Origin of the sequence: Methanoculleus chikugoensis (genome assembly GCF_900095385.1) — an archaeon.
GTDB lineage: Archaea > Halobacteriota > Methanomicrobia > Methanomicrobiales > Methanoculleaceae > Methanoculleus > Methanoculleus chikugoensis_A.
The window spans coordinates 1-54,311 of sequence record NZ_FMID01000017.1 but is presented as its reverse complement, the minus strand read 5'-3'; the positions used below and the strand labels follow the sequence as shown (position 1 = coordinate 54,311).

General features: G+C 63.0%; 65 protein-coding genes and 1 pseudogene (1 of these 66 running past the window's edge). 40 read left to right on the top strand and 26 right to left on the bottom strand.

The annotated features are described in order from the left end of the window. Both L21_RS03035 and L21_RS03030 read left to right on the top strand, forming a co-directional pair. On the top strand, nucleotides 1-318 hold the final stretch of the coding sequence (locus L21_RS03035; RefSeq protein ID WP_074369024.1) for a carboxypeptidase regulatory-like domain-containing protein. Its footprint begins 789 nt before the window's first position; only the last 318 of its 1,107 coding nucleotides appear in the window; the start codon falls outside the window, past its left edge; its stop codon occupies nucleotides 316-318. Between the two features lies 1 nt (nucleotide 319). Then, nucleotides 320-1,132, top strand: a complete 813-nt coding sequence (locus L21_RS03030; protein WP_074369023.1) for a hypothetical protein — start codon at nucleotides 320-322, stop codon at nucleotides 1,130-1,132. A gap of 14 nt (nucleotides 1,133-1,146) precedes the next feature. On the opposite strand, the gene L21_RS03025 is transcribed toward L21_RS03030, so the two are convergent. Further along, nucleotides 1,147-1,632, bottom strand: coding sequence for a helix-turn-helix domain-containing protein (locus tag L21_RS03025; RefSeq protein ID WP_074369022.1), 486 nt, complete (start codon nucleotides 1,630-1,632; stop codon nucleotides 1,147-1,149). A 103-nt stretch (nucleotides 1,633-1,735) separates the two neighbouring features. Here L21_RS03025 and L21_RS03020 point away from each other — a divergent pair, with 103 nt between their 5' ends. The 13 genes and pseudogenes from L21_RS03020 to L21_RS02965 all read left to right on the top strand — a co-directional run bounded on the left by L21_RS03020 (nucleotide 1,736) and on the right by L21_RS02965 (nucleotide 11,215). Next, a complete protein-coding gene (locus tag L21_RS03020; protein WP_074369021.1) occupies nucleotides 1,736-2,515 on the top strand; it encodes an ATP-binding cassette domain-containing protein in 780 nt (259 codons plus the stop codon). Then, entirely contained in the window at nucleotides 2,512-3,219 is a 708-nt protein-coding gene (locus L21_RS03015) for a GTP-binding protein (protein WP_074369020.1), read from the top strand. The genes L21_RS03020 and L21_RS03015 overlap by 4 nt, the downstream gene beginning before the upstream one ends. A gap of 4 nt (nucleotides 3,220-3,223) precedes the next feature. After that, entirely contained in the window at nucleotides 3,224-3,841 is a 618-nt protein-coding gene (locus L21_RS03010) for a (Fe-S)-binding protein (protein ID WP_083608742.1), read from the top strand. Next, the gene (locus L21_RS03005) at nucleotides 3,838-5,079 is read left to right on the top strand and encodes a methanogenesis marker 16 metalloprotein (protein WP_074369018.1); all 1,242 of its coding nucleotides are present in this window, start codon (nucleotides 3,838-3,840) and stop codon (nucleotides 5,077-5,079) included. The genes L21_RS03010 and L21_RS03005 overlap by 4 nt, the downstream gene beginning before the upstream one ends. Continuing rightward, nucleotides 5,076-6,368 (top strand): cysteate synthase, encoded by a 1,293-nt coding sequence (locus L21_RS03000; protein WP_074369017.1) that lies wholly within the window; start codon nucleotides 5,076-5,078, stop codon nucleotides 6,366-6,368. The genes L21_RS03005 and L21_RS03000 overlap by 4 nt, the downstream gene beginning before the upstream one ends. Beyond that, a complete protein-coding gene (gene comE, locus L21_RS02995; RefSeq protein WP_074369016.1) occupies nucleotides 6,361-7,482 on the top strand; it encodes a sulfopyruvate decarboxylase subunit beta in 1,122 nt (373 codons plus the stop codon). Before L21_RS03000 ends, comE begins: the two co-directional genes overlap by 8 nt. 205 nt (nucleotides 7,483-7,687) lie before the next feature. Then, on the top strand, nucleotides 7,688-7,918 hold the full coding sequence (locus L21_RS02990; RefSeq protein WP_074369015.1) for a hypothetical protein: 231 nt from the start codon (nucleotides 7,688-7,690) through the stop codon (nucleotides 7,916-7,918). A 164-nt stretch (nucleotides 7,919-8,082) separates the two neighbouring features. Next, entirely contained in the window at nucleotides 8,083-8,313 is a 231-nt protein-coding gene (locus L21_RS02985) for a hypothetical protein (RefSeq protein ID WP_074369014.1), read from the top strand. 188 nt (nucleotides 8,314-8,501) lie between these two features. Beyond that, nucleotides 8,502-8,657 (top strand): hypothetical protein, encoded by a 156-nt coding sequence (locus L21_RS14045; protein WP_178377674.1) that lies wholly within the window; start codon nucleotides 8,502-8,504, stop codon nucleotides 8,655-8,657. Nucleotides 8,658-8,718: 61 nt separating this feature from the next. Further along, a pseudogene (locus tag L21_RS14580) lies at nucleotides 8,719-9,039 on the top strand (carotenoid biosynthesis protein); the annotation flags it as partial. Further along, the gene (locus L21_RS02975) at nucleotides 8,976-9,719 is read left to right on the top strand and encodes a prenyltransferase (RefSeq protein WP_305954468.1); all 744 of its coding nucleotides are present in this window, start codon (nucleotides 8,976-8,978) and stop codon (nucleotides 9,717-9,719) included. The pseudogene L21_RS14580 and the gene L21_RS02975, both read left to right, overlap by 64 nt. Before the next feature lie 178 nt (nucleotides 9,720-9,897). Further along, nucleotides 9,898-10,617: a hypothetical protein gene (locus L21_RS02970; protein WP_074369012.1), complete on the top strand. Its 720-nt coding sequence runs from the start codon at nucleotides 9,898-9,900 to the stop codon at nucleotides 10,615-10,617. A 13-nt stretch (nucleotides 10,618-10,630) separates the two neighbouring features. Next, entirely contained in the window at nucleotides 10,631-11,215 is a 585-nt protein-coding gene (locus L21_RS02965; RefSeq protein ID WP_143727199.1) for a hypothetical protein, read from the top strand. 35 nt (nucleotides 11,216-11,250) lie between these two features. Here L21_RS02965 and L21_RS02960 read toward each other — a convergent pair whose 3' ends face one another. From L21_RS02960 to L21_RS02940, 5 genes are all read right to left on the bottom strand, one after another. Next, complete coding sequence (locus L21_RS02960; RefSeq protein ID WP_074369093.1) at nucleotides 11,251-12,168, bottom strand: AEC family transporter; 918 nt, start codon at nucleotides 12,166-12,168, stop codon at nucleotides 11,251-11,253. A 142-nt stretch (nucleotides 12,169-12,310) separates the two neighbouring features. Continuing rightward, the gene (locus tag L21_RS02955; protein ID WP_074369010.1) at nucleotides 12,311-12,784 is read right to left on the bottom strand and encodes an ArsR/SmtB family transcription factor; all 474 of its coding nucleotides are present in this window, start codon (nucleotides 12,782-12,784) and stop codon (nucleotides 12,311-12,313) included. A gap of 71 nt (nucleotides 12,785-12,855) precedes the next feature. After that, entirely contained in the window at nucleotides 12,856-13,653 is a 798-nt protein-coding gene (locus tag L21_RS02950; RefSeq protein ID WP_074369009.1) for a hypothetical protein, read from the bottom strand. 26 nt (nucleotides 13,654-13,679) lie between these two features. Then, on the bottom strand, nucleotides 13,680-14,456 hold the full coding sequence (locus tag L21_RS02945) for a PepSY domain-containing protein (protein ID WP_083608738.1): 777 nt from the start codon (nucleotides 14,454-14,456) through the stop codon (nucleotides 13,680-13,682). 15 nt (nucleotides 14,457-14,471) lie between these two features. Beyond that, the gene (locus L21_RS02940) at nucleotides 14,472-15,164 is read right to left on the bottom strand and encodes a hypothetical protein (protein ID WP_074369007.1); all 693 of its coding nucleotides are present in this window, start codon (nucleotides 15,162-15,164) and stop codon (nucleotides 14,472-14,474) included. Nucleotides 15,165-15,625: 461 nt separating this feature from the next. Between L21_RS02940 and L21_RS02935 the strand changes: the two genes are divergently transcribed. From L21_RS02935 to L21_RS02900, 8 genes are all read left to right on the top strand, one after another. Next, the gene (locus L21_RS02935) at nucleotides 15,626-16,393 is read left to right on the top strand and encodes a DUF6345 domain-containing protein (RefSeq protein WP_074369006.1); all 768 of its coding nucleotides are present in this window, start codon (nucleotides 15,626-15,628) and stop codon (nucleotides 16,391-16,393) included. Between the two features lie 14 nt (nucleotides 16,394-16,407). Further along, the gene (locus tag L21_RS02930) at nucleotides 16,408-17,352 is read left to right on the top strand and encodes a calcium-dependent protein kinase (RefSeq protein ID WP_074369005.1); all 945 of its coding nucleotides are present in this window, start codon (nucleotides 16,408-16,410) and stop codon (nucleotides 17,350-17,352) included. 76 nt (nucleotides 17,353-17,428) lie between these two features. Continuing rightward, nucleotides 17,429-17,983: a hypothetical protein gene (locus L21_RS02925; protein ID WP_143727198.1), complete on the top strand. Its 555-nt coding sequence runs from the start codon at nucleotides 17,429-17,431 to the stop codon at nucleotides 17,981-17,983. Then, complete coding sequence (locus tag L21_RS02920) at nucleotides 17,976-18,296, top strand: hypothetical protein (RefSeq protein ID WP_074369003.1); 321 nt, start codon at nucleotides 17,976-17,978, stop codon at nucleotides 18,294-18,296. Before L21_RS02925 ends, L21_RS02920 begins: the two co-directional genes overlap by 8 nt. A 686-nt stretch (nucleotides 18,297-18,982) precedes the next feature. Next, on the top strand, nucleotides 18,983-19,930 hold the full coding sequence (locus L21_RS02915) for a hypothetical protein (RefSeq protein WP_143727197.1): 948 nt from the start codon (nucleotides 18,983-18,985) through the stop codon (nucleotides 19,928-19,930). Between the two features lie 50 nt (nucleotides 19,931-19,980). Further along, the gene (locus L21_RS02910) at nucleotides 19,981-21,123 is read left to right on the top strand and encodes a hypothetical protein (protein WP_143727196.1); all 1,143 of its coding nucleotides are present in this window, start codon (nucleotides 19,981-19,983) and stop codon (nucleotides 21,121-21,123) included. 83 nt (nucleotides 21,124-21,206) lie between these two features. Continuing rightward, entirely contained in the window at nucleotides 21,207-22,283 is a 1,077-nt protein-coding gene (locus L21_RS02905; RefSeq protein WP_074369000.1) for a PQQ-binding-like beta-propeller repeat protein, read from the top strand. Between the two features lie 124 nt (nucleotides 22,284-22,407). Further along, entirely contained in the window at nucleotides 22,408-23,232 is an 825-nt protein-coding gene (locus L21_RS02900; RefSeq protein WP_074368999.1) for a reprolysin family propeptide-containing metallopeptidase, read from the top strand. Nucleotides 23,233-23,371: 139 nt separating this feature from the next. On the opposite strand, the gene L21_RS02895 is transcribed toward L21_RS02900, so the two are convergent. From L21_RS02895 to L21_RS02885, 3 genes are read right to left on the bottom strand one after another with little or no spacing between them, the layout of a single operon-like run. Then, the gene (locus L21_RS02895; protein ID WP_083608736.1) at nucleotides 23,372-25,096 is read right to left on the bottom strand and encodes a M28 family metallopeptidase; all 1,725 of its coding nucleotides are present in this window, start codon (nucleotides 25,094-25,096) and stop codon (nucleotides 23,372-23,374) included. A gap of 28 nt (nucleotides 25,097-25,124) precedes the next feature. After that, nucleotides 25,125-25,607, bottom strand: coding sequence for a HEPN domain-containing protein (locus L21_RS02890; RefSeq protein WP_074369092.1), 483 nt, complete (start codon nucleotides 25,605-25,607; stop codon nucleotides 25,125-25,127). Continuing rightward, a complete protein-coding gene (locus tag L21_RS02885) occupies nucleotides 25,607-26,191 on the bottom strand; it encodes a nucleotidyltransferase domain-containing protein (protein WP_083608733.1) in 585 nt (194 codons plus the stop codon). The genes L21_RS02890 and L21_RS02885 overlap by 1 nt, the downstream gene beginning before the upstream one ends. A gap of 229 nt (nucleotides 26,192-26,420) precedes the next feature. On the opposite strand from L21_RS02885, the gene L21_RS02880 reads away from it, so the two are divergent. The 5 genes from L21_RS02880 (at nucleotide 26,421) to L21_RS02860 (ending at nucleotide 30,135) form a co-directional block, all read left to right on the top strand. Then, nucleotides 26,421-26,903: a hypothetical protein gene (locus tag L21_RS02880; protein ID WP_074368996.1), complete on the top strand. Its 483-nt coding sequence runs from the start codon at nucleotides 26,421-26,423 to the stop codon at nucleotides 26,901-26,903. Nucleotides 26,904-27,184: 281 nt separating this feature from the next. Further along, nucleotides 27,185-28,018 (top strand): hypothetical protein, encoded by an 834-nt coding sequence (locus tag L21_RS02875; protein WP_178377673.1) that lies wholly within the window; start codon nucleotides 27,185-27,187, stop codon nucleotides 28,016-28,018. Between the two features lie 243 nt (nucleotides 28,019-28,261). Next, nucleotides 28,262-28,570 carry a hypothetical protein gene (locus L21_RS02870; RefSeq protein WP_074368991.1) on the top strand — a complete coding sequence of 103 codons (309 nt, stop codon included), beginning with the start codon at nucleotides 28,262-28,264 and terminating at the stop codon, nucleotides 28,568-28,570. Beyond that, on the top strand, nucleotides 28,567-29,154 hold the full coding sequence (locus tag L21_RS02865) for a hypothetical protein (RefSeq protein WP_074368990.1): 588 nt from the start codon (nucleotides 28,567-28,569) through the stop codon (nucleotides 29,152-29,154). The genes L21_RS02870 and L21_RS02865 overlap by 4 nt, the downstream gene beginning before the upstream one ends. A gap of 75 nt (nucleotides 29,155-29,229) precedes the next feature. Continuing rightward, complete coding sequence (locus tag L21_RS02860) at nucleotides 29,230-30,135, top strand: ADP-ribosylglycohydrolase family protein (RefSeq protein WP_074368989.1); 906 nt, start codon at nucleotides 29,230-29,232, stop codon at nucleotides 30,133-30,135. 89 nt (nucleotides 30,136-30,224) lie between these two features. Here the strand turns inward: L21_RS02860 and L21_RS14375 are convergent, their stop codons facing one another. Further along, on the bottom strand, nucleotides 30,225-30,365 hold the full coding sequence (locus L21_RS14375) for a transposase (RefSeq protein WP_256712126.1): 141 nt from the start codon (nucleotides 30,363-30,365) through the stop codon (nucleotides 30,225-30,227). Then, a complete protein-coding gene (locus L21_RS02855) occupies nucleotides 30,338-31,324 on the bottom strand; it encodes an RNA-guided endonuclease InsQ/TnpB family protein (protein WP_256712124.1) in 987 nt (328 codons plus the stop codon). Before L21_RS02855 ends, L21_RS14375 begins: the two co-directional genes overlap by 28 nt. 162 nt (nucleotides 31,325-31,486) lie before the next feature. On the opposite strand from L21_RS02855, the gene argC reads away from it, so the two are divergent. From argC to argB, 4 genes are read left to right on the top strand one after another with little or no spacing between them, the layout of a single operon-like run. Next, nucleotides 31,487-32,473, top strand: a complete 987-nt coding sequence (gene argC, locus L21_RS02850; protein ID WP_074368988.1) for an N-acetyl-gamma-glutamyl-phosphate reductase — start codon at nucleotides 31,487-31,489, stop codon at nucleotides 32,471-32,473. A 13-nt stretch (nucleotides 32,474-32,486) separates the two neighbouring features. After that, nucleotides 32,487-32,969, top strand: a complete 483-nt coding sequence (locus L21_RS02845) for a CBS domain-containing protein (protein ID WP_074369091.1) — start codon at nucleotides 32,487-32,489, stop codon at nucleotides 32,967-32,969. Continuing rightward, complete coding sequence (argJ, locus tag L21_RS02840; RefSeq protein WP_074368987.1) at nucleotides 32,966-34,105, top strand: bifunctional glutamate N-acetyltransferase/amino-acid acetyltransferase ArgJ; 1,140 nt, start codon at nucleotides 32,966-32,968, stop codon at nucleotides 34,103-34,105. Before L21_RS02845 ends, argJ begins: the two co-directional genes overlap by 4 nt. Then, entirely contained in the window at nucleotides 34,102-34,971 is an 870-nt protein-coding gene (gene argB / locus L21_RS02835; RefSeq protein ID WP_074368986.1) for an acetylglutamate kinase, read from the top strand. Before argJ ends, argB begins: the two co-directional genes overlap by 4 nt. A 139-nt stretch (nucleotides 34,972-35,110) precedes the next feature. Here argB and L21_RS02830 read toward each other — a convergent pair whose 3' ends face one another. After that, complete coding sequence (locus tag L21_RS02830) at nucleotides 35,111-35,395, bottom strand: chorismate mutase (protein WP_054847650.1); 285 nt, start codon at nucleotides 35,393-35,395, stop codon at nucleotides 35,111-35,113. A gap of 95 nt (nucleotides 35,396-35,490) precedes the next feature. Between L21_RS02830 and L21_RS02825 the strand changes: the two genes are divergently transcribed. Continuing rightward, on the top strand, nucleotides 35,491-36,081 hold the full coding sequence (locus tag L21_RS02825) for a site-2 protease family protein (RefSeq protein WP_074368985.1): 591 nt from the start codon (nucleotides 35,491-35,493) through the stop codon (nucleotides 36,079-36,081). Between the two features lie 16 nt (nucleotides 36,082-36,097). Here L21_RS02825 and L21_RS02820 read toward each other — a convergent pair whose 3' ends face one another. From L21_RS02820 to L21_RS02790, 7 genes are all read right to left on the bottom strand, one after another. Next, nucleotides 36,098-40,168 carry a sensor histidine kinase gene (locus L21_RS02820; protein ID WP_256712118.1) on the bottom strand — a complete coding sequence of 1,357 codons (4,071 nt, stop codon included), beginning with the start codon at nucleotides 40,166-40,168 and terminating at the stop codon, nucleotides 36,098-36,100. A 220-nt stretch (nucleotides 40,169-40,388) separates the two neighbouring features. Next, complete coding sequence (locus L21_RS02815) at nucleotides 40,389-41,009, bottom strand: flavodoxin family protein (RefSeq protein WP_074368984.1); 621 nt, start codon at nucleotides 41,007-41,009, stop codon at nucleotides 40,389-40,391. Then, the gene (locus L21_RS02810) at nucleotides 41,006-41,617 is read right to left on the bottom strand and encodes a flavodoxin family protein (protein ID WP_074368982.1); all 612 of its coding nucleotides are present in this window, start codon (nucleotides 41,615-41,617) and stop codon (nucleotides 41,006-41,008) included. The genes L21_RS02815 and L21_RS02810 overlap by 4 nt, the downstream gene beginning before the upstream one ends. Nucleotides 41,618-41,657: 40 nt before the next feature. Beyond that, complete coding sequence (locus L21_RS02805) at nucleotides 41,658-42,302, bottom strand: peroxiredoxin (protein ID WP_074368981.1); 645 nt, start codon at nucleotides 42,300-42,302, stop codon at nucleotides 41,658-41,660. Between the two features lie 3 nt (nucleotides 42,303-42,305). Continuing rightward, entirely contained in the window at nucleotides 42,306-42,656 is a 351-nt protein-coding gene (locus tag L21_RS02800; protein ID WP_074369089.1) for a carboxymuconolactone decarboxylase family protein, read from the bottom strand. 5 nt (nucleotides 42,657-42,661) lie between these two features. Beyond that, entirely contained in the window at nucleotides 42,662-42,787 is a 126-nt protein-coding gene (locus L21_RS02795; RefSeq protein WP_074368980.1) for a desulfoferrodoxin FeS4 iron-binding domain-containing protein, read from the bottom strand. A gap of 11 nt (nucleotides 42,788-42,798) precedes the next feature. Further along, a complete protein-coding gene (locus L21_RS02790; RefSeq protein ID WP_074368979.1) occupies nucleotides 42,799-43,041 on the bottom strand; it encodes a zinc ribbon-containing protein in 243 nt (80 codons plus the stop codon). Between the two features lie 104 nt (nucleotides 43,042-43,145). Here L21_RS02790 and L21_RS02785 point away from each other — a divergent pair, with 104 nt between their 5' ends. After that, nucleotides 43,146-43,736, top strand: coding sequence for a flavodoxin family protein (locus L21_RS02785; RefSeq protein ID WP_074368978.1), 591 nt, complete (start codon nucleotides 43,146-43,148; stop codon nucleotides 43,734-43,736). Here L21_RS02785 and L21_RS02780 read toward each other — a convergent pair. After that, nucleotides 43,728-44,594, bottom strand: coding sequence for a cation diffusion facilitator family transporter (locus L21_RS02780; protein ID WP_074368976.1), 867 nt, complete (start codon nucleotides 44,592-44,594; stop codon nucleotides 43,728-43,730). The two genes, L21_RS02785 and L21_RS02780, sit on opposite strands and share 9 nt — an antisense overlap. 85 nt (nucleotides 44,595-44,679) lie before the next feature. On the opposite strand from L21_RS02780, the gene L21_RS02775 reads away from it, so the two are divergent. Continuing rightward, on the top strand, nucleotides 44,680-45,180 hold the full coding sequence (locus tag L21_RS02775; RefSeq protein WP_074368974.1) for a rubrerythrin family protein: 501 nt from the start codon (nucleotides 44,680-44,682) through the stop codon (nucleotides 45,178-45,180). 90 nt (nucleotides 45,181-45,270) lie between these two features. Further along, nucleotides 45,271-46,446 (top strand): FAD-dependent oxidoreductase, encoded by a 1,176-nt coding sequence (locus L21_RS02770; RefSeq protein ID WP_074368973.1) that lies wholly within the window; start codon nucleotides 45,271-45,273, stop codon nucleotides 46,444-46,446. Between the two features lie 4 nt (nucleotides 46,447-46,450). On the opposite strand, the gene L21_RS02765 is transcribed toward L21_RS02770, so the two are convergent. Both L21_RS02765 and L21_RS02760 read right to left on the bottom strand, forming a co-directional pair. After that, nucleotides 46,451-46,738 (bottom strand): nucleotidyltransferase domain-containing protein, encoded by a 288-nt coding sequence (locus tag L21_RS02765; protein ID WP_074368972.1) that lies wholly within the window; start codon nucleotides 46,736-46,738, stop codon nucleotides 46,451-46,453. Then, on the bottom strand, nucleotides 46,738-47,322 hold the full coding sequence (locus L21_RS02760) for a HEPN domain-containing protein (protein WP_256712111.1): 585 nt from the start codon (nucleotides 47,320-47,322) through the stop codon (nucleotides 46,738-46,740). The genes L21_RS02765 and L21_RS02760 overlap by 1 nt, the downstream gene beginning before the upstream one ends. Nucleotides 47,323-47,395: 73 nt before the next feature. Between L21_RS02760 and hgcC the strand changes: the two genes are divergently transcribed. After that, the gene (hgcC, locus tag L21_RS02755; protein WP_074368970.1) at nucleotides 47,396-47,665 is read left to right on the top strand and encodes an HgcAB-associated protein HgcC; all 270 of its coding nucleotides are present in this window, start codon (nucleotides 47,396-47,398) and stop codon (nucleotides 47,663-47,665) included. Nucleotides 47,666-47,680: 15 nt separating this feature from the next. Next, entirely contained in the window at nucleotides 47,681-48,529 is an 849-nt protein-coding gene (locus L21_RS02750) for an arsenite methyltransferase (RefSeq protein ID WP_074368969.1), read from the top strand. Between the two features lie 76 nt (nucleotides 48,530-48,605). Here L21_RS02750 and L21_RS02745 read toward each other — a convergent pair whose 3' ends face one another. Then, the gene (locus L21_RS02745) at nucleotides 48,606-49,988 is read right to left on the bottom strand and encodes an ATP-binding protein (protein WP_178377672.1); all 1,383 of its coding nucleotides are present in this window, start codon (nucleotides 49,986-49,988) and stop codon (nucleotides 48,606-48,608) included. A gap of 141 nt (nucleotides 49,989-50,129) precedes the next feature. Between L21_RS02745 and L21_RS02740 the strand changes: the two genes are divergently transcribed. Next, on the top strand, nucleotides 50,130-50,732 hold the full coding sequence (locus tag L21_RS02740) for a CDP-alcohol phosphatidyltransferase family protein (protein ID WP_074368968.1): 603 nt from the start codon (nucleotides 50,130-50,132) through the stop codon (nucleotides 50,730-50,732). Here the strand turns inward: L21_RS02740 and L21_RS02735 are convergent. The 3 genes from L21_RS02735 to L21_RS02725 form a co-directional block, all read right to left on the bottom strand. Next, nucleotides 50,695-53,118, bottom strand: a complete 2,424-nt coding sequence (locus L21_RS02735) for an oligosaccharyl transferase, archaeosortase A system-associated (protein ID WP_178377671.1) — start codon at nucleotides 53,116-53,118, stop codon at nucleotides 50,695-50,697. The genes L21_RS02740 and L21_RS02735 overlap by 38 nt on opposite strands. Before the next feature lie 118 nt (nucleotides 53,119-53,236). After that, complete coding sequence (locus tag L21_RS02730; protein WP_074368966.1) at nucleotides 53,237-53,518, bottom strand: type II toxin-antitoxin system RelE family toxin; 282 nt, start codon at nucleotides 53,516-53,518, stop codon at nucleotides 53,237-53,239. Between the two features lie 21 nt (nucleotides 53,519-53,539). Continuing rightward, complete coding sequence (locus L21_RS02725) at nucleotides 53,540-53,770, bottom strand: hypothetical protein (RefSeq protein WP_074368965.1); 231 nt, start codon at nucleotides 53,768-53,770, stop codon at nucleotides 53,540-53,542. A gap of 238 nt (nucleotides 53,771-54,008) precedes the next feature. Here L21_RS02725 and L21_RS02720 point away from each other — a divergent pair, with 238 nt between their 5' ends. Next, complete coding sequence (locus L21_RS02720; protein WP_074368964.1) at nucleotides 54,009-54,191, top strand: hypothetical protein; 183 nt, start codon at nucleotides 54,009-54,011, stop codon at nucleotides 54,189-54,191. Nucleotides 54,192-54,311 lie beyond the last annotated feature (120 nt).

Genomic DNA, 54,311 nt, shown 5'->3' with positions numbered 1-54,311 from the left:
GGCGGCAACCCGGTCCCCGGTGCACTGGTGCGGTTCGAGTCGGTGTTTGATCTGGATGGCGAATCCATTGCGGGGACGGCCGTGACTGGAGAGGACGGCTGCTACCTGGTAGAAGATGCCCTCGGCTACCGGCAGACCGTCACGGTCGAGAAGGAGGGTTACTCGCCCCTCCGGGAGGAGTTCATCTTTGAGAACCTGACGAACGATCTCGACCTGGAACTGGAACCGTCGAGCCGGACGGTCCCGGGGTTCGGTTCCGCGCTCGCCGTTCTCTCGCTCACGGGGGCGTTCCTCCTCATCGGCCGGAAGAGGCGGTGAGATGAGAGGGAAAGGCTCGGTGATCCCGGCGCTCCTCCTCACCGCCGCAGTCACGGCGCTGGCGGCGGGTTTTGCGGCTCTCGCGCCCGTCACGGAGGTCACCATAACCCCGCAGGAGCCGATTGCCCCGGAGGACCAGGCCCTGGTCCATATCGACTTCTTCACGGAGAAGAGGGACGCCCCGGTCGAAGGCGTGGATATCCTCTCCTCGATCCTGCGCTACGAGCTCGCGGTCTACGATACAGAGGGCATCCGGGATAGCCTGCTTTCCGGCGAACCGCTGGCGGTGCATATCGCCGGGCAGCCCTACACGGCGGACCTGCAGGAGATGCCGCGCGACACCGGCTCCTTCACCGGCACCCTATCCGGGGACGGCAGGGCGCATCTGACCGTCAGCGGCGATGTCCTTCGCGGCTATTTCGAGATTGGCGGTGTCGCGTACCACGTGGAGAGCACCGGCCGGTACGACGGCAAATCCCCCGGGAACGTCCTCCACTACCTCTTCTCCTCCGCCGACGTGAAAGGGCTGAGCGGCTGCTACCTCACACTCTACAACATCAGCAACGGGGATCTAAAGGATTCCGGGTACCCTGCAGACTGGACGAGAGCCGACTTTTTGAAGGCCGGACACGAGATCGTCCCGCTCACCGATGCCGATCTCGTCGGCCTCCCCAGGGTGAACGAGACCCTCCGCACCGGCTTTATGGAGGTTCCGCTCTCCGAGAACGAGACGATGCGCATCGTAAAGGGCTATCGGGGGAAGATCGCGGAGTACCGCGGGAACTACTACGTGATCGACTTCTTCGAAAGTTAGGCTGTGACGGTTCCCTAAACCCTCTTTGCTATCGTCTCGATCGCTTCAATAATCGTCTGCTGCTGCGGTTTGATGATCGCGACCGGACAGTCGACGATCTTCTCCACAATCGGGGCGAGGATGGGGGCGCAGATGATCCCGAGCGCTCCTTCCTTGTCCGCCCGGACGGCGGCGATGATGCACTCTTCAAGGGAATCGGCCGCGTAACCCCGGATGTGGTACTGCCTCCCGCCGATGGGGAGGTTGCGGTTGTCGATCTCGTCGAGCAGGAACCGGGCCGCGATCACCGCGATGAAACTCTTCTCCCGGGGCTCGAGGACGTTGACGATCCGCCGGACGGTCGAGAGGCGCGGGTCCGCCCTGCCCGACGTGAGCTTGTAGAGGGTTGCGGGCGGGATCCCGGCCCGTTCCGCGAGGTCGCGGATGCTCATATCCTGCCGGGCGAGTTCCTCCTGGAGCGCGTCGGCAAACTCTACTTCAAAGATCTTTCGCGAGAGCATTGTTCTACTATAGTAGCATCATTAAGATAATGTTTTTCCTGATTTGGTTAAGAATTCTGCTGTTGAGAACAACCCTTATCTTCCCGTATGACAATCCTCCTTCATGGACACCTCACCCACCCGGGAGATCACGATCCTACCCGGCCGGAACCGGCGTGGCGCGCCGGAGCGGTTCGAGGCCATCAGCATCCGCCCGGGCGACACAATATCCATAGTCGGCCCCACCGGTTCGGGAAAGAGCGCCCTCATCAACGATATCGAGGTCTTCGCCCGGAACGACACCGCGACGGGGCGTACGGTCCTCGTCAACGGCGAATTCCCTCCCGAAGAGTTCGTCCGCGACCCGGCCTATAAACCCGTCGCCCTGATCACCCAGAACACCCGGTGCCTCGCCGATCTTACGGTTGCAGAGTTCCTTGCGATGCACGTCCGGTCCCGCAAGATCGCCGACGACGGGATCGTCGAGAGAACGATCGCCCTCGCAAACGAGTTTACGGGTGAAGAGATCCGGGCCGGTGCCCGGATGACCGCGCTCTCCGGGGGGCAGACCCGGTCGCTTCTCGTGGCGGACGCGGTCCTCATCGCTGCGGCACCGGTCCTCCTCCTCGACGAGGTGGAGAACGCCGGAATCTTCAAGGAGCGGGTGATCGAGGTCCTCCGGGCCGGGGGGAAGGCGGTCATCTTCGTCACGCACGATCCCCTGGTCTCCCTCCTCTCCGCCCGGCGGATCGTCATGCGGGACGGGGGGGTCGAGCGGGTGATCGAGCCGCTGGATCGCGAGAACGAGGCTCTCCGGGAGGCTCTCCGCCTCGACGGCATCCTCCGCCGGATGCGGGAGGAGATCCGGGCCGGAAACCTGATCACGGGACCGGTCGGGGCATGAGGCTCGCCGTCGTTGCCGGTCCGCCGTCCGCCGGGAAGACCGCTGTCGTTCGGCAGACCATCCGCTCTCTCCTGGACCGGCACCGGATCGCCTACTTGAAAATTGACGTCGTCCGGGCGTTCGAGGACGAGGAGCTCGCGGCCGAGTTCGGGATCCCGGCGCGGAAGGTCTGCTCCGGTGATCTCTGCCCGGACCACGCCGGGGTGATGGTGATGCGGGACGCCGTCGCCTGGGCCGAAGGGGAGGGCGCCGACCTCCTCCTGGTCGAGAGCGCCGGGCTCTGCCTCCGCTGTTCCCCCTACACGACGCAGGGGCTCGGGATCGTTGTCCTCTCCGCGGTCTCCGGCACGAACACGCCCCTGAAGATGGCCGCGATGCTGGCGCTCGCCGATATCGCGGTCGTGACCCGGATCGACCTCGTCTCCCAGGCCGAAAAAGAGGTCTTCCGGGAGCGGATCCGGGAGGTGAACCCTGACCTCGATATCGTCGAGACGAACGCCGTCCAGGGGACCGGGATGCGCTACCTCCTCAGGGCGATCGAAGAATATCCGCAGATAACCGATCCCGATACAATCGTCCTCCGGTGTGCGCCGCCGCTCGGGGTCTGCACCGTCTGCATCGGGAAGACCGAGATCGGGTGGCAGCATCACTTCGGGGTCGTCCGGAGGCTCGAGGATGCCGACTATCTCTTCCGGGGGGACTAGCACGGTGGCATGGCAACCGCCGGGGAGGGACTGCGGGGCCTGCGGCGCCCCGACCTGCGAAGCGTTTCTCGAGCGGGTCCGTCGGGGGGAGAAGGAACTCGGGGACTGCGTCTTCTACCACGCGGGGAATGCAGCCCCCCGGTTCGATGGCGAGGTCCTCCGTTCCGGCCGGGACATTCTCGGCGGCGAGTACGACTTCGTCCTCGATCCCCTCCCCGGCGAGGTCTCGGCCCGGAAGATCATCCTCCCCTTCCGGCCGGACCTGGTGGAGAAGTGGGGGATCGCGGCCGGGGATATCGTCGTCGGGAGGCCGGCCGGTGCGGGCTGCCCGGTCCAGCACGTCCTCTCGGTCCTTCACGCCAGCCCGGTGAGCGGCCTCCTCACCTGCCTGGTCGTCGGGCCGGAAGTATCGCGGGGCGGAGAATTTAAGGACGTTGAGGCGTACCACATCGTCGGTTTCGAGGGGATTGCCCGGACGGTGCGGCGCGAACCCGTCTTCGGGATGCGGCAGCGGTTTCTGCCCGGCTACTGCATGATGAACCTTACGCACACGGGTGTCGTGAATATGATTCTCGCACAGTCCCCGGGTCTCCATGTGCGGGTGGAGGATATCAGGTTATGAAGACGATAACAGAGATCGACGAGAAGATCCGGAACGGTTCGGTGGTCGTCTACACGGCCGCGGAGTTCAAGCGCCTCGTCCGCGAGGGTGTGGAGGTCACGGCCGCCGACGTCGACGTGGTCACCACGGGAACCTGCGGGGTGATGTCGGGGACCGCGGCGATCCTCTCGGTCCCGGTGGCGGCGCCGGGAGAGTTCGAGCGGGCGGATCGGGCCTGGCTGAACGGTGTCCCCTGCATGCCCGGCCCCTGCCCGAACGAGCGCCTCGGGCTCGTCGACCTGATCGTCTCCGGAACCGCCCACGCCGGGGCGGGCTACGGGGGCGGCCACCTCTTCCGCGATATCGTCGAGGGCCGGGAGATCGAGGTGCTGGTGGAGGCCGCCGACCGCTCGATCGAGGCGCGGGTGACCATCGACGACCTCGCCTACGCCCGGATCTTCACCACCCGGAGCGCCTACAAAAACTACACCGCCTACCTCAACACCCGGCCGACCCGGGTGACGACGATCTTCTCCGTCACGGGGCTCGAGGGACCCTGCCGGGAGGTCTCGGTCAGCGGGTGCGGCGAGATCAATCCCCTCCAGAACGACCCCGCACGACTCGCGATCCGGGATGGGACGCCGGTTCTCCTGAACGGTTCGGCCGGGCTGGTGACCGGGGAGGGGACCCGGAGCACTCCTTCGCGGCCGAACCTCACGGTCATCGCCGATATGGCCGGGATGCAGCCCCGCTACATGGGCGGATTCAGGACCTCTGCAGGCCCCGAGTGCATCACGAGCCTCGGCGTCGCGATCCCGGTCCTCGACGACCGGCAGATCGCGGCCCTCCGCGTCCTCGACGAGGAGATCCCCCTTCCGGTCGCCGATATCAACACCCGCAACGTCCTTGATACGGCGACCTACGCCGATCTCTGGCAGCGGCCCGATAGGGAGGTGACCTACCATTCCGAGTGGTGCGAGGAATGTTCGGCCTGTGCCGCGGCCGCAATCTGCCCGACGGGCGCGTTTGCCCGCGAGACCGGGATCGACCGCGACCGCTGCCTCGCCTGCACCGCCTGCCTTGCCGCCTGCCCGAACGACGCGCTTGAGGCCGGCGAGGGGTCGCTCCGGGTCCGGGGAAGGAAGGTGCCGATCACGCTGCGCCAGTCCGGCCGGACGCTTGCCGAAGACCTCTGTCGGGACTTAAAAGAGATGGTCCTCGATTTCCGTTTCACCTTCACCGGAGGCGGGGGGCGGTGAGGGAGAAGTACCTCATCCACTGCCCGGGGTGCGGCCGGTCGTTCCCCGACCGCTACACCCTCGACTGCCCCTCGGGGTGCGACGCCCTCCTCCGGACGGTCTACGCCAATCGCCGCCTCACCCTCCGGAACCTCCCGGGGGTCTTTCGCTACACGGGGTGGCTCCCCATCGAGGGCCACCTCCGGCTTGACGCCGGCCCGGTCTCCTACGAGAGTGCCGGCCTCGCCCGGGAACTCGGACTCTCCCACCTCACCGTCACCTTCTCGGGCTACTGGCCCGAGCGGGGCGGGCGGATGGAGACCTGCTCCTTCAAGGAGCTCGAGGCGCAGCCGACGGTTCTCCGCCTCCGGGAGAAGGGTGCCGGCGTCCTCCAGGTCTCGTCGGCGGGGAACACCGGCCGGGCCTTCTGCCAGGTCTCGGGCCTGACCGGGGCACCGGTCGTGGTGGTGGTCCCGGCGGCCGCCGCCGGTCGGCTCTGGACAACCGTCGAGGCCCCGAACGTCTGCCTCATCACGGTGGACGGGGACTACTCCGACTCCATCGCGTTCGGGCGGGAGGTCTGCACGCTGCCCGGGATCGTTCCGGGGGGCGGGGCGAAGAACGTCGCCCGGCGGGACGGGATGGGAACGGTGGTGCTCGACGGGGCACTCTCTGCCGGGCGGCTCCCCGACTGCTACTTCCAGGCGGTAGGGAGCGGGACCGGGGGGATCGCCGCGTGGGAAGCGGCGGAGCGGCTCATCGCCGACGGCCGGTTCGGCACCCGCCTCCCGGCTCTCCACCTCTCCCAGAACCTCCCCTTCGTCCCGATGGTCCGGGCCTGGGAGGCGGGACGGCGGGAGATCGTTCCTGAAGTGGATATGCCCGATACCGAGGTCTCTATCGCCCGGGTCTCCGCCGACGTCCTGACGAACCGCCACCCTCCCTGGGGGATCCGGGGCGGGGTCTACGACGCCCTCGCGGCCTCCGGCGGCCGGATGTATGCGGTCGCTAACGACGACGCCCGGAGTGCCGGGAGGCTATTTACGGAGACGGAGGAGATCGACCTCGACCCGGCCGCCGCGGTCGCGGTCGCCTCGCTCGTCCGGGCGGTGGGGGAGGGGCTCGTCGGTCCGGATGACCACATCCTCCTGAACGTGACCGGCGGGGGGTATCAGCGTGCGGCAGAAGACCTCGACCGCTACCCGGTCGAGCCCTCCCTCCGGGTCCGGGCCGGCGAGGCCTTCGCGGGGGATGTGCGGGACGCCGTCAGAGACTGGCTCGCCGAGCAGGGGGTGGCGGTCCGTGCGTGAAGGATCCGTCCTCGACCGCCTCTCCGCTCTCGGGGTCGATACCGTCGCGAGTCTTCCCTGCGACCGGACGCAGGAGTTCTGCGCCCTCATCCCGGAGCGGTTCCGTTCCGTGAACCTCACCCGGGAGGAGGACGGCGTCGGGATCTGCGCCGGGCTCGCGATGGCCGGGGGGCGGCCGGTGCTCCACATGCAGAGTTCGGGGCTCGGGAACTCTTTGAATGCCATCATGTCCCTCACCGTCACCTTCGGCCTCCCCCTCCCGATCCTCGCGAGCTGGCGGGGGGTCTACCGGGAGGCGATCCCGGCCCAGGTACCGTTCAACCGGGCGGTCCCGGAGGTCCTCGCGGCGCTCGGGATCCCGTATACCGTCATCCGAGAACCCGGGGATGAGGAGTTGATCGATGAGGTCGTCCGGGACGCCTACGCCTCCATGCGGCCGCACGTGGGACTGATCCTCCCTTCGTTCTGGGAGGGGACGGAGGAGGCCTGCCTGCCGGAGCAGGTCTTCCCGACCCGGGCCCGCGAGTCGGTGATCGAGTACCGGCGAACCTTTCGGGAGCCGGTGATGACCCGGAACGACGCGATAAGGGCGATTGTTACCGCCCTCGACGGCGAGGCGGTCGTCGCGAACATCGGGGTCCCCTCAAAAGAGCTCTACGCAGCTCGCGACCGGGACCTGAACTTCTACATGCTCGGGAGTTACACCCAGGCGACGCCGATCGGGCTCGGGCTTGCCATCGCGACGGATAGAGACATCGTCGTCCTCGACGGCGACGGGAGCCTTCTCGGGACCGCCGCCCTCCCGGTGGTGGCGGCAGAGGCCCCGGAGAACCTCACGATCGTCTGCCTGGACAACGGGGCCTTCGGGAGCACGGGGAACCAGCCCACCCCGGCCTCCGGGCTCGTGGACATGGAACTCCTCGCCCGTGCCGCCGGGATCCGGCAGACCTGCAAGGTGCAGGATGAGCGGGAGCTTGGCGAAGCCTGGGAGAACCGGGGGCGGGGACCGAACTTCATTCACGTCGTCCTGAAGCCGGGGAATGCCGCGGTCCCGAATATCCCGCTCGCCCCGGCCGAGATCCGGGAGCGGTTCGTGCGGGGGCTTCGGGGGTGAGGCGCCCCCCGACACGCCTGTATTGTAACTTCTTCCACTGTTTGGCGCGGCACCGTTTCTGAACCCCGGACTACTGTTTTTTTGCCTCAAAGCCATCCGTCAGCCGATGTGTAGCTGCGCGGCACAGAAAAGGTATATGGAAGAACGTTGACCACTCAAGCGTGGATTCCGGTGCAAACCTGTTCACACCTCTGGAGGAGCCTTTATGGACGAAGAAAAATTCAATCAACTCTTAGGGGCCCTGTCGGTGCCGGTCATCGTCCTGGCCTTTTTTCCCCTGTTGGTGATCGTTTTTCTGATACCGATCGCAATTGTACCGGATCCGCGAGCTTTGATCGGGGCAGTTTATGCCACGGCGTTGACCCTGTCGTTCGTCTATTTCGGCCTGAAGATGCGGAGCATCAGTACCGCAAAGGAAGTTAAATCCATCAGGTGATTGGGGGTGCAAGCGCCGCATTCCCGGACCGCTACTGGCGTGGAGCGGGTGTTCACTCGGGAGGTGTAGCGTCACCACCCGTGTTGAACGTGTAAAGAAGTTGGACAGAAGACGTAAATGAGCAGACGTTCAGATCTTTGTTACCGTAGCGAGGTGGGCGAAGCATGCGGCGAAAGATATCGATGGACACACTCTTAACGGGACTCTTCATCGCGCTGCTCCTTCTCTTGCTCTTCTACGACCCTATCAGGGGGCTCCATCCGGCGCTCGACCCTCTCCTCATGCTCTCCGGTCAGGCTATCGGTCTCGTTCTCCTGGCGCTCATGGTATTCTGCATCATCGGCCTGGTGCTGATGATCGGCCGGCATCTGTACGGCCTTTGCCATGGAGGATGACGGCAGTTATCCGGGTAGAGTTCTTCTCCGCACAGGGAGATCCGTTCCGGGATCAATCAACCTGGATGCGTGCGTCTCTCTTAATCCATTGTGGAGATCAAGGCTCTTTATCTTCGGTAACAACTCCCGGACGTGTAGACGAACGTGACAGAAAAGGTATATCCCCGAACGTCCAGGTCATTACATACATGGAACGCAAATACCTCATCGCGTTGCTGGCCGTCGGCATCGCGGCCGGCCTGTATACAGCCCTCACCTACCAGTGGATCCTGATGCTCATCATCGTCGCGGTGGTGGCGCTGATCCTGGTCGCGAGCGACGTCGCGGGACGGACCTGGGCGTAGCCGGAGCCGATCGGGGCACGGCAGATCCGGTCATACCGGTCAACCTTTATCCCCATCGCCCATGCGCATCACCCGGGCGGCGCTCCTCCTCACCGCCTTTGCCCTCTTCCTCGCCGCCTACCTGGTGGTTCGGTTCGACGACCCGGCGGTCCCGCCCGCCGTCCCCATGATCTTCATGGTCGCCCTCGCCCTCCCCTCGTATATCGCCCTCGTCCGCTGGCTCGGCCCCGCCCGCGGCATCGCGCTCCTCCTCCTCCTGAGCATCCTCCCGCTCGCCGTCGAGGCGTATGCCGTCGCGACCGGCGTCCCGTATGGCCGATTCACGTATTCGGCCGACCTCGGCTACCGCGTCTTCGATCATGTCCCCTGGACGGTCGCCTTCGCCTACCTCCCGATGCTCCTCGGCGCCGTGACCCTTGCCGCGTCCGCCGCCGGAACCTCCTGGAGCCGGCTGATCCCGGCCGGAGCCTCCTCCTCCTCCTCCTCCTCCTCCTCGCTCTTGCGGGCGCCGTCAGCCTCGCGCTCCTCGCTGCGCTCGATGCTGTCGGGCAGGCGCTCCTCCTCTCGTTTCTCTTCCTCTCCTACTTCTACAGCGCTCCGCCGCTCCGGTTCAAGGAGATCCCGGTCCTCGACTTCTCCTCGAACATGCTCTATGTGGTTCCGGGAATCCTCGGCTACTACATCGCGGGCGGCGTCCTCCCGCCGCCGGCTCTCGTCCTCGCCGGCTACCTCCATATCTCTGCGATGCATCTCTTCTCCGCGATCCCCGATATCGGCTTCGATGCGACCGCGGGGATGACGACGACGGCCGTCGTCCTCGGAAGGCGACGCTCGCTCCTCCTCTGCCTGGCCTTCTGGTCGGGGCTTGCCGCCCTCGTCATCCGGCTCTCCGGTCTTCACCCGGCAAGCCTGCTCGTCCTGGTCTACCCGGCCGTCTCCCTCGCCCTCCTCCTCCGTGAAGGCCTCTCAATCGACCGGGTCTACTGGTACCTGCCTTTCGTCAACACCGGCCTCGGGGGGCTGGTCTTTCTTCTCGCGACCCTCCGGACGGCGGCGTGGTAGGGCAGGAGACGTGATGGTCGACCTCTCATCTGGAGCCCGTCCTGAAGCTCGATGAGTAGACGGGCGTCACAGAAAAGGTATATGTCAGAACGTTGACCTCTCACCCGTAGATACCGATATCCGGTCATGTGCAGTCCATACCCGGGTTAGACGCCCGACAGCACGTCGCGAGGTCCGTATGAAGGTCGATTATGTTCTCAAGGCGATCACTGCCGTTCTTGCCGTGGTTGTCTTCCTGTTCCTCTTTGCTCCTGTGTTCTCCGAGACCATCCTGCCGGGCAACTCCTACGCGATCGAGATCACCGATCTACCCGATCCTGCCGTGAACGGCACCGCCACGGTCATGGTCCCGATCCCGGCGAACGCAACGGGTGAACCGGTGATCTCTGAGGGGGCGTTCGTCGGCGGCCAGGTCACGGGGTGGCAGGCAGAGGTCCGGGAGACGCCGTACGGAAAGATGCTCGCGTTCACGACGACGGGGGGATACGCGCCCGATATCTCCGTATCGTTTGAGGTGCTGCAGACGGCAGACGAGCTGCAACGCTTGCCCCTGCACCAGCGGCCTACCAACCTGACCTCATGGGAGATGAAGAGGGAGCCGCGGCTGCTCGTGCCCGTGCTTGCGACCCCCGATAACATGAGCGTCGCTGAGTTCAGCCGGTTATCGAGCGGGACCTACACCACCGTCGTGTTCCTCGATGGCTTCGTCCCACCGCCGGAGGATGTAGCGGTGGTCACGTTCAGCCTCGACTACCGGGGAGTGGGGGGCACGAAACGCTTGATGAGAGAGAATACCTGGACGACAACGGTGAATACGGCCGTTATGAGCACTGAGTCCGGGTTCGTCCCGGTTCCGGCTGACTACCGGGTTATCGCAGGAGGTATCGACTTCTCATGAGGATCAGGGCTGTATGTCTCTACGGGATTACGGTGACGGCTCTTGCCGCTGTTGGGAGATTCTTGACGACCTGTTACGGAAACCTGTTGCCGTGTTCGTGTGCGGGGGAGAGAAGGCCTATGATACAGGGCAAGCGCGGTCTGCGGAGGATGCTCAGATGAAGAGAAGATCGTTAATATGGCTCCTCCTCTCTCTTTCGGCAGCGCTGCTCGCGGCCCTGCTCCTCCTCCACGCACCGGGCACGGGCGCCGTGCAGGACCCGGTAGAGGAGCCCGCCACGACAAAAGAGCCCGGGAGGGCCGGGAACCTGACCGTCATCCTGGTGGCCGGGGATTCGAGACTCCCGCAGGCCGTCCCGATCCCCTCATCGTGGAGGGATATCGAACCGGAGAAATGTGAACCGAGCGAGGAGGATTGGGCTTTTATCAGGGATGCGGCCACAAATCTCTCAGAGGAAGAGAAGACCCGGTTTGTTACAGACGTCAGAGAGATCTACGCCGGGGAGTCAACGCTTTCGCAAGGAGAGCAGGATGACCTGCTCAGGAGACTCGGGTACTACCTGATTGAGGCAACCGAGGGAGCCGGGACGGCCCCATAACTGCAGTCGGCGTTCGGGTCGCTCTCGCTCCTGCCCTACAACATCAACGTCGCGATCAGCGGGATGGTGACGAGCGACCCGATCGTCGAGACGAAGACGATCTGCGACGCGAGCCGGGAATCGGCGCCGTACTGCTCCGCGAAGATGACGGTGTTTGCTGCGGCGGGCATCGCGGCCATCGTGATCATGATCCCGTTGATGTAGGGGTCGGCAAAGATCGGGGCGAGGAGGTAGCAGTAGGCCGCCGGGACGGCGAGGAGGAGGACGGCGCTCGCCGCCCAGATCCGCCAGTTCCCGACCATCTCCCGGGCCGGGAACGTCGCGAGCATCGCCCCGACGATGATCATGGCGAGCGGCGTCGTCACCCCCCCGAGGAGTTCGATCGAGTCGATGAAGGGCGACGGGATCTCGACCGAGCCGAGGAAGAGAGCGAGCCCGACGATGGAGGCCGCGATCCCGGGGTTTACGAGCAGTTTTGGGTCGAACCCCTTCCCCCTCCCCTCGGTCAGCATCGCGATCCCGACCGAGAAGACGAGGACGTTGAAGACGAGGTTGAAGATCGCGACGTAGAAGAGCGACTCCTCTCCAAAAAGCGTCAGGGCGACCGGGAACCCCATGAACCCGACGTTCCCGAAGACGATCGCGAACTGGAGGACGCCTTCCTCTGCGGCCGGGACCCGCATGGCCTTCGAGACCGCCCAGGCGAGGGCGAACGAGAAGACGTAGAGCATTCCGGTCGCGAGGATCAGGATCTCGGCGCCGACGAGGCGCTCGGGGGTGAAGGGCACCTGCATCGAGGCAACGATCAGCGCCGGGATGGTGATGTTGACGAGGAGCCCCGAGAGCCCCCGGGTGGCCCGGGGGTCGACGATCTTCGTCGAGACGGCGACGTAGCCTGCGGCAATCAGGAGGACCAGGATGAAGATCTGGTCCGCGACTACCAGGAAATCCATGACCGCACCGTTCATAAGGGCACCGCTCCGTCCGGTTCATCAAGGTGGGCGCCGGTACCCCTTTACGGTTCTGCTCGGGGTGGAGAAGGCGGAGATGATTCGGAGGGTGGTTTAACGGGCTCGTGTGCGGACGGGAGAGAAACTACTCCGGTATGGGGGAGATTCCTCGCCGGCATCGCAGAGCTATGTACCAGAGCGTGATCGTCACACCGAGGAGCGCCTCGCCCGCGTAGAGGAGGAGGGGGTCCCTGACGACGCTTCCCCCCTGGACGGCGAAACCGTGGAGATACGATGTCACGCAGAGCACCCCGGCCGTCATGACAGCGAGGGACGTGCCGAGGAGGAAGACGATCCGGTGGTCCCTCCCGGGATGAAGGATCCGTCGCCCCCTCTTCGTCAGGGCGTAGTCCCGCCATTTCCGGGCATTCTCGTGAGTCACGAGATCCGCGTCGGCGAGAACACTGAGGTGCTCATGAACGGTCGACCTGGCAAGACCGAGCCCGTCGGCGAGCTCGCTCATCGTCATGGGCCGGGTATCGAGCGATTTGAGGATTGCGACCCGGGCGTCGGAGGAGAGAGCGACGATATCGTCCCGGTCGAGCGTGACGTCTTCCATGGTCTGGCCTGAAACAATCAGATACTCTCCTGCAGGAGGATTAAAAACGTTCCTAAACAGCTCCGCAAAACTCACTCCGCCCGGATAGTCGGCGGTGGAATCAGTTCCGGTACATCTCTCCCCGCTACGACGAACGTCGCCGACGCCCGGGGCAGGTGAGCCCGATTATATCTGGGGTCGTTCGTGCCCCCTCCGGTGTGAGAGGGGCCGGAGACGACGCTGCTCATCTCCCGGGGATCGAAAGTGACCGACGTGCCGTTCGGGGTCGTGAGGGTATACGGGGCGGCAAGATCGATCGTCAGGTAGAGGAGTTCCTCCGGGCCGGGCCGCGGGAGGTCCGCCGTCACCCGCACTTCGCGCCACTCCCCGGCAGCGAGATCGTTGACAGGCAGCATAGTCATGGCGTTGCGGAGGACATCCCCCTCCGGCGATCCCGTGGTGGCGTTCAGGCGCTCAATCCCCGTCGTCACGGTGAGATCGGCCCGGGCGCAGTCTTCACCAGCGAGGTTCCGGACGAAGAAGTCGAGGCTGATTTTGTCGCCCTCGATTGCGATATCGGGGGTGTAGCGGATGTCCTCCGGATGCGCCGGGTCAAGGCTGTAGCGGTCATCGAGGGAGATGGTCCTGTTCCAGGCTGTGGCGTTTTGCAGGTGCCAGGTCTCGTTCGTCCCGTCGTAGACGATCAGCGGGCTCTCGTAGGGGCCGCGGTATTCGAACCCCGGCCCGAACGGCAGTATCCATTCCACCCGTTTGAGCGGTTCCTGCACGTGCTGGTGCCCCGGGGGAAAGGCCGCAAGTATGGCGAGGTTTGCCGCAGCAAGGATGAGAACGACACCGATACCGAGCCATACCCACGTCTTCGAGTGCATTGTATCACATTAGGAAAAGGGGTGATTTAGAGGTATGGACTCACCATCAGCACTTCTCCGGTCTGTGCGTCGATGACGACAAGCCCTCCCTGGAGAACGTGGTCCTCTGGCTCGCCTCTCATCGTAATCACCCAGGTCAGCGTTTGTGCGTCCGGTCGGGTGTACTCAACGGAGAGGTCGGCCGTTGCACTGGTCACCCGGATTCCCGGGAACTGCCCGGCTGCGATCTTCAGCGCCTCGTCCCGGGAAAGTTTCGGCTCAAGCGGGCATTCGATCTCCCGCTGGATCCCGATGTACGAGACGATCTCGCCAGTGCTCGGGTTAAGGTTCACGACGACCGTGTTCGGCGTGAGGACGCCACTGCTCTCTTCTCTCCAGATGTACGAATACTCGCTGCCCGCATCGCCGTGAGAGACCAGGTTCGATCTGGTAAGCTGCATACTCTTCTTCGCAAAGCCGCTGTACTTCTCTTCGGCGTAGGCCCTTGCCGTTGCTTCGGCTGCGGCCCGATCCAGCCGGACATCGCGGCAATCCTTCCGTGCGGAGTCGAACGTGGCACGTTCGATCACCCCGGTCCGGGCGTTGACGTAAATCTGTCCGTCTCCGGTACCAAAGACATAGTACTCTCCCAGATTCAGGCGTTCGGTCTTCTGGTACTGGACGGTTACGTCGGGTGCGTTGAGAAAGTCCTGTGCTCTTTCTTTCGCAGTATCCACCCCGATCGGAGCGCTGGCGCCGGCCGCCGACACGACCGAGACCGCGACGACGAGGCATAGCATTGCAACAATGTGTATCCGTTTCATGATTGAATCACCTCATTAATAGACTCCGTAGCGAGCGGGAGTGAGACAACTGTTGTAACTGCCGGAGATCTCATAGGTGTCCACTCCGTGGTAACCGAACGGCCAGTGCAAGTAGCAGTCGTCCTTTGCATTGCTTGCGGCGCTTGCAACGGTCTCCCCGTTTCGCAACCGGTCCCAGAAACTCCCGGACCAGCACTTTCCGTTTTCGACCTCGACCTCGCCGTCGAACCCCAGGCAGATGTCTGCGCCTTTGTTCATGGTCTGCTGGAGAAGATCTCCGTTGTAAGGGTTGTAATGGGACGAATGGCAGGCGAGGTAGACCGCGAGCAGGACATCCCTGATGTCGGTTCCGTAATCAGTTATGTAGTACCGGTCGGTTCCCGGGTAATGACCGTCGGTGTCGGCAAGTATCCAGGATTCCGAGGAGAACTTTATCCCACCGCCTTTATGCGAGTCGTCGTAGTAGAGGCCGTGACCGTTGAAGAAGAATACAGCATCCGACCTGAACTGACTGTAAGCCGTCGATGCGTGTGCATTCGTGGATGACGAGCTGGAGTAGTACATCGCTGCCTGATCCACCCGTGCGTCGTAGGCCGTCGGCGTCGTGTCCGAACAGTCATAGTTGTGCGTGAGTGGTGCGGCGCTGGCGGCGGCAGGCAGAGCCGCGAGCAGGAAGAGTGCTGCCAGCATGTAGATCCATCGTTTCATAAGTATCCCTCAAGGTGCGCCCGGGCGTTCCTGCACCCGGAACTAAACCCGAATTCGAGGGAGAATCTTATAAAGCCCGCCGTCGTCGTTCGGTTCTGGCCGAACAAATCTTAAACCTTGCGATCTGCTGCGTGGTGGATGGGTAAAGGTGCGGCTGTTCGGGACTCTGAAGTTTTGTCGGGTCTTGTCTTCAAGGGTCGGGACCATTGTCCTGCCATAAGAAGATTTATGATGAATTCGGAAAAAACCGAACGATGGCTGCTGATTTTATATGTTCTAACGACCCAGAACCGCATCGGGTGCCGCGTGCGGTACCCGTTTGTGTGCGGGGGTCGCCCATCCCCGGTTGACGCCCCGGATGACGCGCCCCGCAAGCCCGGAGGCAATGCGAACGTAAGCGTTCTGCATACTTAAACGTGTGCTTCTTCTGCCTCCGGGGAAAAGGTTGGAGGAAAACGACAATGAACAGAAACATCGGAGCGCGGGCGCTCTCTGTGCTCCTGGTAACGGCTTTCATGGGGATGGCATGCATGGCCCCGGTCAGTGCCGGGACGGGCGACGATTCCGACGCGATCTTCCCGGAATTCGGGGTGGAGTACAAACAGAACTATAACACCGGGAACAACCTGCCAAACTCACCCGCCATTGCCGAAGGCTTCTATGAAGTGTTCGATAATGCCGGGTGGGGGTGTAACTTCTATATAGGCGACTGGGATAGAGACATCCAACGGTGGGACTGGGATTCAGATGCAGCCCATGTCGATAGCGTAGACCTCGTCTTCTGGGCAGGACACGGTGACGACAGTTGCATCCTTCTGGATGGTCTCCCGCTTGTTCTCGCCTGGGTATACTTTCATGACTGTAATTGGGGCGATCAGGATCTGGAATGGATCTTGCTACATTCGTGCCATACCGCTCAGGTCCCCGGAGAATTCAAAGCGTGGCCACATTGGGCTTTGAATGGCGCTCATCTGGTTTGCGGGTTCGACACGGTCGGCTACGACTATGCCGAGGATGGAGCGGCCGTCGCAAACAAACTCTTTAACAATTATAAGGTGCGTCACGCGTGGTATCATGCGTTGGATGAGACCCACCAGAGCAACGTTTGGATCGGTATCATTGGTGAGAACGCCGCTTGTGGTGACGATCGCATCTGGGGAGAGGGATCTGTGATCACCGATCCACCTGTTGACAGTGAGATCTACCGGTGGTTATTCCAGTGCAACTAAACTGAGGTCTTAGTATGGCATTAAAGATGGTTGGTGCACTCGTCTGTCTTGCTCTGGCGGTCGCAGTCGGGTGCATGTGGGTTTTTGGTCCGGGTCAGGTTCCCGTGACTCCTCTCCCCGCCGTGGCGGGCGCAGGTGAAGGTACATACTCTCTCGCCGCAGAGTTCCCGGAAGTGCAGGGCTCGTATACGCTCTACCGGGTGGTCCCGGTTACCGTCACGGAGGATCGGGTCCGGGAGATTGCGGAGCGATTCGGGCTCTCGGGAGAACCGAAAGCGGTCAGCGAGGTGACCGGGGAGTTCTTCCTTGTCGACGTCTCGAAGGAGCCGGAGGAGCATATGTCGGTGTATGCGCATTCCGGCGGGGTGGCTTACCACATCCTTGACAGAGAGTTCCCGACCGAAGTGACCGAGCAGCCTGATCTTCCCTCGGACGCGGACGCGGAGAAGATTGCTCTCGCATTCCTTGAGAAGACCGGTATGCAATCGCCGGACGCCCGGGTCGTGAAGACCGAGGTGAACCAGAAGCAGGAGGTCTGGGAAGCAGGTGCCACCGAGCCGAAGGTGTCGTACGACATCACCAAGGCAGTCAGGTTCGGCCGGTCGCTCGACGGGTTGCCGGTCTATGGCGACGAATTCGCGGCGATCCTGGGTGACGGCGGTGAGGTCGTCGGGCTCGTGAAGACCTGGCGGGAGGTGGCGCCGGACGGGAATGTCAGCCTCCGGTCTCCCGAGGAGGCGTATGAGGATCTTCGTGCAGCATGGACTGTCCGCCCTCACACGGGGCAAGAGTACGACCGGATCACGATCGAGCACGTCGCGATCGGTTACTGGATGGAGCCAAGGGGTTTCGTGCAGGATCTGGTCCGGCCGGTTTATGCGTTTTCCGGAACTGCACTCCGGGACGGTGTAGAGGAGCCGTATGTCGAATATGTCTTTGCTGATGAGGGGAAACGGTGAAACCTGCTCCCCCTCTCATATTTTTAGATGTTTGTAGCCGGGCACCGCCCATGAACGAAGACCTCGGAGCACCGGCATGACCGAATTCGGCTTTACTCAGGCGGTTCTTATGACCCTGGAGACCGTAGTTTCCCTGGGTCCGGTTTATCTCTATCTCCTCGGCACATCCGCTGTCATTCTCCTTCTCTGGTACGCCTGGCCCCGCCTCACCGGCCGGGACCGGGGACGGATCGCGACAAAGGAGTATGCCCTGATTGCCTTCGTCATCGTCCTCCTCTCCATGCCGGTCCTGCTTCGCTGGCTCCGCCTCTCCCTGTGGGGGATCTCTACCCTTGCGGCCCTCTTCACCGCCGCTCTCCTCGTCTGGTTCTTTCGGCCGTTCTTCGCCGGGGGGAGCATCCCGGTGCGGGAGTATGCCTGGCTCGTCGTGGTCGTCTTCTGCCTGCCGCTACTGATTCTATTCTGGTTCGGCACCGTCGCCTTCGCCCTGTTCCAGGTGCACGGCTCGTTCTTCCCGGCAATCGAGGTCTGGGCGTATATACTCGGGCTCGACGTCCTGCTCCCGGTCATCGGGGTTCTTGTTCCACTCCGGCAGATCGGAAGCGCCCGAAAGCGGCGGCAGGATGCGTGACGACCTCTCGGCCTGGAACGGCACCTATGTCGCGATGCATTTCCCGGTTCCAACGACATTCGAGACGAGTTATGTCATCGATGGGTCGCCACGGGAGATCCCTATAGACGAAGCGGTCTTCTTTCTGGATCTCGAGGACCAGCAGGAGAACATGATCATCACGCGGCTGGGGGACGGTTGCGGGGTCTGGGGCGCTTCACTTGGCCACGACGAACTCCGGGACCCGGTCGACCCGCATCTGCCCGATCCTGCGCTTCCTGACAACGTGGGCAATCCAACGGCATATAACCGCATTTTCCTCTCCTCAAAATAGACCTGTCCGACCGGCAGAACACGATCAACGCCTTTGCTCCGGGAACTTGAGCTCCCGGGGGAATATCTCCCGGCGGTCCTTGCCGGGAACAACTGCGACGGTGCCCGGTTCCGTGGGGGGAGGTTCGACGAGCGTGGCGGGGCCGTGGTCATTATCCCGGTGCCCGACAGTGGATCCTACATTCCCAGAACTCATAACGAGTTGTGCTCAAAATGGCTGCATTTTAACTGAAATTCGAAAAGGATGAGTTTTGTTGATAAGCACAAACTGGCTCGTTATGCGTTTACACATAACGAGGAGTAAATTAATTGCGTCGATTTTAAAGAGTGATTGGGGTTTAGTGGATGATAATGATGCGGATTGATCGAGCTCGTTAGGTGTTACCGGGAATCCAGGGTGGATCCTGCATCCAGGGGCAGGGATTATTGTCCTGCCATAAGAAGGTTTATGATGTGTTCGGTTCCAGCCGAACGGTGCCTGCTGATTTTATATGTTCTGAAGACCCAGAATCGCATCGGGTGCCGCGTGCGGTACCCGTTTGTGTGCGGGGGTCGCCCATCCTCAGGTCTGACGCCCGGATGACGCGCCCCGCAAGCCCGGAGGCAATGCGAACGTAAGCGTTCTGCGTACTTAAACATGTGCCTCTCCTGCCTCTGGAAACCAAAACGAGCAGAGGGGTAGAAAACATGGGAAAAAGAATCGGAATGCGAGCTCTCTCTATACTCTTGGCAGTAATGCTGGTGAGCGTGGTGGTGCCTGCAGTGAGTGCCTGGACGGAAAACGATCCGATCTGTATCGAAGATCAAGCCAAAGTCCAGGGATTATTCGAACCTGTCGACGAAGACATCCGTGTGATTGCCGCAGAGAATTTGGTGGTATCCGATCGTGCGAGTTCAGTGAGATGTTCTGAATTGTTATCGGAAATCATGGAGAAATATGACCAAAACCTTGAGGACATTATCTCCATTCTGGAGAAGGCCACAGATGTTCAACCTGACGAGAAGGACCGAACCGTTCTGAAGGAAGTGATTGTCGGTGAGCATTTCAGACGAGTGTGCGACGAAATACTGATGGAACAGCGTGATCTTCGGGAGGAGGACGCTGTGATCGTCCAGCCGCAGATCCTTGGTGTTGCGGATTGTCAGGAAGATATGGATAAGATGCTAGCAGGAACAGACCGGTGGGATACCTTCATCCTGGCCCAGTGCTCGCCGGATGTGTACGGCGGAACCGGACTTGACGGTGCAAACCTACCTTACTCGGTAAATGGAGGCAATAACCTCTATGAGGTGGGTGTCTGGCCTGGCAGCCCGACCACGTATCAGCTGCGCTATTACGACGAGGATCACCCGAGCCCGGTGACGGACATCGAGTATGACGCTTTCAGGCTTTTATACTACGGGACCCTTGAAGACCGTGCCCTGTTTGATGTCACGGGCTCCCAGATCTACTTCAATTATTGTTGGAATGATGGTTACACGTATGCCTGGCTCTACGGAATTCATGGGTATCAGTACAGGCCCATGACCTCCGTGATCTACACCAGCAATATCTGGAACCATGATATCGACATTTACAACAGCAACCCGAATATCGGGCAGCTTGTCATGTCGGTGCCCTACATTCAACAGTAACCTCTTTTTTAATTCGAGTAAATGAGAAATTGGGAAAACAGGCTGTAATCATGGAGACCACAACCTTTCACTATCCCCGAAGAAGTGCAAAATATGTAATACTCATTCTTCTTTTAGCGTTAACCATACCGTTCTTTGCCGGATGCACTGATAGGGGGCATAGAGACCTCACTCTGGACACATGGATCCTCAAGACCAATTCGGACGGATCCCTCCAGTGGACTGCGTTCGTCGACGGCGACCCGAACGGCAGAGGGCAGGCGATGATTCAGACCCGCGACGGCGGGTACGCAATCACGGGCACGGGAACGAACGCCGATGTGAACGGCCCGGTCCCCCGCATCGTTACTCTCGACAGAGACGGGAATGTCATATCAACCATGACCTTCGGTACGTCGCCGGATTACGGCAGCTCGCTGGTCGAGGCACCGGACGGCGGATACGTCGTTGCCACGTATTCTGGGTTTCTAACACGGGTGGATGAAAATAGGAACACCCTCTGGAGCACGCCGCTCGGCGGGGGGAGCGACTGGTGGAAGGTCGTCGGAGCGCCGGGCGGGGGGTATGCCGCAGCCGGGGATGCCAGGATCGTCAGGGTAGGCGAGGACGGGAAGATCGCATGGACTGCAGCGTTTGAAACCGACCGGAACGTTGATACGATCGCCGCGATACCCTCGGGAGGTTTCATCGCAGGAGGGACCGCCAGAGCGGATGTATGGGTTGCGAGACTCGATGCCGGGGGAAATACCGTCTGGGATGAGACGCTCGGGAGCAGGTCGCGCGATGACCTCTACGTTGTCCGCATCTCTCCTGCCGGAACCTACGATCTCGTCTATGGCACCGTCCAGGATGCAGGGAATGAAACGGCTGACGGGCGGTTTACGGAGACGACCGAAGCCTCTCTTGCCGCGGTGGACGGCAGGTTGATCGGGGAAAGACCATTGAATGCCTCCCGGGTCGTCGTCGCGACGGAAGACGGTGGATACGCATATGCCGGTTTTATCGTTCCCGAGTTTATCGGACTCCAGCCGCAGGGCTATCCGGGATCCCCCCTTCACGTCGTCAGGCTCGATGACGAGGGAATGGTCGCATGGGATGCATCGTACGACATCGGAGATGATAGATCGGTTGTCTCGATCATCCGGACGTCGGACGATGGGGTTGCAGTCCTCGGGAGCGTATATGATTTCTGAGCGCTTTATATTCCATACTACACCTTTTTACAACCCCCGAGGAGCATGATTCGATGAAAACAGCTCAGGGGAAAATCCGGACCTTGGCAGTGGTCGCCGCGCTCATCCTGTTGACCGTCGCCGCCGGGTGCTTCGATCGGCCGCTGACACCGGGCCACCGCACGCTGGAGGGGGACGTCTGGGTGCTGAAACTGGACGATGCCGGGGACCGGGAGTGGTTCACCGTCATCGACAGCGGGAAGTTCGACGAGGCATTCTCCATCGTCGAGATTCCCAACGGCTACGCGATCGCCGGGTCGGTCTCGGAGACAGGTGACTTCCACCCCGTGCCAAGGGGTATTCTCCTGGATCGGGAAGGGACGGTCATATGGGATACGACCTACCCGACGCCGGACGACCGCCGCGGGACAGGGATCGCATATATCGATGCACGGGGGTTCGCCGCCGCGGCCTCCCGCGGCCTCGTCATCCTGACGGACACGGAAGGGAGCGAACGGCACCGCACGGACCTTGCCGCGGAGGGGGAGTACTGGGCGATCGCACCCTCGAGTGCCGGAGGCTGGATTGTGGCTGGTGGCGACCGGGTTGCGAGGATCGACGCTAACGGCACCGTCGCCTGGCAGCAGCCGGCCGGGGGCGTGAGTCCGGATTCGATCCCGATCATCGTCCCGGACCCGATGGGAGGGTTCCTCGTCTCCGGAGAGGCTGCAGAGGCGCCCGGAGCCATAATAGCGGTGAAGTTCGACGACCGGGGCGCACCGGTCTGGAACACGACAGTCCAGGGCGGCCCCGGAGAGCGGTACCTCCTCTCGGCGGTGCGGCAGGATGCGACCGGCGGCTACAGCCTCCTTGCCGGGGTCACGGATGGGGAGCCGGCGGGAGTTCTGGAGGTCTCGCTCGGCGAGGACGGGAGCATCCTCCGGCGGAGCACGATCAACGCCTCCGCTCCCGTAACCTGGACTCCCGATGGCGGATACCTCTCGGCGGTCCTCGCCGAAAACGACTACGGCGGTGCCCTGCTCCGGGTGGAGAGGTTCGATGAGGACGGAGCCGCGTCATGGACGTCGACGCAGCGGCTGGACGAGTACAGCAGGGTTGTGGCCCTCATCCCGACGTCCGATGGTGGATCGGCGGTGCTTGGGATGTACATGAAGTACTGATGCGGGTGAGGGTACCGATTTCTGACGTGGAACCGATCCGGCCGGTCCAACGCGTAGACGCGCGCCACAGAAATCGTTTATAGAAGAATGTCGAGATCTCTCTCAACCAATGAGGTGACCGGCTATGCGGGTAATCAAAATACTCCTGATATTGGCGCTCCTCCTCCCGGCGGGTTCCGCTGCCGCTCCGGCGCCCTCCACCGGGGGATACACGAACTGGCTCGATACGTTCGACCACTGGGTTGAGCCGAGAGATATGTCGATGTACACCCCGGTCATCGAAACCCCACAGAGGGTTCCGATCACCGAGGAGATCGCACGGCAGCACCCCGGCATGATCCTGCTCGGGGAGAACGTGACGTTTCCCGACGCCGGGTGCGTGGCGGCGCCGGGGTTGCCGTCCGGCCCCACGACGCAGGTCCTCGTGGCTGATCCCGCTTACTTCAGCCCGGTTCAACCGACCGGTGAAGTGAACCTCACCAACCTTCCGCCCCTCCGGAACTACGACCTCGTGACCGCCGCCCCGGCGGCGTTCGTCGCCGACGCGGGTTCAGGGAGCCCGGTGACGCTCCGGCTCCCCGGCCGGGAGTTCGTGCTCGACCTCGAACCGATGCCGGGTCCCGTCGCCGACGACGCCCGGGCCTTCGTCAAGAACGAGTCGGGCACGTTTGAAGTCGCCCCGCCCCGCATGTGGTTCTTCGAGGGGACAGTCGCAGGGGAGCCCGGGAGTTCCGCCGCGTTCACGGTCGGCGGCGACGTGATCCTCGGGACGGTCCGGTGCGGCTCGACGTCGCTCGTCATTGAGCAGGCCGGGACCGTCGAGGTCGGCGGGGAGCACAAAGTCGTGCACGTCGTCTATGACGAGCGGGACGACGCCCTCCGCGGCCTGCACCGGCTCGCCGGTCCCGTAAAGAGCCTGATGGACGTTATGGGGCCGGGGAGGACCTAGCGCCGGAGGGGTCACCGGTGCATCCGACATGTAATCCCTGTCCGTGATCCCGGGTGGAAGAGAGGGGGTCTCCCGGGCTGGCCCGGGGTGCTGGACAGTCCTGGCATCAGCCCCCGAATCCGGGGCGAATGCCGCCGGGTTACCGGAGGACGAGGCTCCCGGTCCCCGTAGCCTCCCGATCGCCCTCACTGGAGAAGATAGTCCAGTTATAGGTGCCCGGCCCCTCCGGCTCCAGCCAGAACCCGATCTCCTCTCGCCGGGAGTCGTTGAGAACCGGCACGTCAAAGAAGCGGCGGTCGGACTTCAGGTCGCCGGGGCCTTCCACCCGGAACTCCGCCGTCTGCAGGAACGCATCCGCGGTATCTCTGTAGTCGCACCCCACTGTGATGTGGTAGCGCTCGCCGGGGGTGTAATTGTAGGTGTAGGTGTGGGCCGACGCGGAACAGGTAACGCCGCCGGGCTCATCGACCTGCAAAATTCCCCCGTCGAGGTCGACCATCCCGTAGCTCGAGATGGAGAAGTCGGCCCGGTCGGCCCCGAGGACCGCATCGTCCGGTCCGTGGGCCACGACCGCGAAGGAGTGCGGCCCCGGGGTCGGGATTATCGCATGACCGTCTTCAAGATCCCGGATCAGGATCCCGTCAAAGTAACCGTCGACCCGGACAACCTCTTCAGGCCGGTCGAGGCGGTAGGAGAGCGGGACGGCCGCAAAGGTGAGGTGGATCATTGGGTCTTCGCCAGGGTCAGCTCCCCAGGGGATGGTGACGGCGTTCCCGGATGCCGCCGGCGGCACGATCTCTACCCCCTCCCCCATGACCGTCGCGACCGCTTTCGCCCCGGTGGGGCCGTAGGTGACCACCTGCACGACGTGGGGTCCTCCCGGGAGGGTGACCGACCCGGACGGGAGCACCCCGAGGCTGGTGCCGTCGACGAGCACCTCGACCGGCGTATCTTCCGATGTTCTGAAGACGACCTTCCCATCCTCAATCCTGAGATCGACCTCCGGGGCCTCTCCGGCCGTATCGATCCCCACAATCGTCCCGGCGACGATCCGTGCGCACTCCGCGGCAAGGGTGTAGTTGAGCCTCTCCGGCCGGTCGTCGGCGGTATGGATGATTGCATGACTGTCGCGCTCGTAGAGCCGGAGCGCCGGTATCCCGGCGGCACGGAAGGCGTGTTCGTCTCCCCGTGCAGCGTCGAGCAGCTGCTCCGGCGTCTCCTCGATACACGCCGACGGCGGGAGCGCGCCAAGGATCCACCGGTGCTGGGGGAGCGTCGACGCGAGCAGCCGGTCCCCGGAGGCGATGCAGTCGAGGTTGATCGCGGCGACGATCCGGTCGTGGAGGTCCGGGTTGTCGGCGAGCCATCGTGTGCTCCCTTCAAGCCCGGTCTCCTCACCGCTGAAGGCGATGAAGTAGACGGTATGGTTCAGGGGGGTGTCGTTGAGGATCCCGGCGACCTCGAGCATCGTTGCGACGCCCGCGGCGTTGTCGTCGGCGCCGGGGGTCTCCGGGACGGCGGTGTCGTAGTGCGCGGAGATGATGACGATCCGGTCGCTCGCCCCCTCCCTTACACCGATGATGTTTGAGGAGAGGGCAAGCGGTGGATCGAAGTAGCAGTTGCTGTACGAAAACCTCCCGGTCCTGACCGAGAGCCCGCGCTCCTCCATCGCGGTGGCGATATAGGTCGCCGCCGCTGTTCTCTCCTCCGATCCTAATGCCCGCTCGAACGTGCAGAGGTCATACGTCATCTCCTCGATCCGTGCAGGATCGGCCGTGAGGTCGTCAAGGGCAGCCACCGGCGCAGTCCCGGCGAGCACCACCAGGAGCACGGCGGCGCCTCTCAGTAGTAATGATAGTCTCATGGTTCTCTCTCGTTTTAGGCGGTCCCCCTCACCCTTCCTCCCGTAACGCCTCCGCCAGGCGTCCCCTCAGAGTCCCGATGGCCTTCTCGCTCATCCCGTCGACGATGCCAGTGCATTTCACCAGAAATCGAGGGGCGGCCCGGATAAGTTCTTCGCAGAAAAGGTCGGGAATCTCTCGCGAGACGTAGTACTGGGCATCGACCCGTGCTCCCCTTGCCTTTTCCACGAGTATCGCCTCGGCAGGAGCGAAATAATCGGAGAGAAGCCGTTCCATGAGCAGGATGGTGCAGGAATGGTTTTCGCACCGTATTCCAATCCGCGTGAGGACCGCGTATAGGGAGAAGTACATCGCGTAATACGCGGTCGTTATCCTCCAGTCGTGAGCGGTGATCGTCTGCATCGTCTCAAGGGCCTCTTCGGCCTTCTTCAGGTATGCCGACGCCAGGGTCTCGTTCGGGGCGGTAAGGGAGATGCCGTTCTTGATCCGGCCGCACCATACGAGCTGGTCCATCATCCCACCGCCATCTCGACGAAATGTTCGGTGCCTTTGATCAGCACGTGGTTCCGGAGCACCTCCTGGAGGAAGGGATCCGTATGGAGGTCACGGTTAAAGATATCCAGTGGGTAGACGGTGAGGTGAATCTTGATGCCGTAGGTCTTCCCGATTCTCTCGATCTCCTCCACCCGGCATTCACCGGCAACGAAAAGGTCGAGGTCGGACTCCTCGTCCGCGGTCCCCTCGGCGTGGCTCCCGAAGACTGCACCGCTTCCCTCGATATGGGGGACGATCCGGCTGAGAACTCCGGCGAGGAAGGGTTCCTCCTCCCCAAAGCGGATCCTCCGGTAGACCTCTGCAAGGGTGCAGAAGTCCCGCGCGTGATCGCCCCGGCGCAGGGAGAACAACCGTGTCCTGCCTCTGGTGACAGAACGGAGGACCTGCTTTGCCTCAAGGTATTCAAGGGCCGTCTGGGCCGTTCCATGGCTGATGGAAAGGTATCTGGCGGCTTCCCGGATGTACATCTCGCGATCGTAGCCCCGGGCGAAGAGGGAGAGGATCCTGAGGTGGTCCTCTCGAATGTCCAATATTTTAGACATATGTCCAGAATATTGGACAGTCCCCGGTATCAGGGTTCCGGTCGGCGGGTGGCTACCGGGATGAAGGGTTCCTCTCCGGCTCAGCCCGGGTTCCGGCCTGTTGCGATTGTTCCGGGCTCGGAATCGATCGGATGGACTCGATGTGTAGACGCGCGGCACAGAAAGGGTTTATAGACGAGCGTCGACGTCTCCATCGTGAATACCGGGATCGTTGTCCCGAGGAACCATCATGAAGAAAACTATCCCCGCGTTTCTCCTGCTCTGCTGCTTCCTGGCCGCTGCCGGGTGCACCGGCACGGAGCAGGCCACGATCACGCCCGAGTACGCGGATACGCTCGATGTGGCCCGCGAGATATTCGGCCCCGATATCCCCGAACCGTCCTACCTCCCGGACGGTTACACCTTCGAAAACGCCACCCGCTCTCCTGACGGCAGCATCACGCTCACCTACACCAGCACCGCCGGCGACCTCCAGATAACGAGGCTTTCGTCCGCGGACGCCCCGTGCCCCGGTCCGACAGTCGTCGGGAGCAAAGAGTGGACCATCCAGGGCGACGGTATCCTGGGCCGGTTGGTCTTTGATAACGACGACCGTTCGGAAGGTTCCCTCTGGTTGCTCCGGTGGGGCTGGAACGACGAATCTTTCTGCATGACGGGGAGCCTCCCCGAGGGTGAGATAACGAAGGTCGCTGCATCGGTGATCGGCGAGTGATGACCGGAACGGCCGTGGGCCTGCCGGAGCGGAGATCCTATATCTGCTGCTCGGCGCGGCCCCGGTTCCGGGCCCGCTCGAGACCACTTTTAGCGCGGGGCCGATCAGGTAGACTCGATGTGCAGGCGCGTCGGAACCTGCGTATTGCCTTCGCTCCGGATCCGAACGATCCGATCGACGATGGTATTTCCTGGTATGAAGGCTTCAGAGCACAGATTTTCCTCGGAGGAGTTCCGAGGTACAACTAACCCATTTTTATGTCGAGAAGTATCCCCCTTCTGGTGCTCGGTCTCACCGTTGCGGCGCTCATCTGCAACATCCCTGCAGGCGCAGTCGTGACCCCCCTCCCCGGCCAGGGAAACCAAACCTGGATTCTGTTCGGGGTTCACCCGAATGCGAAGACCAACGAGACGATCACTTCATTCATAGCCGAACACGGGGAGATCCGATGGCATGAGGGCACGTACGATCACACCCACAAGTACGTGTACATTGTGCCAGCGAATGCCTGCGAAGAACAGCTCGTCTACTTAAACCGGATAGCCGATGAACACGGCGGCGAACCGTCTATCGAACGCATCTGGATCATCGGCCGCGACGAGGCGATGCCCCTGGCCGCGGAGCTCCGGTTCCCGAAGATCTTTGCGAAGTTCCCGGCACTCAGTAACGACGACGGGTTGCGATCGTACATCGAGAATCAATCCCCGAATCGCTACGAGGAGGCTACGTCCAAACCTTCGCGGACGCAGATCTATTTCATCAGCGACACCGGCGTATTCACGGAGTACATTGTCGTCCTTTCGGGAAGAGAGATCGCCTCCACCACCTACGTCTCGGAGGAGAACCTCACGGTCGGGAGAGCCGAAGCGGAGGCGCAGGCCCTCTCCGGGCAGTTCCCGGGCGCCCGCGTCGAGAACATCGTGCTGAAGATCTACGGTGGCGACCGGACCGTCTGGGAGATTACCGTTCGAACCGGTCAGAAGACCGACATCGTGCAGATCCCCTCGAATCTGGCGCCCGGGCAGTCGCTTCGGACGACGGCACCGGGGTTTGGGGCGGCCTTCGTGGTTATCGGTGTCGGGGCGGGTTTTGCTCTGTGCCGGAGACGGGGATAGGACCGGAGTTATGGATGCCTTCTTTTTGTTGTTCAACAACCCGGCTACCTGCTCTCGCCGCCGTGTAAGTCGTTCGGCGCGGCGCCCGCTCCCGGCCCCCACGGCTGTTTCTGAGCCGAGGATCGGTCCCCGAATCCTCGACGTGTAGACGATCGTGACAGAAAAGGTTTATAGACGAGTGTCGACGTCTCCATCGTGAGCACCGGGATCGGTATCCGGGGGCGCACCGGCAGGTGAATATCGATGAACGAAAAACAATTCATAAACGGTACCGGCCGGGGAGGGCTGATCTGTATCGCCCTGCTACTCTTCATCCTGGCCGGCAGCGGTATAGCGTGCGCATCTCCGGGCGGAGAACCCCAGGCCGATGCGGGGAAGGGCCGGGAGGCCGTGCTCGGCGAGCCCGCAGATACGACGACGTATCAGGGATCCGGGAGTGCGTTCAGCATCTTCTACAACCCCGTGCACCTCGCGTGCGCTCTCGGGGCCGTGATCGTGCTCGCGGTGGGGTACGTCCTTATCCGGAGGTCCCGCGGGAAGGACGCACCGTGAGTCTGCTCTTCTTTCCGGCCGCCGCCTTCGTCCTCGCGTGGCCGTTCGCTCTCATAACCCTGGTCGGGAAGCTGGGACAGGAAAAGCGGCGCCCGGCGGTTTCGCTCGGGATAGGAATCATGGCGGTGGCGTCCGGCACGATCGCTACGGTTTACGCAGGCGCTCCCGCTACCCCGCTGGTATCCGGGATAATATTGCTCTCGATGGTTACGGTCTCGGCATCTGCCGTGGCGACGGCGTATTTTCTGTTCGGGAACGTTGCTACGAGTGGTAGAAGACTATGTGCTGCAGCCGGGTCACTGCTCCAGGTGCCGTTCCTGATTGCCCTGTTCATAGGCCCGGACAGACTGCCCGGCTCCGCACCGCCAGTCTTCGCGGAGAAACTGCCCGTCCTCGGCATACTCTTCGATGCCCTTGCAGAAGCGATCGGGACGGCCGGGGTGCCCGGGTATGAGAGTTTCTTCTCTTTAGGGTTGCAGGCCGGGCTGTACCTGGAGGTTTTCTTCGGTACAGCGGTCATCTGCCTGATTGTGGGCATCGTGATGCGCAGTCTGGATAGGCATAAAACGGAGGGCCGGAGATAAACCTGGCCCGCCCCCGTTCTCCCCCGCGCGCCGAACAACAACCCTTAAGACCAACCTTACGTAGATACTACGTAAATGCTCGATCAGTTCAAGGGCTGCCTCCTCGGGGCCGCCATCGGGGACGCGCTCGGCATGGCGCGGGAGAGCACGCCGCCCGACTTCCAGCGCCTCCACGAGGGCTACCGCCGTGCCTGGCGGGGACACCCGAACGCCGGGCTGAAACCCGGACAGTTCACCGACGACACCCAGATGATGCTCCTCGTCGCCGGGATGCTCGCCGACGGCACCTACTCGGAGCCGGCATACGCGGCCGCCCTTGCCAAGATGTACATGCACGAGGAACTCCGGTTCCCCGACGCTGCCGTGGACGCCGCGTGCCGGCACCTCCTCCTTTCCGGCGAACGATCGGGCGGCGTCTCCTCCAACACCGCAGGCTGCACCGGGATCTCCGTCCCGTTCGGCCTCCTCTACGGCGACCCCATCGACGTCACCGAGCGGGTGGTCCAGGCCTGCAGCGTCACCCACACCCATCCGGCGGCCCACGCGGGAGCAGTCACCGTCGCGATGCTCGTCCACCACGCCGTCCGCGGCCGCCCGGACGCCCTCGCTCTTGCCGGGAAGCACGCCACCCTCGAAGACGTCGCCCTCGGCAACAAGATCCGTGACGCCGTCCGCCTCGCAAACGAGGGGATCAGCCTGGAGAGCGCGCTCTCGGTGATCGGCAACGACGTCACCGTCTACCAGACCGTCCCGCTCGCGTTCTTCCTGATCAGCCGGATCAAAGACATCATGGTTCTCCTCACCACCGCGGCGCACGTCGGGGGGAACACCGACACCATCGCGTTCATCTGCGGGGCATACGCGGGCGCCGTCTACGGGAGATCCGCCCTCCCGCCGGATCTCCTCGATGGACTCGAGGGAAGAGGCGAGATCGAGTCCGTGGCCGCCCGCCTCTACGAACGCTGCACCACAAAGCCGTGAACTACCCCGCGCTCTCGGGCGGGGCTTCCTGCTTCATGGCCAATACTTGCATCACAGAAACGTGATGTAGCGGTATTGGTTCCACAGGCTCAAAGGGGCTGTTCCATCCCCACGCGGTGGATATTCACCGCAGCATTGTAATCTCTATCGGCAACAAACCCACAATATGGGCAATCGTGGACTCTCACCGAGAGATCCTTCTTTACAATACTTCCGCAGTTTGCGCACATCTGCGTCGTATTCCGGGATTGATTTGAATGAAGTTCGTACCGGCACTTTCAGCCTTGTACGAGAGATACGAAAAGAATCGTCCCCATGATGCACTGAGGATACTTCTCCGGAGCCCGCGCGATTTGCCGTTCTCTTTCAGATACTTGATATTCAGGTCTTCGACGCAGATCGTTGCGTAGGTGTCAACATACTGACGGGAGAGTTTGTGCAGGAAATCGTTCTTCTGGTTCGTGATATGCTCATACGCCTCCTCCAGTTTTCTTTTTGTCTTCTTCCAGTTTTTCGAGAACCGTTGTTTCCGGGCAATACTCTGCTGTAACTTCCTGAACCGGTCACGTGAGTGCTCATAGAACCGGGGGTTCTCAATCACCGCGCCGTCACTATCGACCGCAAATGCGTTCAGACCGACATCGATCCCGACAGACCGTCCTTCACGCTTTGATTCAGAAGCCCCCCGCTCTGCCTGGATGATCACGTACCATCTATCACCAGAACGGGTGATCAGGACGCCCTTCACCTCCCCCGAGTATGGTCGGTGCATCTTGAATGGGACTGTCCCGATCTTCGAGAAGATAATCCTACTATGCTCCCGGTCGATCTTGAACCCGGACTGGTTGTAGTTGAGTGTGCGGTACCGGGATGCGCTCTTGAACCGGAGTTTGCCGATCGTGCGTCCTCTCTTCTTTGTCTGCGACAGAGCACGGATGTTACTCCAGAGAGTGTAGTTCACCATCTGAAGCACTTTGGAGTACACATCCTTCAGGAACGGGTTCTCCTCTTTCAGCGTGACGATCCGCGCCTGCATTCCTCGTATCGTCGGAGCGATCCAGGCCTCTCGTGCGGTAGTGCACTCTTCGAGGAGTTTATTGTAGAGCCACCGACAGGTATCGAGTGCGGTATTCAATCGCGCCTCAGCGGTTGCATCTGGATACGCTCGATACTTGTAGGAAATAAGCATAGACAACAAGAGAGTTTATCTGAAAGAAGATATACGTGATCCGTGCAGGGCGAAAGTGGAAGAAGGATGGCTCCGCTTTCATCCCCGGCCTAAAGGCCGGGAACTTCCCGCTTCGCCCCTTCAGCCCCAAAAGTTAAGATTCTAGAACGACACCTCTTTCTTATGGAAATTGCGATTATCGGTGCATCCGGATACACCGGCGGCGAGTTGATGCGGCTCCTGCTGCACCACCCGTCCGCAGACGTCGTCGCCGCGACGTCCCGGAAACTGGACGGCACCCCCGTCGCCTCGGTGCACCCCCATCTCCGGGGACTGACCGATCTCGTCTTCCGGAACACCGAGGCCGGCGATATCGATGCCGACTTCGCCTTCCTCGCTGTCCCCCACACGGCAGCGATGAAGGTTGCCGGGACGCTTGCAGAGCGGGGGATAAAGACCGTCGACCTCTCGGCCGACTACCGTCTTGCGAAGGATGTCTACGAGAAGACCTACGGCGTGACCCATACGGCCTACTTCGAGGCGCCCTACGGCATCCCCGAACTCCACCGGGACGAGGTCAGGGGAGCCGCTTTCGTCGCGAACCCGGGCTGCTTCCCGACCGGTGCGACGCTTGCGGCGGCACCGCTCGCGAAACTCGCCCATACCATCATCTACGACTCGAAGACCGGGGTCTCGGGCGCGGGGAACACCCCCTCCGCGACCACCCACTACCCAAACGTCGGCGACAACTTCAGCGCCTACAAGTGGACGACCCACCGCCACCTCGCGGAGATGAAGCAGGAAGCCGCCCGGCTCGGCTCGACCGCCCGGTGCTACTTCACGCCGCACCTCCTCCCGGTGAACCGGGGCATCCTGACGACGGCGCACATCCTCCTCAACGAACCGATGGAGCAGGACGAGGTCGAGGCGCTGTATCAGAAGTTCTACGCCGACGAGTTCTTCGTCCGCTACCAGCGGCCGACCCTCGCGGCCGTCCGCGGGACGAACTTCTGCGACGTCGCCGTCGAGAGCGAGGGCGACCGGGTCGTCGCGGTCTCGGCGATCGACAACCTGGTCAAGGGCGCAAGCGGCCAGGCGATCCAGAACATGAACCTGATGTGCGGGTTTGCGGAAGACACGGGTCTGCGCTCCGCCGGGATGCTCCCCTGAGGTGATGAAGGTGGTGCAGGTCAGGAATGTCATGACCCCGGACCCGGTGACCGTCCGGGTCGACTCGCTGGTCAGCGAGGCGGCGGGACTGCTCAGGAAGTACCATATCGGCGGGCTTCCCGTGATGGACGGCGACCGGGTGGCGGGAATCGTCACCGAGACGGACATCCTCTCGCTCCTCGACGTCGGCGAGATCTCCGACGACCTCTGGCTCCCCTCGCCGCTCGAGATCATCGAGGTCCCGGTCAGGGAGTTCATCAACTGGGAGAAGACGAAGCGAGCGCTCACCGATATCGGGAGCCTGGAGGTCCGGCGCGTGATGAGCAGCCCGGTCGTCGCCATCGACGAGGATGCCGATATCACCGATGCGGCAGCCCAGATGCTCCACGAGGGGATCGCCCGCCTCCCGGTCCTCCGCGACGGGCGGCTGGTCGGGATCGTCACCCGGGCGGATATCGTCCGGGGCATCGGGATGTCTTCGGAGGAAAGGTCGTGAAGAGTATCTGCGGAGTCGAAGGCGTCAGTGCCTGGGGAATCAAGGAAGGAAAGTTCGGGCTCGCCCTGATCCGGGCAAGCGGAACCGCGGCCGGGGTCTTCACGTCGAACAGGATGCGGGCGGCCCCGGTCGAGGTGATGATGGAGCGGATGCGCCGGGGGACCCTCGATGCCGTCGTCGTCAACAGCGGGTGCGCGAACGCCTACACCGGCGAGCGGGGCTACCGCGACGCCGTCGGGATGTGCGAGATCGCGGGCGGAGCCCTCGGCCTTGCACCGGAGTCGGTCGGTGTCGCGAGCACCGGGGTGATCGGGCGCTACCTCGATCTCCCGCTCATAACGGATCAATGCGGGCGGGTCGCACCGCTCCTTGCCCGGAGCGGTGAGGCCGAGGACGCGGCGGCGAAGGCGATCATGACGACCGACACCTTCCCAAAACACGCTCTCGTCGAGACGGAGTCGTTCGCCGTCGGCGGGATCACCAAGGGGAGCGGGATGATCGCCCCGAATATGGGGACGATGCTCGCGTTCATCTACACGGACGCCCAGGTCGAGGCTCCGGTCCTCGGGGATATCCTCCGCGAGGCGACCCGGCGGTCGTTCAACCGGGTTGTCGTCGACGGGGACACGAGCACGAACGACGTCGCCTTCTGCACCGCGACCGGCGCCGCGGGACGGGTTGACCGCGATGAACTTGCACGGGCCGTCGAGGCCGTCTGCCGCGACCTTGCCGTCCAGATCGCCCGGGACGGCGAAGGGGCGACGAAACTCCTCGAGGTGACCGTCCGCGGCGCCCCCGACGAGGACGCCGCCGCCGCTGTGGCGCGGACGGTCGTCGCCTCCCCGCTCGTCAAGACCGCCATCTACGGCGAAGACCCGAACTGGGGCCGGGTGGTCGCGGCGGCGGGGAGGGCCGGCGTGGAATTCGACCCCTACGCCGTCTCGCTCTCGGTCGGGGAGATACCGCTCGTCCGCCGCGGCGAGATCGTTGCCGACCTCGGAGCGGCGAAGGCCGCGATGCGGGGGAAGACCGTCGCGTTCGACCTCGACCTTGCCGCGGGCGAGGGCATCGCGACGGCGTGGGGGTGCGACCTCACCGAGAAGTACGTAGAGATCAACGGGAAGTATACGACATGAAACGAGAAGACGTGCTGATGGAGGCACTCCCTTACATTCAGAAGTTTTACGGCAAGACGATCGTGATCAAACTCGGCGGCCACGCGATGGTCGATCAGGGCATCCTCGAGACGGTGATCCGGGACGCCGTTCTTCTCCGCTACGTCGGGATGAAGGTCGTCCTGGTCCACGGCGGGGGCCCGGAGATCACCGCGAAGATGCAGGCGATGGGAAAAGAACCCAAATTCGTCGGGGGGCTTCGGATCACCGACGCCGAGACGCTCGAGATCGCCCAGATGGTCCTTGTGGGCAAGATCAACGACGGCATAGTCTCCCTCATCGCGAACTGCGGCACCCGTTCCGTCGGGATCTCCGGCAACGACGGCAACCTCCTCATCGCCCGGAAGATGGAGCCGCAGCGGGTGAAGGTCGGGGAGGTCATCGAGGAGGTGGATCTCGGCCAGGTCGGTGAGATCGAGGAGGTCGACCCCGAGGTGCTCCACTGTCTCCTCGCCCAGAACTACATCCCGGTCGTGGCCCCGATCGCCATCGATCGGCAGGGGCGGAGCCTGAACATCAACGCCGACACGGCGGCCGCCGAGATCGCGATCGCTCTTGGGGCATTCAAACTGGTCAACCTCACCGACGTCGACGGCGTGATGAACGCCGACCGGACGATGGTCTACCACCGCCTCTCGCTCACTGAGGCGGAGGCGATGATCGGCGAGGGGATCATCGCCGGCGGGATGATCCCGAAACTCGACGGGTGCATGAAGGCGGTCAGGAGCGGCGTTACGAGCGCTCATGTTGTGAACGGCAACAAGGAGCACAACCTGCTCCTCGAGCTCTTTACCGACCAGGGCGTCGGGACGATGCTCACCCTCTAACCCCTTTCCTTCATGTTCAACTCACGCGAAGGCCGTGATAAACGCTCCCCTCATCTTCGCGGCTTTCGCGTCTTCGCGTGAGACCGTATCGCAGGACCTGAGGCTTGTCTTTGGACCCCGGAAGCCCGTACCTTTCCTCTCACGGCAGGTTGCCGTCGCCGCTGCACTCCCGCTGTCGCTCCTCGCTCATACCGACCAGGATCTCAAAGACACTCCTGACGGCGACCGGGTCGATCCGGCTCTCGACGGCGTAGGTGAAGACCCGGTCGAGGACAACCTTTCGCTGCGCCGGATCGTGGATGGAAAGCCCCTCCTCTTGCTTGATCCGGGCGATCCTCGCCGCAAGTCTCTGCCGTTCCGCAACCAGATCGATGATTCTCTCGTCGATCTCGCGGATCTCGTTCCTGACGGCATCTAGAGTCATACTACATGATTGACCGCGGCCGGGGAATAAACCTGACGGGTCGCGCCCGGTGAGGCGAAGGATATTATCGTGCCGGGACAAACCTGGTACCGAATATGCTCGAACGAATACCGCTACGCGAACGCCGGGATCTCCTGATCGCGTGGCTTGCCATCTCGATTGCCTTCACCCTGATCTACATCCGGGGCGGCGTGAACCCTACCGGGTTCGTCTTCTTCTTCGTGATGTCGCTCGTCACGGTGGGCGTCGCCTTCGTCCTGCATGAGCTGGCCCACAAGTTCGCCGCGATGCGCTACGGCTACTGGGCCGAGTTCCAGAAGGACAACCAGATGCTCCTCGTCGCCGTGGTGATGGCGGCACTCGTCGGGGTTGTCTTTGCGGCGCCGGGAGCGACCTACGTCTACGGGAACGCGACACGGGCGGAGAACGGGCGGATATCGGCTGCGGGCCCGATCACGAACCTCCTCCTCTGCATACCCTTCGCGGCGCTGATGCTTCTCTCCGGCGGCGGGCTCCTCGCTCTCGTCGGCCTCGTCGGGCTCCGGGTCAACGCGATGATCGCGACCTTCAACATGCTCCCGATCAGCGTCCTCGACGGGCGCAAAGTCCTCGCCTGGAACCCGGTCGTCTTTGCCGTGCTGATCGTCGCCTCTGCCGGGCTCCTCTTCTGGTCGCTCCTCCTCTGAGCAACCACCCTTTTTTTCAGGCCTTCTTCAGGGTGAACCGGAACGCCGCACCGCATTCCGGACGGCCCGGCACCCGGTCGTCGACCCATACCCGGCCGCCGTAACGCGTAATCAGCATCCGGGTGATGTAGAGTCCGAGACCCTGGCCGCTTTTGCGGCTCCGGCTCTGCCCGAACCGCATGAATATGGCGTCTTTCATCCTGTCGTGAATCCCCGGCCCGGTGTCCTCGACAACGACCACGACCTCGCCGTCGTTCTCCTCCACCCGGATGGTGACCTCGACCTCCGGCCCCCCGAACTTTATGCTGTTGCCGATGAGGTTCGTGAGGACCTCGGGAAGGAGCGCGTCGGCCATGACCGCAAGACTCGTACCGCCGTAACGGATCCGGCTCCCCGGGAAGATCCTGATCTCGTTCCGGATGACCCTGTCGAGGTCTACCGGCGCGAGCACGGCCGATTCCTTGTGGATCCGGCGGATTGTCGAGACGTTCCGCAGGATCTCGACGCTTTTGCGGATACTGCTCTGGAGTCTCTGTGCGTAATCTCTTCCTTCCCCTTCGAGCATATCGACGAGGAGGTCGGCGTAGAGACCCGAGACGTTCTCGGCGTTCCTGATGTCATGGCTGAGGATATCGAGGTAGAGGTTTGCCTCCCGTTCGGCCACTTCCAGCTGCCGGATCAGCAGGGTGCGCTCGACGGAGGTGCCGATCTCTCTCCCGATGGCCGTAAGGATGGAGCGGTCGGCGGCGATGAACCGCTTGCCCTCCCCGGAGACCACATTCAGCGCCCCGATGACCCTCCCGTGTGCCGTGATCGGGATGCTGGCGGACTGGTGCAGTGTTCCTTCTTCCTCCCCCGGGTAGCGGAGATCCGGGTGATCGTCGAAGAAGAGGGGCTTTCCTGCCACCAGCACCTCCGCGTAGGGCCGGGCGGTGATGTCGGGGATGCACGGCTGTGGAGGAAAGCCTTCGGGGAGACCCTGCACGCAGACGAGTCGCGCTCTCTCCCTCCCCGGCTCGATCAGGTAGATGCCGCCACCGGAGAGATCGAGGAGGGAGAGGACTGCCGCGAGCACCCGTTCCAGCGCCTCCTCGAGATCCGTCGCGGACGTCGATACCCCGATGATCCGGTTTAAGACCGAGAGCTCGCGGTTGTGGGCCTGGATGTTCGCCTCGGCCTGTTTCTGGCTGGTGATGTCGGTGAGCGAAGCCGTGATGCAGAGGGGAACTCCGTCGCCGTCCCTGACCAGGCTTCCGGAGAACATGGCATAAAACGTCGTTTCATCCCGCCGTCTCCCGATCCGCTCTCCGATGTGCCTGCCGGTGCGGACGACCTTCTCAAACGCACTCCGGGCCTCCTCCTCGTTCTGCCAGAGTTCCGTGACCCGCTTCCCGATCACCTCGGTCGGGGAGTCGTAGCCCCACATGGAGAGAAACGCCCGGTTGACGTAGATCAGGCGGCCGTCGAGGTCGGCGACGGTGAACGCGCTCAATGACGATGCTATCGCCATATCCCTGATCCGGAGTTCCTGCTCGGCCTGCTTGCGTTTGGTGATGTCGATCCCCGAACCCATCGTGCAGATCTGCCTGCCCGCTTCATCGGTGACGACCGTGAGGGAGAGCTGCATGGGGAAGGTCGAGCCGTCTTTTCGTCGCGATTTCACCTCGCCCGACCAGGTGCCGTTCCGGACAAGTTCCTCTCGGATCTGATTCATCTCCCCCGGAGCCCCCCAGAGCACCGAGACATGCTGCCCGACGATCTCCTCCTTCTCCCACCCGTGTATGGCGAGAGAGGCGCGGTTGGCGTAGATGATCTTACCGTCGTGGTCGGAAAGCGAGATGCCTTCGAGTGCCGACGCTATCGCCATATCCTTGATCCGGAGTTCGAGTTCGGCACGTCGCTGCCCGGTCACGTCGCGGAGGGAGTAGAGCGTCCCGGTAACCCGTCCGGAATCGTCGTTTAACGTGCTGAGCGTCTCGTCGACGGATATAACCTCTCCATTCTTCTTCCGGTGACCGACGACGCCGCGCCAGGTTCCGGATGAGCGGAGGAGATTCTTCGCCCCCTCTTCGTCGTCCGGGCGGAGCCACTCGGTGGTGAAGAGTTCTGAGGTGGATCTCCCGAGAGCCTCGTCGGAAGGAACGCCGTAGAGCCGCTCTGCCGCCCGGTTCATGTAGGTGATCCTCTCATCCGTATCAGCCGCGATCACGGCGTCCTCCACCTGCGAGAGCACCTGCGCCTGGAACCGGAGCTGCTCTTCCGTCCGTTTCCGTTCGGTGATGTCGCGGCCTATCCCGAGCAGGCTCCGGGCGGTGCCGTCGGATTCAACCATCGGGATGAGGCGCGCCTCAAGCCATATCCCCCCGTCATCGCCGGGAATCTGTCCCTCCGCGGTGAAGATCTTCCCTGGAGACTCCGCTACGGCCCGGAGCGCCGGAAGCCATCCATCAACGAGATCCGGCGGGAACAGTTCCCTGATGTTCTTTCCCCGCAGGCTCTCCGGGTCTGCGTCGACCAGGCGGCTGCCGGCACTGTTCACGAAGAGGACCTCCCCGTCGGTGCCTACGAGGAAGATGCCGTCCGGTGCAAACTCCGTAAGCGTCCGGTAGCGTTCCTCACTCTCCCGGAGCGCCTGCGCCATGCGCATCTCCTTGCTGATATCGACGGCGGTGGCCATGATGCAGATCGGGTTTCCGGAGTCGTCCCTGAGGAGAGTCGCGGTGATATGAGCGGTAAATTCCGTCCCGTCGGCCTTTCTGCCGACCAGTTTCCCGTTGCACCTGCCGCGCTCCGCAAACGTCGCAAGCACCCTCTCGACCCTGGCCGGGTCCACCCAGAACTCCGTGAGATGCCGTCCGAGAACCTCCCCGGGTTCGGTCAGCCCGCCCAGCGCGAGCAGCGCCGGGTTGACGTGCGTGATGTAGCCGTCGAGGTCGGCTATGGCGATCGCGGCAAACGACGACTCAAGCGAGACCTTCCCGATCAGGAGCTCTCGCTCCGCTTCCTTCCTCGTTGTGATATCGGAATGCGCCCCCACGATCCGGAGCGGTTTCCCGCGGGCATCGCGCTCGACCACCTGGAGCCGGTCGAGCACGTAGATCCATTCTCCCGATGCGGACTTCATCCGGAACTCCATCTCGCAGCGGTCGCGAACTCCTGCGGTCATCCCGGTGAGGGCCGCCTCGACGCTGTCGCGGTCGTCCGGGTGGACGAGTGCGAGGATGGCGGGGATCGTGGGCACGAACGCTCCCGGTTCGTAGCCGAGCATCGTGAAGCACCGCGGACTGTAAAAGATCGTCCCGGTGCCGACGTCCCAGTCGACCAGCCCGTCGTCCGCCGCCGAGAGTGCCAGGTTCAGCCGTTCTTCGCTCACCCGGAGCGCCTGCTCCGCGCGGTTCCGCTCGGTCACGTCGAGGAGCGACATCACGGAGCGGGCGGTTCCCGGGATCAGGCCGATGGTGGCCTCGACGGTGTGGGTGTTGCCGGAACGGTCGATGAACGAGATGGCGTAGTTCTTCGGTGCGGTTGCGGGATCGTTTCGCCGGAGGGCATGATACTCCTTCAGCCGACGGCGTTCATCATTGGATGCTACGAAATCGGTCAACCGCTTTAACCCGACGATCTCGGCGCGGGAATATCCCGAGAGCCGCTCGAACTCCGTGTTCGCCACTGAAATGGTGCCGTTCTCCTCGATGAGGATCGTTGCCGTCCCGGTATACTCGACGATCGCCTCGTAATCCCCGGTGCCCGGGGCTTCCCGGAGCCGGAGCACCCAGCCTCTCCCGGACGGCGTTCTCCACCCCGAGCAGCGGTATCCCTGTTCTTCACCGCCCGGGCTCTTGAGCCGGCACTTGAACTCCAGAGTCCCGTTTCCGGGTGCCGCAAGAGCCTTATCGGCAAGTTCGATCACCGCCCCCGCCTGTCCGGTTTCTCCCTCGTGCACGCCGAGTACCCTCCGGGATGCCGCGTTCGCCCAGATTATGCGGGCGTCCTCATCGAGTACCAGGACAGCGTCTTCCATGCCCTCCAGTATCCGGTAATCCGGCTGCGCGCCGTGCAGGCGCTCCGGAGGCTCGGCGGGGGTCACGCGTGTTTTCTCCTGCTGCCCCAAGATGCATCGTGCGGGCTGATATTGAATATGGGAATATCAAAACGTATTAATCTGTTCTGGTTGCCGGGCGACGAAAAATATTCATCAGCGCGCCCGGGAGCGGAGAGGGGTATCGTGCACGGGATCGGTGTTGGGGGAATATTTTTTTCACCCGTCGTATCCCGGGGCGCCGGGCGCTATCCGGGACGAACACGAGTCAGGGTTTTGCGTCATCCGGGAGCCGCCGTCTGCCGAGGAGATCGACCACGTCCCGCCCTTTCTCCCGCGCCTCCGCAAGCGCGGTGGGGTGCCCCGCGATCCCGCCGTAGCGGTCGAGATCGTTGGCGATGACGTTGTCCCAGTACTCGAACCCGGTGGTGTTGAAGAAGGCGGTGATCGCCGGGAACGCCGCGTCGAAGACGTTCTCCCACCCGAGCCCCGCGGTCGAGACGAATATCCCCTTGTGGCGGCGGGTGCGGTCGGGAGCGTAGTAGAGATTCTTCAGGATGAATTTGCGCGCCCAGAGATACTGCGCGCGGTCGATCAGCCCCTTCGCCTCCGCCGTGATCCCCATCGAGTAGATGGGGGAAGCAAGGACAAGGACGTCGGCGGCGGCGATCTTCTCGAAGACCGGCGTGAGGTCGTCTTCGATGACGCAGACCCCCGTTTTATGGCAGGCGTTGCATCCCCGGCATGAGGCGTACTCGAGCGGCCGGAGGACGATCTTCTCCACGTCGGCTCCTGCTTCCCGGGCCCCCTCGAGCACGGCGTCGAGCAGCGTCTCGGTGTTTCCGTGCCGCCGGGGGCTGCCGGAGATGCCGAGGACTTTTATGGTCATGCCGCCCCGACCTCCCGCAGGTGCGCGGCGACCTCCCGTGCGAGGCTCTCCGCGTCGGCTTTCGCGGTCGGGTGGCGCTCGATCGCGCCCTTCTCGTCGACCCCGTTCACCATCAGGTACCGGAGATCCTTATTCCGGACGTCGGCGACGTGAAAGAAGCATTTCACCGACGGGATCGCCGCGTCGAAGACGTAGTCCCAGTTCTGCCCGGCGGTCGAGAGGAAGATCCCGACCCGCTTCCCTTTCCGCTCGGGCGCCGCGACCGGGAGATGGAGGACGTACTTCCGGGACCGGAAGACCTGCGCCCGGTCGACCAGTGCCTTCGCCTGTGCCGGGAGCCCCATGCAGTAGATCGGGGCGGCGAGGACGATGCAGTCGGCCGCGACGATCCGGTCGTAGACGTAGTCCATGTAGTCCCGCTGGACGCACCGGTTGAGCGTCTCGCAGACATTGCATCCGCGGCAGGGCCTGATATCAACCTCGGTGACGGCGATCTTCTCGGTCGCGGCCCCCTCCTCCGCCATCGCCGCGAGCACCCAGTCGAGGAGGGTCTCGGAGTTGCCGTGACGGCGGGGCGAGGTCGCAAACGCGAGGACGTCGATGGTCATACAGGAAGTATTGTCCGTTCGGGGGCAAAAAAAGTACAGGTTAGAGGTTCTTGAAGCAGAGGTACCAGTCTTTGCACTCGTAGCCTTCTTTCATCCGCTTCTCGATCTCTTCGGGTGTCTTCGGCGCCGGGACGATCACCTTCTCGCCGGGCTCCCAGTTCGCCGGCGTCGCGATGCCGTGCGCGTCTGAGGTCTGGAGGGCCTTCGTGATCCTGAGGATCTCGGGCATGGAGCGGCCGTTGGACATCGGGTAGTAGAGCATGGCACGCATGACGCCCTTGTCATCGATGAAGAAGACAGTCCTGATCGTCGAGGTGGTGCTCTGCCCGGGGTGGAGCATCCCGTAGGTTTTGGCGACCTTCATGTCGAGGTCGGCGATGATCGGGAACGGGATCTCGACGCCCATCTTCTCCTTGATGTTCCGAACCCACGCGAGGTGCGAGTGGACGCTGTCGATCGAGAGGCCGACGAGCTGGACGTTCAGTTCCTTGAGTTCGTCGGCGATCGCGGCGAACGCCATGAACTCAGTGGTGCAGACCGGCGTGAAGTCGGCCGGGTGGGAGAAGAGGATGACCCACTTTCCCTTGAGGTCCGAGAGTTTCAGGCGTCCGTGAGTGGTCAGCGCGTCGAATTCCGGTGCTTTCTCACCGATGACCGGCATCTGGAGCAACTCTGCAGGTTCCATGAATCACTTCCGCGGGCGGTTGCCCAGGTACTCTTCGAGGGCGGTCTTGCCGTGGACGTAGGCCGGCATCCCCGCGAGCAGGAACGCAACCCTGAGCCCTTCCTCGATCTCTTCCTTCGATACGCCAAGATTCGCGGCACCGGCCATCTGCGCCCGGACGGCGTGCCCGTCCCGGAGCGCCGCGGCGATCGCGATCGCGATGACCTTCTTCGTCTGCCTGGAGAGGGCGCCGTCGGCCCAGATCACCTGATCGAGCCCCATGACCTTTCCGTAGAGGTCGGGGTCGGTCTCTTTGAGTTCCTTGAAGATCACGGGGATCTTCCCGATCTTCTCTTCGAGTTTCTTCTCTTCCATACCGATCACTCCTCAAGCACCATCGGCTCGCCGCAGCAGATCAGTTCGCCGCCGCCGGCTTCGAGCACCTGGACAACGTTTCCGCAGATCTCGCAGTGGTAGACCTGCCCTTTCGCCGATACGTTCACCATTTCACTCACCTCTACGGCTCTCCGGTCTTCTTTCTCTTGGGCGGATTCAGGACGTCCTCGGGTGTCTTGATGTCCGGCCTGATATGCGTCATCGGGAGACAGTTGTACATCTCGCAGGCGCATGTCGGGCATTTGACGAGGTCCTCGTCGGTGCTGTCGATCCGGACCTCCCGTCCGCAGTCGATGCAGATGAACCGGCCGGGACCCGGCCTCTCACCGGCTTTCGCTGTCTTGTTGGTCTCTGGTTCGGCCATAGAAATTCACCAGAGCGGTAATTGCTCCACAAGATATTTAGCAGTTCCCCTTCCGGCCCCGGGTATCCGGATCCTTTTAATAGAGCCGTGGGCAACCCTGCTGCATGCCCAAGAAGGTTGTCGCGCTGCTCGGGAGCCCCATTCTCGACGGGAACACCGCCCGTCTCCTCGACGAGGCCATCAGGGGTGCAGAGGAGGCCGGGTGCGAGGTCGAGAAGCTTGAGGTCGCGCACATGGACGTTCTGCCCTGCATGGAGTTCTTCCAGTGCATGGGGAGCGAAACCTGCCTTATCCAGGATGAGATGGAGGAGGTCTTTCGGAAGTTCCGCGAGATGGACGGCCTGATCATCGCCACCCCGGTGATGACGATGGGCATCCCCGGAAGGCTCAAATCGTTCATCGATCGGTTCCAGGTCTTTTATATGGCAAAATACCACCGGGGGCGGTCGTTCATCTCTCCTGAGAGGCGGAAGAAACGAAAGATGCTCTTCATATCGATCGCGGGGATGAACATCCCGAACGTCTTTCTCGGCGTGAAGATGACCGCCCGGGCGTTCGGAGAGATCATCGACTGCCCCTACTGGGACGAGGTGCTCCAGAACGACATGGACACCATCCGGGACATCCGGACACGGCCCGAGGTGATGGAGGCGGCCTACCGGAAGGGCTACGAACTCGGGCAGATTTTAGGCTGAGTCGTCGGGCTCGATGTGGACGACGACCTCGGCGAGCCCCGGCAGCGCCCCTTTGAGCCGGCGTTCCACCTCATCGGAGATATCGTGCGCCCGGGAGACCGGGAGGGCCGGATCGACGGTGATGTGAATGTCGGCAAGGATCTCGTCCGGTTTTCCCCGGCACCGGAAGTCGTGGTAGCCGGTCACCCCCGGAGTATCCATCACCACCGCTTCGATGAGCGCCGGGTCGCAGGGGAGGTCCATCGTGTCGGTGAGCACCCGGGCGGCGTCGTAGAGAACCCCGACTCCCATCCTCGCGATGAGGAGGCCGATGGCGAACGCGATGACCGGGTCGGCCGCCGGAAACCCTAGCCCGACGGCGATAAACCCCCCGAGGACGGCTAAAGAGACGAAGACGTCGCTCTTCGTATGCCGGGAGTCGGCGACCAGGATCTGGCTCCGGTACTCCTCGCCCTTCCTCCGTTCGTAGGTGGAGACGGCGAGATTGACGACGAGCGTCCCGACCATGACCCCGACGGTGACCACGGTGATCTCGGGGGCGACGGCTTCGACGAGCCGCTGGTAGCCCTCGTAGAGGATCCCGGCGGCGGTCAGGAGGAGCATCACCCCGATGAGCAGGGTGCCGAGCGCCTCGATCTTGCCGTGACCGTAGGGGTGTTCGGGGTCGGGGGGTTTCCCGGCGAAGTAAAGGGCGACGATACCGACGACGTTCGAGAGAGAGTCGAACCCCGAGTGGAACGCGTCCGCTACCATGCTCACCGACCCGGCGAGGAGGCCGAAGACCATTTTGGCGAGCGCGACGGCGAGGTTCAGGGCGAGGACGATGAGAAAGATCCGGCGCACCCGTTTGCCATGCATTCACCGGGGGTAGGTGCTCCGGCGGCATAGGGTTTCCGGAGACAAGGTGAAAAGTTTAATACGAGCGTCCCGCAATGATCCATCCATGCCGACAGATGAGAACGCTCAGAATGCGTACGCCGGGGAGTCCCAGGCGAACAGAAAATACTCGGTCTTTGCAGAGAAGGCAGCCGCCGAAGGGTATCCCGCGGTGGCAAAACTCTTCCGTGCGGCAAGCGAAGCGGAAGCCGTCCACGCGAAACGCCTTCTCTTCATCCTGAACGCCGTCGGGAGCACCGAGGAGAACCTGAAGAGCGCGATGGAGGGCGAGAACTACGAGTTCATGGAGATGTACCCCCCGTTCGTCGCTGAGGCGAAGGAGGAGCGGAAGAACGAGGCATCGATCGTCTTCACCCATGCGATGAAGGCGGAAGAGGTGCACGCGAACCTCTACCTCCAGGCGCTCGAGGCCGTCCGGGAAGGAAAAGACCTCGATGCGGATAAGGTCTTCCTCTGCCCGGTCTGCGGCAACCTCGAGATCGGGGCGGCGCCGGAGAAGTGCCCGATCTGCGGGGTTCCGGCACGGATGTTCCGCGAAATCCAATAATCTCTTTCTTTTCGGCTCGGTGCCGCCGTGGCCGGGGTTCCTGCACCGCACCCCCGTAAGTTAAATACTCTTCCCGAGATATTCCCTCACATGGCAGGCGTTAAGGTCTACACGACGGAGAACTGCCCGTACTGCCGGATGGTTCAGGCGTTCCTCCGGAAACACGACGTCGAGTTTGAGATCGTCGACGTCGGGAAGGACCGCGAGGCGGCCCGCGAGATGATCGCGATCTCGGGGCAGCGGGGGGTGCCGGTCACGGTCTTTGGCGACGAGGTGGTCGTCGGGTTTGATGCAAAGCGGCTCCGCGAGCTCTTCGGGACGCCGCCGGAGGAGATCGTCCACGACACGATCATTGTGGGCGCCGGTCCGGCAGGGCTGACGGCAGCGGTCTATTGCGCCCGGAAACTCATGAAGACCGTCGTCATAGCGGAGAACGTCGGCGGTCAGGCGGCCTGGAGCTGGACCATCGAGAACTATATGGGATTTTCGACGATCTCGGGCGAGGAACTGGTCCGGAAGTTCGAGGAGCAGGTCCGGGGGTTCCAGGTCCGTCTCGAGCTCGACAGTGTCGGGGAGGTCCGCAAGGAGGATGAGGCGTTCCTCGTCCGGACGGCCTCGGGAACCGTCTACCGTTCCCGGACGCTCATCCTCGCCCCGGGCAAGGAGCCCCGGAGACTGGGGGTCCCGGGTGAGGATCGGCTGATGGGGAAGGGCGTCTCGATCTGCGCCATCTGCGACGCCCCGCTCTATCGTGGTAAACCGGTAGCCGTCGTCGGCGGCGGGAACGCAGCGCTTCAGACCGCGATCGAGATGACGAAGTTCACGAGTTCGGTGGCCCTGATCGCCCGGAGGTCTCTCCGCTGCGACGAGGTCTACATTGACCGGGCAGAGAAGGCGGGGGTGCAGACCTTCTCCCACCACGAGGTGACGGCGCTCCACGGGGACGCGGGCCTGACCGGGATCACGATCCGCGACAGCGAGGCCGGTGAGGAGACGGATCTCGACGTGGAGGGGCTCTTCCTCGCGATCGGGCTTGCGCCGAATACGGGGTTTCTCAAGGATCTCGTGGCGCTGAACGAGCAGGGTGAGATCGTCATCGACGAAAACGGTCATACGAGCGTTTCCGGGGTCTTTGCGGCCGGGGACGCGACCTGCGTCAAGGCCAAACAGATCATCGTCGCCGCCGGCGATGGGGCGAAGGCGGCGCTCTCGGCGCACGAGTATCTCGAAGGCGAGCCGGAAGAAGAGCAGATCGTCTGCACGTGAGGGGCTACACCCGGGTACTTTCGGCCAGTGCCTGGAGGACGAACGGGTTCTCCTCCCGGATCAGGTCGGCGAACTCCTCGTCGGTGTAGCAGAGCGGTTCGACCGGGAGGTCGGTGAGGCCGATGATGAAGGCCGCACGTTTGTGGGGACGCTCGGGGAAGTCGCCGACGACGATCAGGTCGACGTCGCTCTCCTCGTGGAAGTCCCCGCGTGAGAACGACCCGTAGAGGATGATGGCGCTGACACGCCGGCGCGCCCGGATCTCGCGGGCGAGAACCCGGACCTGCTCCATCACCCGGCGAGCGCTTCTCTCGCGGCACTGCAGATCGAATCCGCATGCTCGATGCATTCTTCGGCATCCTCCCGGTCGTAGTACTCCGATGGTGTCAGGTTCCCCACGATGCTGTCCGGATATCGGGTCGTTATATAAGCGGCATCAAGTGCCTTTGCCTCACTCTTCAGCGCCAGGAACGAGGGCTCGTACTCGCCGATCTCCCTGATCAGTTCGTAGACAGAATGCGTCAGGATCCTCCGGTATCCCCGGGCATAGAGCAGGGCCTTCAGGGTTTTCTCTGCACTCTGCTGTGCCTGGAAGCATGCCCATTCAAAATCGCCGGACCGGCAGCTGTTCCTCGCGCTGACGAGATCCCTCTCCCCCTGGCGCAGCCACCGCCCTGCTTCCCGCATGTTCGCATCCATGGTCTCGGCCTGGTGATCATCAAACTCTTGTCGCTCCCGGGATATAAGTGCGCCGCGCTCCGCCCCCGTGGCCGGCGGATGGAGGTTCGGGCCCGCCCTGACTGGAACGATCGGCTTTGTGGGCGGTAGCGCCCCCTTCCCGGATCGTCGCCGGAGGTCGGCGCCCCTCGATCGCACGGGGTATTCTGAAAATTCAGAATATTCCGATAAATGGATATGCTGCCGCCGACAACCCTATCCGGTGAGCCGTATGGTACCCACACAGAGCGCTGAACGGAGTTCCTCCTGCACGATCGAGGCGGTCATGAGCGTCGACGCACGGGGGCAGGTGGTGCTCCCGAAGGATATCCGCGAGCGTGCGGGGATCGCTCCCGGCGACCGGCTTGCGGTCGTCTTCTGGGGGGAGGAAGGGGACGTCTGTTGCATCACGCTGATCAAGGCGAGCCACTTCAACGGCATGGTGACGACGCTGCTCTCCCCCATGGCGGAGGATCTCGCAGGCAGAGGAGAGCAAGACTGACCAGGAGTTATCGCGATGAAGAAAGAGGATGTTCACAAACAGGTGCGCATCGCCTACGGAGAGATCGCCCAACAGGGTGGGTGCGGGTGCGGTATCGGGTGCTGCGGCACCGGTATGACGGCAGACTCGGTGAGTCTCGGGCTCGGCTACTCGGAGGAAGACCTCGAACAGGTGCCGGAGGGGGCAAACCTGGGGCTCGGATGCGGCAACCCGGTGGCGCTCGCCTCTCTCCGGGAAGGCGAGGTCGTCCTCGACCTGGGGTCGGGGGCGGGGTTCGATTCTTTCCTTGCGGCGGAGCGGGTCGGCCCGACGGGCCGCGTCATCGGGGTCGACATGACGCCCGATATGCTTGATAAAGCGCGGGAGAACGCGAAGAAGAGCGGCCGCACGAGCGTGGAGTTCCGCCTCGGCGAGATCGAGCACCTGCCGGTGGCAGACAGTTCAGTCGACGTGATCATCTCGAACTGCGTCATCAACCTCTCTCCCGACAAACCGCAGGTCTTTCGGGAGGCGCTTCGGGTCCTCCGCCCCGGCGGGAGGCTCATGGTCTCCGATATCGTGCTCGCGGCGCCGCTCCCGGAGCAGGTTCGGGACTCAGCGCTCCTCTACAACAGCTGCGTTGCAGGAGCGCTGCCGAAGGAAGAGTATCTCGGCCATATCGCCGCTGCAGGCTTTACGGGGGTCACGGTCCAGGGGGAGACGGTCTTCCCGCTCGAGCATATCGTGAGCGAGCCGGACCTCGCCGCGGTCATCGAGGGCATCGATGCCGACGAGATGGCGTCGCTCAAAGCGAGCATCGTGAGCGTAAAGGTCGCCGCCAGGAGACCGGCGGGTTGCACCTGCGGGTGCGGTGGGACGTCCTAGGCGCTTCCTTGTTTTTGTGATCGCGGCACAGGTCCGGGGTCCAGGAAATCCCCGATCCATCGCCAGGGGGAGAGCGTCAACGTCTTAGCCCGAGGTCTTCGAGGTCCATGGCGTAGAACCCTCCTGCCCGGAGCGCCGCCTTGCCCTCGACGGTGCGGGCGGCGATGCCGGTGGCTGCTGGCTGTAGGAGTCCCTTCACGAGCGGTATCTTCTCCTCCAGGGTGGCAAGGATGCCGCGGGCCTCAGCAAGGGAGAGGTCGCGATTCTTGATCTCGACGGCGAGGTTTCCTGCCGGTCCGAGGGCAAGGAGGTCGATCTCGTCTCCCCGGCGGTTCCACCAGGGACCGATCTCCTCGTACCTCTCCGCGAGGTCCCGGGCGAGGAGGCCTCGCAGCATCTCTTCGAAGGCCCGGCCCGAGAAACCTTTCCACTCCCGGAGAATCCGGTCTTTCAGGAGGCTGAAGCGCCCGCTCTCGTACAGACTCATGTTCCGATAGATGTAGTGGGCATAGAACCGGAAAAAGTTGTCCACAAAGACGTATCTGCCCATCTTCGAGCGTTTTCCCCTCTCGGTGACCGGCACCCGGTACTCGATGACCCCGAGGAGGTCAACAAGGTCACGCAGGTACGGGGGGAGCGAGGTCGGAGGAAGGCGGACAACGTCGGCGATCTCTTTCTGGGATCTCTTCCCCCCGGCGATGGCGGCGAGGATCTCGTAGTAGGTCGCATGCTCCCGCCCGAACTCCTCGACCACGACATCGCTCATCTCCCGGCGGAGGGGGGCGAGGTCGTCGAGGACGAGCCGGTCAAGAGCGCTCTCGAGGTCGGTGCACTCATACTTCTCAAGGAACGTGTAGTAGTAGATCGTCCCACCGAAGAGGAGGTAGAGGTCAAGCTGGTCCGCCGGGTCCCGGACACCCAGGTCGTCGAGGATTGTGAGGCACTCCCGGGGGCCGAACGGCCGAAGCGTCAGGATGTTGTCGGCACGCCGGAAGAGGGGGGCGTTTCCTTCAAGGAAGATCTCCCGGATCATCCCGACCGACGAGCCGGAGACGATAATGAAGAGGTGCGAGTCCCGTCCCTTCATATCCCAGAACCGCTGCATCTGAGAGATGAACGAGGGATGAACCTTCAAAAATCGCTGGAATTCGTCGAAGACGACGATCAGCGGCTGATCGTAGGAGAAGAGGAACTCAAGGAATGTCTCCGGGGTGTCAGTCCTGATGTAGCCGGGGAGGTTGAGCGCCTCTGCCGTCAGCCTCCCGAACTCCTCTATGAGGGCTTCGATGCTCTTGTTCCCATCGACGTAGAAGTAGAGGGCTGGTTTTCCTTTGCAGAACTCCTTGATGAGCTCGGTCTTGCCGACCCTTCGCCTGCCGGTGACGACGAGGAAGGAGGGAGTCCGGGCGTAGAGGTGCTCCATCAGCTGGAGTTCCCGCTCCCTGCCGTAGAACCTCATAATGATTATAGATATAATTATTATGAATATAATTATTACGGTGCCGCCACCCGGAGACACCCTTATCTCCCGGGAACGACGATCTCCTGCCATGGCAGGGTCGGCAGCGGTCGCGGATCAGCTCTTCGGGGTGACGGGCCGGTGATCGAGGAGCACCTCCGGGGACGGCTGAACGGGGCGCTCACGCGGATTGCGGCCCTCGTTGCCCGGACGGGGGCGACCCCGAACACCCTCACCCTGCTCGGGTTTCTCGGGATGGCTGCCGCGGGAGTCCTCTGCGCCGCCGGATCGTTCTTCTTCGCCGGGCTCGTCGTCGCCGCATCCTGCGTCTTCGACGCCCTCGACGGGGCGCTCGCCCGGGTGACCGGCGCCGCCTCTCCCTTCGGGGCGTTCCTCGACTCGTTCCTGGACCGCTACGCCGAGGCGGCGGTCTACGGGGGGCTCGTCGTGTATTACGCGGGGGCGGGGACGCCCTGGGGCGTCGAGGCTGCTTTCTTCGCCGCAATCGGCTCGCTGATGGTCAGTTACGCCCGGGCCCGCGCCGAGGGGCTCGGGATCGAGTGCCGGGCCGGGTTCTTTGCCCGGCCGGAGCGGATCGCGGTCATCATCGCCGGGCTGGTGACGGGTCTCGTCCTCCCGGCGCTCGTGGTCCTTGCGGTCGCGACGAACGTTACTGCGGCGCGAAGACTCCTCGCTGTCCGGGGGGCTACGCTCTCCGCGTCACGGCCTCCTCGGTCACCGTGATCTCTTCGTTCCCGATCCGGTATCCCCCGATCGTCTTCACGTCGTAGGGGTTTCCGGTCGTGGAGTAGGGAACGATGAACGTCCCGTTCTCACTTGCCTGCCGGTAGACGAACTCCCGGCCGGTGTTGGTGACGACCGCGACCTCGATGACGCCCTCGCCCGGGATCGCGGCGCCCTCGACGCGCTCAAAGATCTTCACGCTCGTCGCGGAGTCCGGCGAGGACTCGTAGACGAGCCGGTAGTGCTTGAGCGCCGGGACGGTTCCGGCCGGAGAGCGGATATCGCTCCCGAAGACCGCGGCCTTGCCCGATCCCGCGTAGGCCTCGACCGCCGCCTCTGCCTCTGCCGGGCTTATCTTTTGGCTCCCGGTGAGGAGCGGATACCCGGTCTCCGGGACCGACCGGGTGTCGTACTCGACGTAGAGTGCGTTCTCCGGCTCTACAAGCGTTCCGTCGAAGGCCTGCAGCCTTACCACCATTGTCTCGTAGTAGGCAGCTTTGTAGAACGATTCGATGCTGTAGGTGTCCTCTCTTCCCGGGACCGCTACAAGAAGTCCCGCTGCGTACGGGTCGACCAGTGCGGCAGTGTCGTGCCAGTAGGCGATGGACGGGAAGCCGTCGGCGGCCATCCTGCCGTCGGTGACGATGTAGCGTGAGCCGGCTGCATTGGCCTTCTCTTCGTTCGTCGCGAGGAAGAAGCCGGTGGCGCTCCGGACGTTGTCCTGGAAGGGGTTGGTGACGGGGATCCGCTGGGCGATGAAGGTGATCCAGTGGCCGTAGTCCCACCAGGACATGACGCCGTAAGACCCTTCGGGGTAGGCGAAGGTATTCGGGTCGTAGATCGCGTAGTAGTCCACGCCGGGGTCGGGGGTGTTCTCGCCCATCCATTCAAGTGCGTTTCGCCAGTCGTCGGCGAGCATGGTGCGGGAAACGCCGTTCTGCGCGTAGCCGAGGTTCTCCGAGGCCGATGCGCCGGCGAGGGTTCCGACGAGGAGGACCGCCATGGCGACGGCCGCGATCTCGGCGGTGGGAACCGTTTTTTTCTTCTTTTTGGTCTCGGGCTCCCGGAGGTACGCGGCGGTCTTCCCGACCCCGAATTGAAGCGCCCACGCGACGACGACCGCGGCGAGGAGCGCGAGGTTCACGGCGAGGTAGTACTCGAACCGCAGGTGCTGGATGGTCGCGATCAGGATGACGACCGACCAGACGATCGTGAAGAGGAGTTCGGGGCGGTTCTCGCGCCGGAACCTGAGGGCGAGGAGGACGAGCCCGGCGGGGATGAGGAGGAGGCCGACGTTGAAACTCTGCCACGCGATTCCGGCATCCCACGGGGCCATCTCCCGGATGGCGGTGGCGGTCATATCCCGGCCGAAGAAGGTTATCAGGCCGCTCCCCATCACCTTCCCGATATGGGTGAGGTTGAGGAAGGCGACGGCGGCGATGGTGAGTGCGGCAAGGGCGGCGAGGTACTCGTTCTGCTTCCCTTTGAGCGCCAGCGAGATCCCGGCGAGGAGTGCGGTCGCGGCGATCAGGAGGAGGTAGGCGTAGACGTGGGCGACGGAGTAGAGCGAGAGCGACATCCCGTCGACCATGAACCCGGATAGCGGCAGGAAGATTGCGGGAAGAGCGAACGTGACGGCGTTGACGATGAGGAGTCCCTCCGGCCCGGTGCCGTCGAGGTGGTTCCGGACGGCCTGGAGCACCGTGAAGATCCCGGCGATGAGCGCGAAGAGGATGATCGTCGGCATGACGAGGAGGCCGAGGAGGTAGGCGGCCCCGGCGCCGAGGCCGAGGAGGGCGACGGGGAGGATGGTTTTAGGTTCCCGGAGCGTGACCGGGTGCCGGGCGGCATACGCGAGCGCGGCGATGTAGGCGAGGCAGAAGAGGGTGGAGAAGAGGGTCTCCGCAACGTGGTGGTCGACGAACCCGAAGATCGACCGCGCGAAGAACGAGGCCGAGACGATCACGATGAGCCCGGCGGCGACGAGCCCGGTCGTCCTGTCGGCGACGGCCTTCCCGGTGAGGTAGACGACCGGGACGACGGCGGCGGCGAGGAGCGGGGGAACCCACGCGGCGACGTAGACGATCTCGGGCCGGGAGGCCGCCCCGGCGACGATGCAGAGGGTGGCGGTGATGAGCGGGAAGAGCGGCCCCCACGCGACCTCTTTCCCTGTCGGGTAGGCGGTCATGGGGTCGAACCAGGCGTAGCCCGGGTAGTTCGCCGCGATCGCCTCGACCTGGCGGAGGTTGTACCAGGCGTCGGTGCCGATGAGGCTGGTGAACGAGCCGTCGACGAGCGCGGCGTGGGGGATTGCGCGGAGGAGAACCGCCACGAGCATGAAGATGAGGAGCGCGGCGGCGGTGAGGGCGGATTTATGTTCTTTCAATGCAGCGGGAGCCATAGGTCGTACGTTGATCTTGGGGGCAGGCGGTAATTAAGGGGTACGGCTGGATCGCGCTCCCCTGCCGTGGGGGTGGGGATGCGGCCAGCACCCGGCCGGGGTCTCACCGGCGTGAATACTCCTTGTGCGCCATCTCGATCGTCACGATCTTCTCGATCTTGACGATGCTCTCCTGATGCTCGATGATATAAAAAACAGTGAAGGATCTGCTGATATGGAGGCGGTAGACTGCAGGGGGATGGGGATACTCAAGTTTCTCTTTGTTCCCTCCCGGAAACGGGTCCTCCGCGAGTTCCTGGATCTTTTCGACGACGATGCGCCGGGTCTTTTTGGGGAGACGCTTTAAGAGCTCCCGTGCCTTCCTCTCGATCAGAACGGTGAACACGCTCTCCTGCTCCCAAGTGCCTCAGTCATCCTGCAGGAGGTCGTCCGGGTCGAAGACTACGAACTCGCCGGACTCCTCAATCTCGACGATCATCTTCCAGTCGCGATAGTCACGCTCGCGCCGGATCATCCGGCCAAGCAGCTCATCATAGCTCTCTCCGGCCTCTTTGAGGTCGTGCAGGTCCCTCCAGGTGGGTTCTTTCACGGGAATGCGCTTGATCTGGCTGCCGGCGTCGCTTGTGGCGGAAGACATGCATCTCCGTGGATCGTCATGATATTTATTGGTGTGCACATTTGCCACAATGAATAAATGTGCCATAATGGCCCCCCGACAGGGCCGGTGCCCGCTCCGTTCCTGTCGGAACGTCGTTCTTCGAAACCCTTTGGGTTTCTCAAACTCCGTTCGCACCTTTTGTGCTCTTGCTCCGGCCCTTTGCATTCCCGAGGAACGTCGCACCCTTCGGTCAGTCGTTCCTCGCACCTTGCGGTGCTTGAACCCCTTCCCCTTTGGGGAAGTCGTTCCCAAAACGAATACCCTTATCCACCTCCCCCCACAACCTATTCACCGGGAGGCTACCCGTCTGAAGATCGCCTACGTCTACGACGCCGTCTATCCCTGGGTGAAGGGCGGGGTCGAGAAGCGCATCCACGAGGTCTCGGTCCGGCTACTGTAGCCGAATAAACAGGAGGCGCGGGACAGCTTCCGGCAATCCTTTGTGATGCTTGATCCATCTCTTCTGGATGGGCAGGGGGACGTATCTGACGGTCGCGATCTGTTCACGCTATACTGTAAG

Excerpts from the sequence above, each read along its gene's own strand:
- L21_RS03030 (WP_074369023.1), top strand. The coding sequence starts at position 320 with ATGAGAGGGAAAGGCTCGGTGATCCCGGCGCTCCTCCTCACCGCCGCA.
- L21_RS03025 (WP_074369022.1), bottom strand. The coding sequence starts at position 1,632 with ATGCTCTCGCGAAAGATCTTTGAAGTAGAGTTTGCCGACGCGCTCCAG.
- L21_RS03020 (WP_074369021.1), top strand. The coding sequence starts at position 1,736 with ATGGACACCTCACCCACCCGGGAGATCACGATCCTACCCGGCCGGAAC.
- L21_RS03015 (WP_074369020.1), top strand. The coding sequence starts at position 2,512 with ATGAGGCTCGCCGTCGTTGCCGGTCCGCCGTCCGCCGGGAAGACCGCT.
- L21_RS03005 (WP_074369018.1), top strand. The coding sequence starts at position 3,838 with ATGAAGACGATAACAGAGATCGACGAGAAGATCCGGAACGGTTCGGTG.
- L21_RS02990 (WP_074369015.1), top strand. The coding sequence starts at position 7,688 with ATGGACGAAGAAAAATTCAATCAACTCTTAGGGGCCCTGTCGGTGCCG.
- L21_RS02985 (WP_074369014.1), top strand. The coding sequence starts at position 8,083 with ATGCGGCGAAAGATATCGATGGACACACTCTTAACGGGACTCTTCATC.
- L21_RS14045 (WP_178377674.1), top strand. The coding sequence starts at position 8,502 with ATGGAACGCAAATACCTCATCGCGTTGCTGGCCGTCGGCATCGCGGCC.
- L21_RS02970 (WP_074369012.1), top strand. The coding sequence starts at position 9,898 with ATGAAGGTCGATTATGTTCTCAAGGCGATCACTGCCGTTCTTGCCGTG.
- L21_RS02965 (WP_143727199.1), top strand. The coding sequence starts at position 10,631 with ATGTCTCTACGGGATTACGGTGACGGCTCTTGCCGCTGTTGGGAGATT.
- L21_RS02960 (WP_074369093.1), bottom strand. The coding sequence starts at position 12,168 with ATGGATTTCCTGGTAGTCGCGGACCAGATCTTCATCCTGGTCCTCCTG.
- L21_RS02955 (WP_074369010.1), bottom strand. The coding sequence starts at position 12,784 with ATGGAAGACGTCACGCTCGACCGGGACGATATCGTCGCTCTCTCCTCC.
- L21_RS02950 (WP_074369009.1), bottom strand. The coding sequence starts at position 13,653 with ATGCACTCGAAGACGTGGGTATGGCTCGGTATCGGTGTCGTTCTCATC.
- L21_RS02945 (WP_083608738.1), bottom strand. The coding sequence starts at position 14,456 with ATGAAACGGATACACATTGTTGCAATGCTATGCCTCGTCGTCGCGGTC.
- L21_RS02940 (WP_074369007.1), bottom strand. The coding sequence starts at position 15,164 with ATGAAACGATGGATCTACATGCTGGCAGCACTCTTCCTGCTCGCGGCT.
- L21_RS02935 (WP_074369006.1), top strand. The coding sequence starts at position 15,626 with ATGAACAGAAACATCGGAGCGCGGGCGCTCTCTGTGCTCCTGGTAACG.
- L21_RS02930 (WP_074369005.1), top strand. The coding sequence starts at position 16,408 with ATGGCATTAAAGATGGTTGGTGCACTCGTCTGTCTTGCTCTGGCGGTC.
- L21_RS02925 (WP_143727198.1), top strand. The coding sequence starts at position 17,429 with ATGACCGAATTCGGCTTTACTCAGGCGGTTCTTATGACCCTGGAGACC.
- L21_RS02920 (WP_074369003.1), top strand. The coding sequence starts at position 17,976 with ATGCGTGACGACCTCTCGGCCTGGAACGGCACCTATGTCGCGATGCAT.
- L21_RS02915 (WP_143727197.1), top strand. The coding sequence starts at position 18,983 with ATGGGAAAAAGAATCGGAATGCGAGCTCTCTCTATACTCTTGGCAGTA.
- L21_RS02910 (WP_143727196.1), top strand. The coding sequence starts at position 19,981 with ATGGAGACCACAACCTTTCACTATCCCCGAAGAAGTGCAAAATATGTA.
- L21_RS02900 (WP_074368999.1), top strand. The coding sequence starts at position 22,408 with ATGCGGGTAATCAAAATACTCCTGATATTGGCGCTCCTCCTCCCGGCG.
- L21_RS02895 (WP_083608736.1), bottom strand. The coding sequence starts at position 25,096 with ATGAGACTATCATTACTACTGAGAGGCGCCGCCGTGCTCCTGGTGGTG.
- L21_RS02890 (WP_074369092.1), bottom strand. The coding sequence starts at position 25,607 with ATGGACCAGCTCGTATGGTGCGGCCGGATCAAGAACGGCATCTCCCTT.
- L21_RS02885 (WP_083608733.1), bottom strand. The coding sequence starts at position 26,191 with ATGTCTAAAATATTGGACATTCGAGAGGACCACCTCAGGATCCTCTCC.
- L21_RS02880 (WP_074368996.1), top strand. The coding sequence starts at position 26,421 with ATGAAGAAAACTATCCCCGCGTTTCTCCTGCTCTGCTGCTTCCTGGCC.
- L21_RS02870 (WP_074368991.1), top strand. The coding sequence starts at position 28,262 with ATGAACGAAAAACAATTCATAAACGGTACCGGCCGGGGAGGGCTGATC.
- L21_RS02860 (WP_074368989.1), top strand. The coding sequence starts at position 29,230 with ATGCTCGATCAGTTCAAGGGCTGCCTCCTCGGGGCCGCCATCGGGGAC.
- L21_RS14375 (WP_256712126.1), bottom strand. The coding sequence starts at position 30,365 with ATGTGCGCAAACTGCGGAAGTATTGTAAAGAAGGATCTCTCGGTGAGA.
- L21_RS02855 (WP_256712124.1), bottom strand. The coding sequence starts at position 31,324 with ATGCTTATTTCCTACAAGTATCGAGCGTATCCAGATGCAACCGCTGAG.
- argC (WP_074368988.1), top strand. The coding sequence starts at position 31,487 with ATGGAAATTGCGATTATCGGTGCATCCGGATACACCGGCGGCGAGTTG.
- argB (WP_074368986.1), top strand. The coding sequence starts at position 34,102 with ATGAAACGAGAAGACGTGCTGATGGAGGCACTCCCTTACATTCAGAAG.
- L21_RS02830 (WP_054847650.1), bottom strand. The coding sequence starts at position 35,395 with ATGACTCTAGATGCCGTCAGGAACGAGATCCGCGAGATCGACGAGAGA.
- L21_RS02825 (WP_074368985.1), top strand. The coding sequence starts at position 35,491 with ATGCTCGAACGAATACCGCTACGCGAACGCCGGGATCTCCTGATCGCG.
- L21_RS02815 (WP_074368984.1), bottom strand. The coding sequence starts at position 41,009 with ATGACCATAAAAGTCCTCGGCATCTCCGGCAGCCCCCGGCGGCACGGA.
- L21_RS02810 (WP_074368982.1), bottom strand. The coding sequence starts at position 41,617 with ATGACCATCGACGTCCTCGCGTTTGCGACCTCGCCCCGCCGTCACGGC.
- L21_RS02805 (WP_074368981.1), bottom strand. The coding sequence starts at position 42,302 with ATGGAACCTGCAGAGTTGCTCCAGATGCCGGTCATCGGTGAGAAAGCA.
- L21_RS02800 (WP_074369089.1), bottom strand. The coding sequence starts at position 42,656 with ATGGAAGAGAAGAAACTCGAAGAGAAGATCGGGAAGATCCCCGTGATC.
- L21_RS02795 (WP_074368980.1), bottom strand. The coding sequence starts at position 42,787 with ATGGTGAACGTATCGGCGAAAGGGCAGGTCTACCACTGCGAGATCTGC.
- L21_RS02790 (WP_074368979.1), bottom strand. The coding sequence starts at position 43,041 with ATGGCCGAACCAGAGACCAACAAGACAGCGAAAGCCGGTGAGAGGCCG.
- L21_RS02785 (WP_074368978.1), top strand. The coding sequence starts at position 43,146 with ATGCCCAAGAAGGTTGTCGCGCTGCTCGGGAGCCCCATTCTCGACGGG.
- L21_RS02780 (WP_074368976.1), bottom strand. The coding sequence starts at position 44,594 with ATGCATGGCAAACGGGTGCGCCGGATCTTTCTCATCGTCCTCGCCCTG.
- L21_RS02775 (WP_074368974.1), top strand. The coding sequence starts at position 44,680 with ATGCCGACAGATGAGAACGCTCAGAATGCGTACGCCGGGGAGTCCCAG.
- L21_RS02770 (WP_074368973.1), top strand. The coding sequence starts at position 45,271 with ATGGCAGGCGTTAAGGTCTACACGACGGAGAACTGCCCGTACTGCCGG.
- L21_RS02765 (WP_074368972.1), bottom strand. The coding sequence starts at position 46,738 with ATGGAGCAGGTCCGGGTTCTCGCCCGCGAGATCCGGGCGCGCCGGCGT.
- hgcC (WP_074368970.1), top strand. The coding sequence starts at position 47,396 with ATGGTACCCACACAGAGCGCTGAACGGAGTTCCTCCTGCACGATCGAG.
- L21_RS02750 (WP_074368969.1), top strand. The coding sequence starts at position 47,681 with ATGAAGAAAGAGGATGTTCACAAACAGGTGCGCATCGCCTACGGAGAG.
- L21_RS02745 (WP_178377672.1), bottom strand. The coding sequence starts at position 49,988 with ATGAGGTTCTACGGCAGGGAGCGGGAACTCCAGCTGATGGAGCACCTC.
- L21_RS02725 (WP_074368965.1), bottom strand. The coding sequence starts at position 53,770 with ATGTCTTCCGCCACAAGCGACGCCGGCAGCCAGATCAAGCGCATTCCC.